Origin of the sequence: Streptomyces colonosanans (genome assembly GCF_001866645.1) — a bacterium.
In the GTDB taxonomy this organism is placed as follows: Bacteria; Actinomycetota; Actinomycetes; order Streptomycetales; family Streptomycetaceae; genus Streptomyces; species Streptomyces colonosanans.
The window spans coordinates 1-55,938 of sequence record NZ_MLYP01000004.1 but is presented as its reverse complement, the minus strand read 5'-3'; the positions used below and the strand labels follow the sequence as shown (position 1 = coordinate 55,938).

Genomic DNA, 55,938 nt, shown 5'->3' with positions numbered 1-55,938 from the left:
GTTCATGGTGACCCGCTCGCGCACGGCGCCCGACGCCAGGTAGGCCTCGGCCTCCGCCGGGTCCAGCGGCAGGTCCGGCGGGCACTGGAGCCGCTGCGCGCTCAGGCCGTATTCCAGGAGCATCGTGTGCACCAGGTCCCGGTGGAACGCCTCGCCCGAGTGGCTCGCGGCCGCGATCGCCAGCCGCTCCCCGGTCAGCTCCAGGCCCGCCCGCAGCACGCCGGCCGCCTGCATCGGCTTGTTGGACGAGCGCGGGAAGACCGGCGCCGTCGCGTCCCCGAGCGCCAGTTCCACGCGCCCGTCGGCGGCCAGCAGGACGAGACTTCCCCGGTGTCGCCCTTCGACGAACCCGGACCGCACCACCTCGGCGAGCACCGGGGGCACGGAAGACGGGGCGGGCGGGGTGGTGATCTGGACAGCGGTGGACATGGGCGGCGGCCTTCGGGATCGACGGGGGACCCGCCCCGGCGCCTCTCCGCCCGGAGGGGGTCCACCGGGCACGGCACCGCATACGGCCCCTCCCCGGCCGCCGCGATACCCGGGGTCCCGGGCCGCCGCTGCCGCCGGGTTCCGGGGCCGCCGTGCATGCTCGCGGGCCCCGGATTCGCCAGGGCCCGCCGCTGTCACATGAGCAGGTCGTCTACTTGTGCTTCTCCTTCACGGTACCTGCGCGCGATTTCGGAACTGCATTCGTCCGCCGTGCGCTGCAGTCGCTGCCGCCGCCCCGAGACCTGCTGCTCGTACCGCACGAGGCGGCCCATGCCCGCGCCCAGCTCGTCGTCCGTGCGCGCCTCCAGGTCCGACAGCTCGACCTCGGCGAGCATGTCCGCCGCCAGCCGCCGGTACTCCTCACCGTGCGGTGTGCCGACCGTCACATGGCGGGCCGAGGAGGGCTGCCGGGCGGGAGCGTCCTCAAGGATCTCCGCGAGCCGCTCCATGACCCCCTGCGAGCTGGCCCGGCCCCCGCGCCTGGCCAGCTCGGCCCGCAGAATGTCGATACGCCCCTGGAGCAGCCGCCGCACATAGCTGAGGTCCGTCTCGTCCCGCTGGGCGTCCCGGCGCAGCGCGCGCAGCTCGTCCAGCCGCAGTGCGGACAGGTCGTGCCCCTGGACGCACCCCCTGCTCGAAGAGCTCGGGGGAGGGTCCGCAGGCAGGCAGCTGTCCGTGCGCTGCACGGGCGGCCGGATCTCCCCCGTGCTTCCCTTACGGGCGGGCGCCGCAGCCCCCGGCGGCAGCCCGGTACTCGGTGTGCTCATGTGCCTCTTAACCGTCCCCTCGACCGGCGCGGCACCCCACGGATGTGCCGCGACACACGCATCGTGCCACCCGGCGTGGCCGCTTTGTGACCGAGTGCTCCCGATCAGCCCCGGATGGGGGGTATGGACCTGTGGCCTGTGAAGACGCGTTTGGAAGAGGACCGGAGGGGAAGACGGCGGCATCGCGAGGGGATGCGCGGGGACGGGATACGGGGGATCAGGGATCGATGCCCGGCCCCTTACGGCCGATTCGGGCCCGCACGGCATGATGGTCCTCATGCGTGCGGTGGTGCAGAGGGTGGACGGCGCGAGCGTCGTCGTGGACGGCGAGACGGTCGGCGGGATCAGCGGCGAGGGGCTGTGCGTGCTCGTCGGGGTCACGCACGAGGACACCAAGGAGAAGGCGGCCCAGCTCGCCCGCAAGCTCTGGTCGATCCGGATGCTGCACGACGAGAAGTCCTGCTCCGACATCGACGCGCCGCTTCTCGTGATCAGCCAGTTCACGCTCTACGGGGATGCCCGCAAAGGCCGCCGTCCCACCTGGAACGCGGCCGCCCCGGGCGATGTCGCCGAGCCCCTCGTCGACGAGGTGGTCGCTCAGCTCCGCTCGCTGGGCGCAACGGTGGCGACGGGCCGGTTCGGCGCGAAGATGAGCGTGTCGCTGACGAACGACGGCCCGTTCACCGTGCTGCTGGAGATCTGAGCCGGACTCTACGGCTCGACGATCACTTCCTGTGCCGCCGCGGTGGAGTCCGCGAGGAGGCGGGCGTCGACCGGGACGTTCCGCTTGACCAGGGCGAGGGCGACCGGGCCCAGCTCGTGGTGGCGTACCGACGTCGTCACGAAGCCGATCTTGCGGCCCTCGGCGCCTTCGTCCGCGAGGCGCAGTTCCGCGCCGTGCGGCGGCAGGTGGACATCGCTGCCGTCGAGGTGGAGGAAGACCAGGCGGCGCGGCGGCTTGCCCAGGTTCTGGACCCGGGCGACCGTCTCCTGGCCCCGGTAGCAGCCCTTCTGGAGGTGCACGGCCGTGCCGATCCAGCCCAGTTCGTGCGGGATGGTGCGGTGGTCGGTCTCGAAGCCGAGGCGGGGGCGGTGCTGCTCGACGCGCAGCGCCTCGTAGGCCAGGAGTCCGGCCGGGGGGCCGTTCCTCTGCGCGTACGACTCCAGGTCCGTCCGCGGGAGGAAGAGGTCGCGGCCGTACGACGTCTCACGGACCAGGACGCCCTCGGGGTCCTCGGCGATCGAACCGGCCGGCAGGTGCACCACCGCGAACTCGGCGGTCCGGTCGGCGACTTCCACGCGGTAGAAGAACTTCATCGACTCCAGGTACGCGATCAGCGCGTCCTGGGTGCCGGGCTCGACGTGGGCCCAGACCGTCTCGCCGTCGTCGACGAGGTACAGCGCGTGCTCGATGTGGCCGTGCGCGGAGAGGATGAGTGCCTCGGTGGCCTGGTGCGCGGGAAGTTCGCTGACGTGCTGGGTGAGCAGGAGGTGCAGCCAGCTCAGCCGGTCGTCACCGCTGACGGTGATGACACCGCGGTGCGAGAGGTCCACGAACCCGGTGCCGTCGGCGAGGGCACGCTGTTCGCGGAACAGGTCGCCGTAGTGGGCGGCGACACCTTCATCCACACCCTCGCCGGGGACGGCGCCGGGGAGGGACAGCAGGGGACTCTTCATGGATCCAAGCCTACGACGCGGTAGTTGAACTCTTGAGAGAGCAGTCCTTGCACCGGCCGAAGATCGCGAAGTGCTTCATGTCCGTGTCGAAATCGAAGGTCTCGCGGAGCTTGGCGATGAACTCGGCGGCCACGTCGAGGTCGGCCTCGATGACGGTCGTGCAGTCGCGGCAGACCAGGTGTATGTGGTGGTGCCGGTCCGCCAGATGGTACGTCGGGGCGCCGTGCCCGAGGTGGGCGTGGCTGACCAGCCCCAGCTCCTCCAGCAACTCCAGGGTCCGGTAGACGGTGGAGATGTTGACCCCGGACGCGGTCTTCCTCACCTCGCCGAGGATGTCGTCGGGGGTCGCGTGCTCCAGGGTGTCCACGGCTTCAAGCACGAGTTGCCGCTGGGGGGTCAGCCGGTAGCCGCGCTGCCGCAGATCGCTCTTCCAGTCGGTGCTCACCACAGGGCCAGTGTAGGAGCGCCGGGCGCCGGAGGCGCCCCAAAGAAGTGATCAGCGCGGGCACGGAGGACCCGGCGGACGCCATCGCCGGGATCCGGAGGATCCACGCCGAGGCCGGAGGCGGAGACTCGGCCTACTTGAAGAAGGCGATGCCGTCGTCCGGGAGGTCGTCCGGGAGGGCCTTCGCCCAGCGTTCGACGTCCTCCGGGGAGACGACCTTCTTCAGCTGAGCCGACATGTAGGGGCGCAGCGGGACCTCGGGGGTCTGCTTCTCGCCGACCCACATGAGGTCGCTCTTCACGTAGCCGTACAGGCGCTTGCCGCCGCTGTACGGGCCCGAGGCGGCCGTACGGGCCACCGCGTCCGTCGCGATGTCGATCTGCGGCTTCTTGTGGGCCATCTCGCCGTACCAGACCTCGACGACCCCGTCGTCGCGGACCATGGTGACCTCGACCTTGCGGTCCGCGTCGATCCGCCAGTAGCCGGACTCGGTCTCCAGCGGCCTGACCTTGTTGCCCTCGCTGTCCAGCACCCAGGTGTGGGAGTGGTACTCCAGGAAGTCACGGCCGTCGTGGGTGAAGGAGACCTCCTGCCCGAAGTTGCACTTCTCGGACCCGGGGAAGTCGTGCACGCCCGCGCCCGCCCAGTTCCCGAGCAGGAAGGCGAGGGGGACGAGGTCCTTGTGGAGGTCGGACGGGATCTCGATCATGAGCGGAGCTTCCTGGATGGTGGGGGTCAGCGCTGGCCCTGGTACAGCTTCTTCACGGTCAGACCGGCGAAGGCGAGCACGCCGACGCAGACGAGGACCAGCAGGGTTTCGAAGAAGATCTCCACGGGTGCTCCTTGAGCGGGGGTGGGCATACGACAGGGCCGAAGCCCAGCTTACGCGGCGGGAGCTCAGGCCTCTGCGCGAGGTGCGCCACTCTTGACGTCGTCGATGAAGCGGGCCCACGTGGCGGCCTCGAAGACGAGCGCTCCGCGGGCGGGGTCCTTGCTGTCCCGGACGGGGACGGCGGAGGGGAGGTTGTGGGCGACCTCTACGCACTGGCCACCGTCCGAGTTGCTGTAGGAGCTCTTGTGCCAGTCGGCGGCGCTCAGGAAGTCGTCGGAGACCTCTACGCAGTTGCCGCCGTCCGAGTTGCTGTAGGAGCTCTTGCGCCACATCGCGTTGCTCAGGTCGATGGCTCGCACGGCACTTCCTCCAACATTCGCAGGATGAACTTCCGCGACTCGACCGAGGACAGGGCCATGTCGCGCACCGCATCATATGTGCGATGGAAACGCTCAACTCTGCTTGATTCCTCGATCAGTTCGCCACGCACGTCGTTCTCCGCATACGCCACGGTACGGCCGTCCAGCAGCCGCAGGAACATCAGGTCGGTACTCGCCAAGCCGTGCGGACCGGCGCTGAACGGCAGCACGTGGAGCGTGACGTTCGGCCGCTCCGACACCTCTGCGAGATACTCCAGCTGCTCCCGCCACTCCCCGGCATCGCGCAACGGAATCCGCAGCACCGCCTCGGAGAGGATGGCCCGGAACGGCGGCGCATCGTCACCCTCCAGCAGCTTTCGCCGACCGGTGCGCGCGTCGACCTGCTGGTCCAGCTCCTGCCCCTTGATACCGCCCGCCGCGAGCGCTTCCCGGGCGTATCCAGCCGTCTGAAGAAGCCCTGGCGGCCTGCTCACCCCGTAGTGCCACAGACTCACAGCTTCGGCCTCGAGCATCATGTACCGCCGGTACTGCTCCTTGAACTGCGACGGATCCCCCACCGCCAGTTCCCACAGCGTCAACAGCAACCCCGGCGTCCCGTAGTGCTGATCCAGCGCCTGGACCACCTCGGGGCTCCCCAGCGTCTGGCCGCTCTCCATCTTCCCGAACAGCGACCAGTCCCAGCCCAGCACCTCACCCAGCTTCCGCAGGCTCTCCCCGCGCGCTGTGCGCAGTAACCGGAGTTCCTCCGCGAACCGCCGCCGGGGCTCCTGACTGCGGCCCGTAATCACCCGTCTCGGCGGCATGGTGCTCCTTCGTGGAATGAGGCCGTGGAACCTGTGGAAATAGCGCCGAGAGGCGGAGAACGAGACGTCGCCCCACGGCGTCGGGGCCCTGCTCAGGGGCCATGCTCGTAATGTCGTGAATACGCAGGGTAGTTCAGCGATTGCGCTGGGCGCAGGCGTTGGCGGAAAGGAACGGAACCGGATGACGGCGGAGACGACAGCGGAGTCGGAGCCCTTGAAGCGCGGAGCGCTCGTCTACGACCCCGCGGCGGGCAGGGTCGGGGAGTACCAGGACGGGTCGGGCCCGTACGCGCTGCTGCGCCCGGTCGGCGGCGGCCGGGAGTGGCAGGCCGATCCGGCCGCGCTCCGCCCGGCCACGCAGCGGGAGCGACTGAGTGCCGGAGTGAGGGCGGCGAACGAGCGCGCCCGGGCGGTCGGCGCCAACACGCCGGACCCCGACGATCTGAGCCGCCCGCCCCTGCCGGTCCCCGGCTGTACGACGTGCACGGAGCTGGCCGGGCGGCGCGAGGCCGCATGCGCGGAGCACGACCGCAGCGCGGAGACGGACGCGAACGTCCTGCTGTGCCGGCACCTTCGGGAGGAGCACCGCGCGTGAACCGGCGCACGTCACACGGGTAGGAGCGCCATGAGGGGCACGAGCCCCTCGCGCGCGGGGCCCACGCCCCGGTCTAGGCTTCGGGCATGGCGAAGAAGCTCGTGATCAAGGTGACGGCCGGGGCGGACGCTCCGGAGCGCTGCTCGCAGGCGTTCACCGTGGCGGCCGTGGCCGTGGCCAGCGGCGTCGATGTCTCCCTGTGGCTGACCGGCGAGTCGTCCTGGTTCGCGCTGCCGGGCCGGGCCGCCGGGTTCGAACTGCCGCACGCGGCTCCACTGCCCGACCTGATCGACTCGATCCTGGCGGCGGGGCGGATCACCCTGTGCACGCAGTGCGCGGCCCGTCGCGAGATCACGGAGAAGGACGTCATCGAGGGCGTACGGATCGCGGGCTCCCAGGTCTTCGTCCAGGAGTCGCTGGCCGACGACACCCAGGCTCTCGTCTACTGACCGGGACCATCGCCGGGATGATGATCGTCCAGCCCGTGGTCACCAAGTACCCCGGAGCGTACGGATGCCGAAGCCGGCACGCATCGCTTTCGCGGCCTCGACGGCCCTGACGAAGGATCCGTGCGGCAGGTCGTCGTGCTCTACTTCCACGACACCGGGCAGGTCAAGGACATCCAGGTACGCCTCGACGGCCACGCCGGGACTCGCGGACCGGCGCGTGACGATGCGCGTACCCGACCCCCGGGAGGCGACCAGCCCACCGGACCGGGCCCCGAAGGAGCCGGGTGGCACCGGTTCCGTCTCGGTGGACTGAGCGGACCGAGCGGCATCCGCAGAGGGCTACCGCCGTTTCTTGCCGTCCAGCTCGTCCCACCACTCGTCGGACTGCGGGTCCCCGGACGGGTCGTCCCACCAGCGGTCGTCGGGGCCGCGCCGGTTCGCGACCATGGCGGCCAGCGGCGGGATGACCATCGCGACCAGGCACATCCCCACGGCCGCGGGCACCGACCAGATCCGCACGACGCCCCAGGCCAGGACGAACAGCCCGATGCAGGTGCCCATCATGGCGAAGTAGACGTGGCGCCGCCGTGCGTACATACATCAAGGCTATGCCGGGGCGCACCGAAGGGCCGCACCCCACCGGTATGGCGTCCAACCCCCGGGGGTGCGGCCCTTCGGCCGTGCACGTACGGTCCGTCGGACCGTCGTGGAGTGTGCCGTCACACGGCGATCGCGACCTCCGCGAGACCGCCCTTCCGGGCGACGACCGTACGGTCCGCGGTGGCGCCCGGCACCAGGGCGCGCACGGTCCAGGTGCCCTCGGCCGCGTAGAAGCGGAACTGTCCGGTCGCAGAGGTCGGGACCTCGGCGGTGAACTCTTCCGTCGAGTCCAGCAGGCGCACATACCCGGCGACGGGCTCGCCGTTGCGGGTCACCTGGCCCTGGATCGTGGTCTCACCGGGCTTGATCGTCGAGGCGTCGGGGCCGCCGGCCTTCGCTCCACACATGGTTCTTCCTTCCGGGTAGGTCCGGGGATCCGGGATTACTTGGCGGCGCCGAGCTCGATCGGAACACCGACGAGCGAGCCGTACTCGGTCCAGGAGCCGTCGTAGTTCCTGACGTTCGGGACGCCGAGCAGCTCGTGCAGGACGAACCAGGTCAGCGCTGAGCGCTCACCGATGCGGCAGTAGGCGATGGTGTCCTTGGCCAGGTCGATGTCCTCCTCGGTGTAGAGCTTCCTGAGCTCCTCGTCCGACTTGAACGTGCCGTCGTCGTTGGCGTTCTTGGACCACGGGATGTTGCGGGCGGTCGGGACGTGGCCCGGACGCTGCGACTGCTCCTGCGGCAGGTGCGCGGGGGCGAGCAGCTTGCCGGAGAACTCGTCGGGCGAGCGGACGTCGACCAGGTTCTGCGAGCCGATCGCGGCGATCACCTCGTCGCGGAAGGCGCGCAGGGAGGTGTCCTGCGGCTTGGCCTGGTAGTCGGTGGCCGGGCGCTCGGGCACTTCGGTGCCGTCGACCAGCTCGCGGGCGTCCAGCTCCCACTTCTTGCGGCCGCCGTCGAGGAGCTTGACGTTCTCGTGGCCGTACAGCTTGAAGTACCAGAAGGCGTAGGACGCGAACCAGTTGTTGTTGCCGCCGTAGAGGATCACCAGCGTGTCGTTGGCGATGCCCTTGCCCGACAGCAGCTTCTCGAAGCCGGCCTGGTCGATGAAGTCACGGCGGACCGGGTCCTGGAGGTCCTTCGTCCAGTCGATCCGGATGGCGTTCCTGATGTGGTTCTTGTCGTACGCGGACGTGTCCTCGTCGACCTCGACGATCGCGATGTCCGAGTCGTCCAGGTGGTCCTGCAGCCAGTCTGCGTCGACCAGGACGTCGCTGCGGCTCATGCTCTTTCTCCTCCGGGGCGGTTGCGGCGGGGATGTACGAGTGAAAAGCGGTGCGGGTACGCAATTCAGCGGTGGCGTACGCGGCGCACAAGTGGCCTTGTGTCGAGGATCAGGGCGTCACGATCAGGACGCCGGGATCGGGGCCGGGGCTACGGGAGTCCGCTCTCCCACTCAGGAAATGCGACAGAGCATGGCGGCGACGCGGCACAGGTCCACTGCCCGTCGCTTGGTGAGATCCGCCTGTCGCTGCATGCCGTCGATCGTAGGGACGGAGAGCCCGGTGTGCCACCGGTGTGTCGTTCTGTGAGACGCGATCGTCCGGAATGTGGGACCAATGGGAGCGCCGCGCCGTCGCCGCACGGCTTCCGGGCACTTTCGCCCCTCATCGGATCTGCAGTACGGACTGGTGCGTCTCGCTCTTCGGACACCCTGCCGTCGCCGCCCGTCAGTGGTTGTTACCCCACGAGGCTGATGTGCGAACCCTTGACCGTGATCTCCACCCCGTCCTCGGCCGCCTCGACCCTGTCGAGCCGTATACCGCCGGGAAGCCGGTCGATCTTCTGCTGGAAGTCCGTGATCGCCCGGAACCGGCTCTCGCCGAGCTGGACGCCGCCGAACTTGGGCAGGGCGTCCGCGTGTACCTTCACCGCGTCACCCTGGACCGCGACCGAGCTGAGCACATAGACCGGCTTCGGCAGCTTGGCGCCGAACACCGTCGCCTCGATCGCGACCTTGATCTTGCCGTTGCCGCCGTCCGAGAGACCGAGGACACGGGCGGTGAGGCCGGGCGCGACCTGGGTGGGCTCCGGCTTGGCCGTCTTGAGCAGCTCGTCGTACGCGATGAGCGCGGTGCCGGTGGCGTCGGCGGCGGTGGCGGAGCTGTAGTCCCCGGAGAACTTCACGCCCTTCATATGGGCGTTCAGGTCGTCGATGCGGATCCTCTCGTTGCCGTTGCCGGAGACCGCCTCGTAGTCCTTGATGCCGACCTCGATGTCGTCCAGCTCACCGTCGATGAGCTGGGTGAGGAAGGGGAAGCCGTGGATGGACACGTCGGGGGTGGTGGCCAGGTTCTCGTGGGCCTTCAGCCTGTCGGCCGCCTCGTTCTCCGCGAAGTGGACGGCGACCCGGTCCACGATCAGGAAGAGGCCGCCCAGAACCACGATGAAGATCAGCAGTATTCGCAGTGCGCGCATGCTCGGATTTCCCCACCTCAGCGGTCATCGACGGCGACGGTCGCGGATGACCGGATGGTCGTCGAGCGACTGTAACCCTCGGGGGATGGGGGTCCGGGAATCTGTCGACCACCTGTGACAGACAGCCGACAGCCGGCCGGGGTGCGGCTCCGGGGCCGGTCGTACGCCGGTCTGCGGGCATACGACCGGCGTGCGCCGGAGCGGGCACCGCCCGTCAGCCGAGCGCCCGTCCCAGCACGTAGACCACGGGCGCCGCCGCCGTCAGGGGCAGGGCGACACCCGCCGTGAAGTGGACGAAGCGGGACGGGTAGTCGTAGGAGGCGACCCGGTGGCCGATCAGGGCGCAGATGCCTGCACCCAGGCCGAGGAAGGCCCCGGACGTGCCCAGGCTCGTCGCCCCTCCCAGCGCGATGCCCGCGCCGGCCGCCGCCAGCAGCCCCACGGTCACCGAGGCCGCGGTCGGCAGCGGCAGCGCCCGCGCCAGGATCGCCGCCGCGACCGCGACGGCACCCACCGTGACGGCGTCCTGCGGGGCCGCCAGGTACCCGGCCGCGACGATCGACAACGCGGACGAGGCGACGGTCGCCATCAGGCCGTACATCCGGGTGTCCGGGTCGGCGTGCGACCGCAGCTGCAGGACGAGGGACAGCAGCACCCACACGCCGAGGGTGCCGAGGATCACGGCGGGCCCCTGCTCCCGGCCGACCGCGAGCAGCGCGACATCCGCGGCGAACGCGCCCAGGAACGCCAGCGCGATGCCCTGCCGGGCGGGCCACATGCCGTTCAGCCGGAACCATCCGGCGGCCGTCACCGCCTGCAGAATCACCAGCGGTACCGCAAGGGCGTACGAACCGAGGGCCGCGGCCCCGGCGAGCAGCGCCCCGAGGGCCGCGGTGAGCGCAGCGGGCTGCCGCCCGGGCTCGATGATCGGTGAACGGCCTTCGAGCCGGGCGCGCTGGTTGGCGGGCAGGCGGGACACGTCGACGGCGGGAGCCTCGGGCGCCGCCGTCCGCGTACCGCCGCCTCCCTGGCCGGCCGCCCAGCCGTCGGCTCTCCCGACTGAGCCGGACGGGTGAGCGCGGCCGTCGGCGCCGGGCGCCGCGTAACCGTGGGAGTCGTACACGGGGGCCTCCGGCGGCAACGCGCCCCCGTAGTTCTGCCCCTCCCACTGCTGCTGGTGGGGCTGCGGCTGCCCATACGGCTGCTGCTGGGGATACGCGGACGCGGCGTTCGGGTCGTACCACCCCTGCTGCTGCGCCTGCTGCGGATGGGGCTGCGGCTGCCCGTAGGGGTCGTACCCCGCGTCGTACCCCTCGTACGGCTGGTTGCTCATCGCTTCGCTCATCCTCCTGCGAACGGCGGGAGCACCTCGACCGTGCCGCCCTCGGCCAGCCGTACCGTCTCATGCACGCGGGTCCCCACGGGGTCACCGTCGACGAGGAAAGAGCATCGCCGCAGGACGCGGACGAGTTCGCCGGGGTGTCGCTCGCGGGCCGCGTCGAGCGCCTCCGCGAGCGTGATCGCGTCGTACGGCTCCTCGGCGGTTCCGGCAGCCGCCTTGGCGGCGGCCCAGTAACGCACCGTGCCCTTTGCCATCTGCTTCCTCAACTCGGTCGTCATGAACACCGTCAGGCTAGTGCCCCCGCGCGCGAGACCGCCCACGCCCCGATCCGCGCCAGCAGGGCGTCGTCGCTGGCGTGCTCGGCGTGGCCCATGCCGGGCTCCAACCACAGTTCGGCGTGGTCCCCGGCGGCGTCCGCCAGCATCCGGGGGTGGTCGAGGGGGAAGTAGGCGTCCTGGTCGCCGTGCACGATCAGCAGGGGCGTCGGCGCGATCAGCGGGACGGACTCCGTGGGTGAGGCGGGTACCGGGTCCCAGGTCCGGTGGTCGATCCGGGTGCGCATCCCGTAGCGGCCCACCAGGCGGCCCTCGGGGCGCAGGACGAGCCAGTGGAGCCGCCGCATGGGGGCCGTGCCCCGGTAGAACCAGCGGGCGGGCGAGCTGACGGCCACCACCGCGTCGGGGTGCATGCCCTCGTCGCGCCGTGCCGCATGCCGCAGCACCACGGAACCGCCCATGGAGAAACCGACGGTGACCACCCGGGAGTGCCCCAGCTCGCGCGCCCACGCCACCGCGGCGGCCAGGTCGTCCACCTCGCGGTCACCGACCGTCGACCGTCCCCCCGACGCCCCATGGCCCCGGAAGGAGAACGTGACCACAGCCCCGTACCGCGCGAGGACGCCCGCCACCCGGCGGACATGGGGGCGCTCCAGATCGCCGGTGAAGCCGTGCGCGACCACGATCGCGAGATCCGCCGGATGACCGGAAGGCGCGCCTCCGGTGCCGTGTGCGACCGATTCCGGATGAGGCCCCGGGTCGTATGCCGCGTCGATCGTCACACCGTCGACCGTGCGCAGAAACGTCCGCAGTTGCCCCCGACATGCCGGCTCGGGATCCGGGCAGGTGGCAGATTGTCCCGTTTGGTCTGACCGGCTGGTGCTCATGTGGGCTATTCTGCTGGGCAGAGGACTCGGGCAGCGTAGCCCCCGGGTCCTTTTGTGCTTTCGGAAGCGTTGTATGCGAAGCGGGACACCGCGGGTGTACGGGGCCTCGAACGCATGGCGGGTCCCAGGGGCGCGGGATTCGCACCGGACGAAGCAGTGCCGCAAACGCAGGGACCGAGGAGGAACCAGACGTTATGGGCGAGCGACCCGTGCACGAGCGCAGGACGACCGAGGCATGGGGGTCCCCCCTGTTCGAGCCCGGGGAAGGGGTGCGATGAGTTCTCTGCTGCTGCTGACCAACGCCCTTCAGCCGTCGACCGAGGTACTGCCCGCTCTCGGCCTGCTTCTGCACGACGTGCGCGTGGCCCCGGCGGAAGGCGCCGCCCTCGTCGACACCCCGGGCGCCAACGTCATCCTGATCGACGGACGGCGGGACCTTCCGCAGGTGCGCAGCCTGTGCCGGCTGCTGCGCTCCACCGGGCCCGGCTGCCCCCTCCTCCTCGTCGTCACCGAAGGCGGTCTCGCGGCCGTCACCGCCGACTGGGGCATCGACGACGTCCTGCTGGACACCGCGGGACCCGCCGAGGTCGAGGCCCGGCTGCGACTGGCCCTGGGCCGGCTGCAGATCGCGGGCGACGACTCCCCGACGGAGATCCGCAACGGCGACCTGTCCGTGGACGAGGCGACCTACAGCGCCAAGCTCAAGGGCCGCGTCCTCGACCTCACCTTCAAGGAGTTCGAGCTCCTGAAGTACCTCGCGCAGCACCCGGGCCGCGTCTTCACCCGCGCCCAGCTGCTGCAGGAGGTCTGGGGCTACGACTACTTCGGCGGCACGCGCACGGTCGACGTCCACGTACGGCGGCTGCGGGCCAAGCTCGGGCCCGAGCACGAGTCGCTGATCGGAACCGTCCGCAACGTCGGGTACCGCTTCGTGACCCCGGAGAAGGTGGAGCGCGCAGCGGAGGAGGCGAAGGCCAGGGCGGCCCGGGCGAAGCCGAAGGATGCGGGCGGACCGGCGCGTGTGCCCGCGCCCGAGGTCGCGGCTGAGGCATAGGAACAGGCGTACGCCCTGCCCAGCGGCGTTCCATCCGCGTAGACTCCGCGCGTGGCCAAGGTGACTCGGGATGATGTGGCGCGGCTGGCGGGGACCTCTACCGCCGTCGTCAGCTATGTCATCAACAACGGACCCCGGCCGGTCGCCCCGGCCACGCGCGAGCGTGTCCTCGCCGCGATCAAGGAACTGGGGTACCGGCCCGACCGGGTCGCCCAGGCCATGGCGTCGCGGCGCACGGACCTCATAGGCATGATCGTGCCGGACGCGCGCCAGCCCTTCTTCGGGGAGATGGCGCACGCGGTCGAGCAGGCCGCCGCCGAGCGCGGAAAGATGGTGCTGGTCGGCAACTCCGACTATGTGGCCGAGCGCGAGGTCCACTATCTGCGGGCCTTCCTCGGTATGCGCGTCTCCGGGCTGATCCTGGTCAGCCACGCGCTCAGCGACCACGCCGCCGCGGAGATCGAGGCCTGGGACGCCCGGGTGGTGCTGCTGCACGAACGGCCCGAGGCGATCGACGACGTCGCCGTGGTCACGGACGACATCGGCGGCGCCCAGCTCGCCGCACGCCACCTCCTGGAGCACGGCTACCCGTACGTCGCCTGCATGGGCGGCACGGAGCAGACCCCGGCGGTCGGCGACCCGGTCTCCGACCACGTCGAGGGCTGGCGGCGCGCGATGCAGGAGGCCGGGATCCCCACGGAGGGCCGTCTCTTCAAGGCGCCCTACAACCGCTACGACGCCTACCGGGTGGCCCTGGAACTGCTGTCCGGCCCGAACCGCCCGCCCGCCGTCTTCTGCTCCACCGACGACCAGGCGATCGGCGTGCTGCGCGCCGCCCGCGAGCTGCGCATCGATGTGCCGGGCAAGCTGGCTGTGGCCGGCTTCGACGACGTCAAGGAGGCGGCGCTCACGGACCCGCCGCTGACCACGATCGCCACCGACCGCTCGGCCATGGCCCGCGCCGCCGTCGACCTGGTCCTGGACGACAGCCTGCGCGTCGCGGGCTCCCGCCGTGAGCGGCTGAGGCTGTTCCCGTCGCGCCTGGTCGTACGCCAGTCCTGCGGCTGCGAGTGACACCGGGCCCGCCCTGCGGGTTCCGAGCCCGGAGGCGTTCTTATTTCGGGCATACACGGTTCTGTCGTGCTTTTCAGGGACGACTCAGATAGCTCTCATGATCACGGGACAATCTCTCTTGCATGACCGAGAGCTTCCGCCGCAGCGGCGCGTACGACTCCCCCCAGGGTGACGGACACCAGTCCGCGGACCCCCGGCAGCAGCACTTCTCCTCCCCCGAGAGCCCCCAGTGGCCGCCCCCGCCGGCGTACGCGCCGGAGCCGCCGGCGGCCCCGGCCGGCGCCGAGCCCGCGCCGAGGAAGCGCGCCAAGGGCCCGCTCGCCCTCCTGTCCGCCGTGGCGATCGTCGCCGCGGCCATCGGAGGCGGCACGGCGTACGGCATCCAGGAGCTGACCGGCAAGAGCACGGCCTCCTCCAGCTCCACCAGCACCAATGTGGTGCCGGCGGGCAAGAAGGGCACGGTCGCCGGCGTGGCCGCCGCGGTCAGCCCGAGCATCGTGGAGGTCCGCGCCACCTCGAACTCCGGACGGTCGACCGGTTCCGGCGTGATCATCACCGGTGACGGCGAGATCCTCACCAACAACCACGTCATCTCCGGAGCCTCCTCGGTCAAGGTGACGACGAGCGAGGGCACGGCGTACACCGCGCGGGTCCTCGGCACCGACAGCAAGAAGGACCTGGCGCTGATCAAGCTGGAGAACGCCTCCGGCCTGAAGGCCGCCACCCTGGGCAACTCCGATGGCATCCGGGTCGGCGACCAGGTCGTCGCGATCGGCTCCCCCGAGGGCCTGAGCGGCACGGTCACCAGCGGCATCGTCTCGGCCCTCGACCGCGACGTCACCGTCCCGGCCGACGAGAACCAGGGCCAGGACGGCCAGTGGCCCTTCGAGTTCGGCGGCCGCCACTTCAACGGCGACCCGGGCTCGTCCACGACGACGTACAAGGCGATCCAGACGGACGCGTCCCTGAACCCGGGCAACTCCGGCGGCGCCCTCATCGACATGAACGGCAACGTCATCGGCATCAACTCGGCGATGTACTCGGCCGACTCGGGCTCGACCTCGTCGAGCGCCGGCAGCGTCGGTCTCGGCTTCGCCATCCCGATCAACACCGCGAAGTCCGACCTTGCGAAGCTTCGCGCCGGCTTCCAGAACTGAACCGACGCCCGGCCGGGCGAGCGAAAAGGAGTACGACATGATCAGGCAGATAGTGCACGAGGTCACCGGCCCCGTCGGCCCCGCCGGTATTACCCTGGCCCTGGCCGTGGCACACGAACTCCACGTACCGGCGCCCCGCAAGCCTCAGGCATGCGAACTGCGCACCGTGGTGGCGCGGACGCCGGAGGTGGCGGTCCCGCAGCTGATGGGCCTGCGCACCGGCCCCCGTCGGACCCACCGCCGCAAGGTGCCGCTGAACCGGCTCACCGCGGTGCTCGGCTGAACCGTCCTGTACGGCTCGGGGGCGGCCGCCGGCGACGGCACCTGACCGCTCTCTCCGCCTCTGCCCCGAAACGTGCGAGTCTGAATACATGCAGCCCCGTCCGATCGCACCTTGAGGAACTCCACAATGAGCCCCGCCGAAGGCGACCGAGAATCACAGCGCATCCTGATCGTCGACGACGAGCCGGCGGTGCGCGAAGCACTCCAGCGCAGCCTCGCCTTCGAGGGTTACGACACCGCGGTCGCCGTGGACGGCGCGGACGCGCTGGAGAAGGCGACCGGCTACCGGCCCGACCTGGTCGTCCTGGACATCCAGATGCCCCGCATGGACGGCCTCACCGCCGCCCGCCGGATGCGCGGCGCGGGCACCACCACTCCCATCCTCATGCTCACCGCCCGCGACACGGTCGGGGACCGGGTCACCGGCCTGGACGCGGGAGCCGACGACTACCTGGTCAAGCCGTTCGAGCTGGACGAGCTGTTCGCCCGCATCCGGGCCCTGCTGCGCCGCAGCTCGTACGCGGTCACAGCGACCGGCGCCGAGGAGGACGAGGCGCTGACGTTCGCCGACCTCCGGATGGACCTGGCGACACGCGAGGTCACACGAGGCGGGCGGGCCGTGGAACTGACCCGTACCGAGTTCACGCTCCTGGAGATGTTCATGGCACATCCGCGCCAGGTGCTGACCCGCGAGCAGATCCTCCAGGCGGTCTGGGGCTTCGACTTCGAGCCGTCGTCGAACTCGCTCGACGTGTACGTGATGTACCTGCGGCGCAAGACGGAGGCGGGCGGCGAGCCGCGCCTCGTGCACACCGTCCGTGGTGTCGGCTATGTGCTGCGCCAAGGCGGCGCGGAGTGATCAGACGGTTCCGCTCCCTCCCGCTCCGCTCCCGGCTGGCCCTGCTGGTGGCCGCGGCCGTGGCCTTCGGAGTGGCCGCCGTGTCGGTGAGCTGCTGGTTCGTCGTGCAGGGGAAGCTGTACGAGCAGGTGGACGGCAACCTGAAGAACACGAGCCAGCCGGTCAGGGCGGGCGGACTGGCGACCGTCCTGGGCAACTGCACGACCACACCCTCCCCGCAGGACGACCGCGGACCCCAGCCCCGCACCTACTACACGCAGGTGATCACTTCGGGTGGCGACGCCTGCGTCTACCCGAACTCGGCGGGCCTCGTCCACGTCACGAACAGCGACATCGAGATCGCCAGGAACCCGACCCGGGGCGTGCTCCACAACAGCATCGACAGCAAGGGCAACCCGGTGCGGGTACTGACGACCCCCCTGGTCTCCGAGGGACCGGCGGGCCCGCAGCTGTACCAGGACTACGCCCTGCTCGTGGCGTACCCCCTCCAGGACACCAAGAAGACCCTGAGCGACCTGGCCCTCATCCTCCTGGTCGTGTCCGGCCTCGGAGTCATGGGCGCCGGAGCCGTCGGTCTGGCCGTGGCCCGCGCCGGCCTGCGTCCCGTCGACAAGCTCACAGAGGCCGTCGAGCACATCGCCCGCACCGAGGACCTGACCACCCGGATCCCCGTGGACGAGCACAGCGAGGACGAGATCGCCCGTCTCTCCCGCTCCTTCAACTCCATGACGTCGTCCCTGGCCAGCTCCCGCGATCTGCAGCAGCAGCTGATCGCGGACGCGGGCCACGAACTGCGTACGCCCCTCACCTCACTGCGGACGAACATCGAACTCCTCACCCGCAGCGAGGAGACGGGACGCCCCCTGCCCGCGGAGGACCGCAAGGCGCTTCTCTCCTCGGTGAAGGCGCAGATGACGGAGCTGGCGTCCCTCATCGGGGACCTTCAGGAACTGTCGCGGCCGGCGAAGGGCCAGCACGCCGGCAAGCCGCAGGTGCTGGCGTGGCAGGAGATCGTCGAGTCCGCCCTGGACCGGGCCCGGCTGCGCGGCCCGGAGTTGACGATCACCACGGATCTCCAGCCGTGGTACGTACGGGCGGAACCGTCCGCACTGGAGCGGGCGGTCGTGAACATCCTGGACAACGCGGTGAAGTTCAGCCCCGACGGCGGCACGATCAAGGTCGTGCTGACGGAGGGCGTCCTGACGGTCCGCGACCACGGTCCCGGTATCGCGGCCGAGGAGCTCCCCTACGTCTTCGACCGGTTCTGGCGCTCGCCCTCGGCCCGCGCGCTCCCCGGCTCCGGCCTGGGCCTGTCGATCGTGGCCCGCACGGTCCAGCAGGCGGGCGGCAAGGTGACCCTCACCCCCGCGGAGGGCGGGGGAACGGTGGCCACGGTACGGCTGCCGGGGGCGCCGACTCCGCCGCCGGGGGCGGCACAGGCCGTACGTCCTGACCCCGGACCGCTTCTTCCGGACCACACGTGACGCACAGCGGCCCGCCCTCGTCCATGTCCCTGGACGGGGGCGGGCCGCCGGTCATCACTTCAGGACGGTGATCCGGTCCGCCGCCGGCACCGGGTACGGCGCCGCGGCCGACGAGTTGGCCGTCAGATACGTCGTGAACGCCTCCAGGTCGTCGCCGCCGACCAGCATGTTCTTCCCCTTGCCCAGCTCGGCGAAGCCGTCGCCGCCGCCCGCGAGGAAGGAGTTCATCGCGACGCGGTAGGTGGCGGCCGGGTCGATCGCGGCGCCGTTCAGCCTGACGGAGTCCGTGACCACGCGCGCGGCGCCCGACTTCGTCAGGTCCAGCGTGTAGGTCAGGCCCCCGGAGACCTGCAGGATCTTCGGCGAGGCCTCGTTCGCCCCACTGACCTGCTGCTGGAGCCCGGTGATCAGCTGGGCGCCGGTCAGGTCGACCAGGTTCACGGTGTTGGCGAACGGCTGGACCGTGAACGCCTGCCCGTACGTCACCGCACCGTCGCTCGCCTTGCGGGTGAGCGGCGCACGGATGCCGCCGGGGTTCATGAGGGCGAGGTCCGCCTCGGGGTCGAGGGACCTGGCGTGCGCCAACTGCGCGTCCGCGATCAGGTCACCCATCGGGGACTCGGTGCCGGCGGTGTCGATGTCGCCCGCGATGTAGCCGACGGGCCGGGAGGCGACAGGAGCGGCGAGCCGGTTCCACTTGGTGATCAGATCGGACATGTCGCGGGCCGGAGTGACGTTCCGGGTGACCACGTGGTTCGCGGACTTGACGGCCGTACGGACGATGTCGCCGCTCGCGCGGTCGTACGTCAGCGTCGTGTCCGTGTACAGACGGCCGAACGAGGACGCCGACGTCACCATGCGGGGGTGGCCCGCCGGGTCGTCGATCGTGCACGCGTACGCCTGGTGGGTGTGGCCGGTGACCAGCGCGTCCACGGCCGGAGTGACGTGCTTGGCGATGTCGACGACCGGACCGGAGATGCCGTCGCCCGGCCCCGGGCTGTCGCAGTCGTAGTTGTACGCGGACGACGCCGGCATACCGCCCTCGTGGATCAGCGCGACGATCGACTGGACGCCCTGCTTCTGGAGCTCCTTGGCGTACTTGTTGATCGTCTCCACCTCGTCGCCGAACTTCAGGCCCTTGACACCCTCGGCGGAGACGATGTTCGGAGTGCCCTCCAGGGTCACGCCGATGAAGCCGACCTTGACGCCGTTCTTCTTCCAGACCCAGTACGGCTTGAGGATCGGCTTGCCGGTCTTCTCGTCCGTCACGTTCGCGGCCAGGTAAGGGAAGTTCGCTCCCTTGAACTCCTGGCTCTTGTCGTAGCAGCCGTCCGTGGGGTGACAGCCGCCGTTCTGCAGCCGGGCCAGTTCCTTGGCACCCTCGTCGAACTCGTGGTTGCCGACGCTGGTGACGTCCAGGTTCAGCTTGTTGAGCGCCTCGATGGTCGGCTCGTCGTGGAACAGCCCGGAGAGCAGCGGTGAGGCGCCGACCATGTCACCGGCGGCGGCCGTGATGGAGTACGGGTTGTTCGCGCGGGCCTGCCGCAGGTGCGTGGCGAGGTACTCCACGCCGCCCACGTTTTCGATGGTCCTGGTGGTGCCGTCCTCCTGGTGCTCGGTGACCCGCCCCGAGGAGCCCGCGGGCGGCTCCAGGTTGCCGTGCAGGTCGTTGAACGACAGCAACTGCACGTCCTGGTAGCGGCCCGACTGACCGTTCCCCTGAGCGGGCTTGCCCTCCTGGGCGTCGGCAGGCAGCGCAGCCGCCAGGGCGCCCACGGTGGCAAGGCCCGCGGCGGCGGCGAGGATACGGTGAAGACGTCTGTGCCGGTGTGCCGTCGGTGGCATGTGCTCCCCTGAGTGAAGTGCGCGCGGTTACGCCGGGCATGCGCGGCCGGACCGTCTGCCCGCGTGTGTGGTGTCCGGACCGTCCATGCGTGCTTCGTGTAATGAGCACGCTGAGACGGTCGCTCGCGCAGCCTAGGGTCAACGCGCGTAGCGCAACAGGGGTCCGGGATTACAACCAGGTGTCCATTTGCGTCTCCTTTCGGCGGCCATCCCCGTACTCTCGTACTCATGACCAGCGACGACTGCGCCCACCCGGCATCGCCCCGCGCCATCGAGACCCTCACCGCGCTTTCTCCCGGACAAGCCGAGTCCGTGCTCGCGCTGCTCGCCGAGGCCGCCCGGGTCGACGGGCAGCAGGCGGTGTCCGAACAGGGACGCCTGCAGTTGCGCGGCGGTGAGCGGGAGGGCGTGTCCCATCTTCTGCTGACGGTCGGCGACACGCTCGTCGGATACGCCCAGTTGGAAGACACCGACCCGGTCGAGGCCCCCGCCGCCGAGCTGGCCGTGCACCCCTCGCATCGCGGGCACGGGCACGGCCGGGCGCTGGGCGCCGCGCTCCTCGCCGCCTCCGGCAAGCGGTTGCGGGTGTGGGCGCACGGCGGCCACTCCGCGGCCCGGCACCTCGCCCAGGTGCTCGGCCTCACCCTCTTCCGTGAACTGCGCCAGATGCGCCGCCCGTTGACCGACCTCGAGCTGCCCGAGCCCAAGCTGCCCGACGGCGTCACGGTGCGCACCTTCGTGCCCGGCCGGGACGACACGGCCTGGCTCACCGTCAACGCGAGCGCCTTCGCCCACCACCCCGAACAGGGCTCGCTCACCCAGCGCGACCTGGACGATCGCATGGCCGAGCCATGGTTCGACCCGCAGGGCTTCTTCCTCGCCGAGCGCGAGGGCGAGCACGGCCCGGAGCTCATCGGCTTCCACTGGACCAAGGTCCACGCGGAGGAGCAGCTCGGCGAGGTGTACGTCCTCGGCGTCCGCCCCGGCGCTCAGGGCGGCGGCCTCGGCCGCGCCCTCACCACGATCGGCCTGCGGCACCTCGCCGCCCAGGGCCTGCCCACCGTGATGCTGTACGTCGACGCGGACAACAAGGCCGCGCTCACGGTCTACGAGCGGCTGGGCTTCATGACCCACGAGACGGATCTGATGTACCGGTCGGAAACGTGAGGAACGGGTGACCGGGGCCGTGCGTCGCCGTCAGCGGTGGGCGCGGGCCGTCACCCGGTGCCTGCGTACCGGCTCCGGCAGAAGCGCCGCGCCCACCAGCAGGGTGAGCATCAGCAGGGCCGCCCATCGCTGATGGGCCGCCGCCCAGCCGGGGGCGCCCACCGCGACGAGCAGGGACCCTCGCTCAGGGAGCAGCGTCGCCAGCAGCGTTCCCATCAGCAGCGCCGCCGCCACCGCCGCCCCCGGCCGTGGTCTGTCGGTGAACCGTAGGGCGCTCGCGGCGCCGGTGAGCGCCAGGGCCGCCAGCGCCGCCGCCTCCAGGGTGAGGTCGCCGGCCGGGGGCCGTATCCGCGCCGGTACCAGCAGCAGGGCCGCCGTCCAGCTCAGTGCCGCGAACGGGGCGGCAAGCACCATCCGCACTCCGCTGCGCACCACCCGCCGGGTCGGCACCGCCGCGGTGGTGTGCCGCGCCGGATCGTCCAGCAGGAACGCCAGGCCCAGGGCGAGGGCGACCGCGGCGACCCTGAGGAGCACGGCGGCGAAGGCGGTGCCGTACCCGCCCGGCGTCAGCCGTGCGACCGCGCCGAGAGCCGGGCCCAGGCCGGCGGCGGCACCGAGCATCCCCCAGGGGAGGGAGCGCCACACCGGCGGGACGAGGGCCGCGATCCCCGCATATCTGTCGGCTACTGCCGGCACAGCTCCCCCTCTTCCTCGTCGTCCCCCTCGGCGGCCGGTACCCCGAGCAGTTCCGCCACCCGCGCCCGTGAGGTCTTCGGGGACGTCAGCTCCGTCCAGTGGGACTTCACCCGGGCCGTGACGCTGTAGCGCGGACGCTCGAGGAGTTCCCGGACGATCCGGGTCTGCCCGGCGCTCATCGAGAGCGAGTCCGTGACGCCCAGGACGGCGGCGGAGCCCTCGACGCTGTCGTCCAGGCGGACGTTGCGGAACGCCGTCTTCGGATCGTCCTGCGCGGCCAGCGCCAGCCACATGACGGTCACCACGCGGGCGTCGCACGGCCCGGGGGCCGACTCCTCGTCCCCTGCCACGAGAACCGATGCGACCCCGACGGCGAACTCGGGGACACGGTTGCCGCCCCAGAGCGTGCCGGCCGTGACCTCGCCCGGTGTGTGCAGGGGCATGATGGCGGAGTCGCTGCGCAGGTCGTAGACGACCGGTATCCGCTGCCGGATCGTCAGCCGTGCTCCTTGGGCCCGACCGCCGGCGAGGCTCTGGACACGGTCGACGACCCGCGCCCAGTCGTCCCGCCAGCCGGTCCACTCCGGAAAGGAGCAGTACGTCGACCGGCCGTGCGTCTCACACGACTGGAAGGGCGCCGGCCCGTGGCTCACCTTGTCACGGGCCGCGGTCAGGGCGGCCTCGTGGCTCGGGGACTGCCCGGCGATCCCCCCGACCGTGGCAGCCAGCGCTACCGCCGTCACCGCCTTCAGCAGGCGTGTACGCCGCCCGTTCAGCAGGACCGCGACACACAGCAGCAGTGCGGTCAGGCCCGCCAGATACAGGACGTGCCAGGCGGCCGGGCGGCCCAGGAGGCCGGAGGGGATCGGCTTGAGGCCGCCCTCCCAGACATATGGCTGCAGCCAGTCCAGCCAGTGCACCGTGTCCGGTCCGATGACGCCGGGGGCGACCATGAACGCGACGAACCCGATGACCACGACGACGGGGCCGCCGAGCACACTCGGGATCACCCGCGCGGTCAGTACCCCCAGGACTCCGCACAGCAGCAGCACCAGCGGCCCCACCGCCAGCTCGGCGACCGAACCATGGCCGACCGCACCCGGCTGCAGCGCCGCCCAGCCGAACTCGACGGCGACGACCAGCGCGGTGACCGCGGCGATGGGCACCACCGACAGCGCGTGCGCGAGCGTGCGCCGCCACGGCTCCATGACCAGGGTGTCGAAGTGCCGGTCCGTGTCGTGGCGCCGGGAGCGCAGCACGGCGACGTTCACGGAGACGAGGACGGCGATGTCAAGGAACATAGGGCCGGACTGGGTTGCGCAGTCGACGTGGTGCAGGACCGGGTAGTCGTCCATGCCGCCCCGGGAGAACAGCTTCCAGCCGGTCTGGCCGACGTACAGCAGCAGGAACACGAACACCGGGATCCGCAGGAGGAGTTCGCGGGCCTCGAAGCGGGCGAGTGCGAGGACCGCGGAGACCGGGTGGCGGCCGGCCTGCGCGGGTGCGGACACCACGGGGGCCTTGTCGATGACGGCGCTCATGCGGACGCGACCTCCACGGGCTCGCCGTCGAGGACGAGCAAGTAGCCGTCCTCCAAGGTGGGTTCGAGGAGTTCGGCGTCCTTGGGCGGGTCGCCGACATTACGGAAGGCGCCCAGGCCCGTGCGCCAGCCCGCACGGGCCTGCGGGTCGCGTTCCGCGCTGCTCCACACCCGGCCCGCCGCCCGTGCGGTCAACTCGGCCGGGGTGCCCTCGAAGCGGACACGGCCGTGGGCCATGACGATGACGCGACGGCAGAGCATCGCCACGTCCTCGGTCTGGTGGGTGGACAGCAGCACCGTCCTGCCCTGGCCCGCCTCGGCGATCACCTCCCGGAACCGCATGCGCTGTTCGGGGTCGAGGCCCACGGTCGGTTCGTCGAGCAGCAGCAGGTCCGGATCCCCGAGGAGCGCGGCGGCCAGGGCGACACGCTGGCGCATTCCGCCGGAGAGCCGCTTGATGCGCTTGCCGCGCACATCGGAGAGGTCGACGGCCTCGAGCACGCGCCGCACCTCGCGATGGCGGGCCGCCCGGTCGGTGAGCTCCTTGAGGATCGCCACGTAGTCGACGAACGCGAAGGCGGTGAAGTCCGCGTGGAAGCCCGGGGTCTGCGGCAGATAGCCGAGCCGGCGCCGCACCTCCCGGCGGCCGTTCACCGTGCCCGGGTCGTGCCCGAGGACGGTGAAGGCACCCCGGTCGGCGGGCACGGCGGTGGCCAGCACACGCAGCAGGGTCGTCTTGCCCGCACCGTTGGGTCCGAGCAGGCCCGTGACGCCCTCGTGCAGGCGGAAGGAGACGTCGTCGAGAGCGGCTGTGCCGCCGTAGCGCAGGGTCAGGCCGGAGGCCGAGACGGTGGGGTGGGTGGTCATGAGGCGCTCCTGTGCGCGAAGTCGGTGATGGAGGAGGGGGACGGCGAGCCGTCGAACCGGTCCCGCAGACGGTGCAGCGAGACCGCGGCGACCACGGCGATCGCCGCCGCCACGCCCTGGCCCGCCGCCGTGAACGGCACGAGCGTCCCGTGGGTGGTCGCCCTGGTCACCACCAGCAGGGCGACCCAGCCGCCGCTGACCAGGGCGGGGGCGAGGACCGGGCCCAGCCGGGCGGTCAGTGCGAGACCCGTCGTGGTCAGCGCGAGTGCGGGCAGCAGCCAGGCCAGCGCCCGCAGCCCGTATTCCGGGAGGGCCAGCGTCGCCAGGCCGTTCAGCCCCAGGCTGGTGACCAGCACCGCGACCGTGCGGATCATCAGCAGACGGAAGCCGTGCAGCGGGGCGACGAGCGCCATCTCGTAGGTCGGGTCGAGGACCGGACCGTACGACAGCGCGACGCCCGCCAGCGGCAGCAGCGAAGCCAGCGCTAGGAACAGCCAGGGCGAGTCGGCCGTGTACACGCTTGCCACCGTCATGGCCAGGACCAGCAGCACCGCGCTCAGCCAGGAGGCGCGCAGCACAGGTGTCGCGGCGAGCAGCCGCGCGGTGTGGTCGGCGACCCCGATGCGCGTCAGCAGGGCCTCGACGACGCCCGGCCGGGGAGCGTCCAGCTCGGCGTCGAGCCGCGCCCAGCCCGCGTCCAGGGCGAGCGGGTCGCCCGCCTCGGCCAGCGCGAGGCGGCAGGGCGCGCAGGCGATCAGATGTGCGTCGACGGACCACAGCCGGGGTGCCTCCAGCTCGCCGCGCGCATAGGCGCGAAGATCGTCGGCGTCCGCGTGCCATCCGATGCCGTCGTGCTTGTCGTCGCTCATGCCAGCTCCTCCCGCAACCGCTTGCGCGCGCGCAGCGCCCGTGTCTTGACCGTGCCCGGGGGAATACCGAGCAGGACGGCCGCCTCCTTGGTCGTCAGTCCGTCGACCACCGTCGCCTGCAGGACGGCCCGCAGCTCGGGCGAGAGCCTGGTCAGCGCCCCCGCCAGGTCGCCGTGCTCCACTCCCGCGAGGACACGCTCCTCCGCGGAGGCCTCGTGACGGTGCCGCAGCCGCGCCAGCGTCTTCCGCAGCCGGCCACGCGCGCCGTCGCCGCGCAGCGCGTCCACCAGCCGTCGGGCGCCGATGCGCCAGAGCCAGCCGGCCACGTCACCGTCCTCGCGGTAGCGCGCGGTGCCGCGCCAGACCGCGAGGAACGTCTCCTGCACGACGTCGTCCACGACCCCCGGGTCGGCGCACCGGCCACGCAGTCGTGCCGTGAGCCACGGCGCGTACCGCCGGTACAGCTCCTCGAAGGCGCGACGGTCCCCGTCCGCCGCGGCATGCAGCAGCTCCCCGTCACTTCTCGTTTCCCTCACGCCCCTTCATCGGACGAGCCCCCTCGATCGGTTCACGTTTCCCGAGAGGAGTTTCCGGTCGGTCCGGGAACGGTTCCCGACCGACCCGGTGCGGGCCGCCCGGCCGCCGGCACACACCGCGCGGCACACGCTGCCCAAGCCCCCTACGCCACCGCGCGCCCTACAGGGACGCCCGCGAGCCTCCACCCGCTATCCCGCATGTCATGTCGCCGTAACCCTTGATTCAGACGGGCTTGCGACGCTCGGGCAATGAACGCCGCCGCGCCAGAGCCCCCGCCGCCCCGGGAGAGCGGGGCCGGTGCGGAGAGCGGGCGTCCCCTCGTCGCACTGCCGCCTTCGCTCTCCGACGCGCCCCTCACCCGATCGGCGCGGAAGAATGGGTTCATGAGCCAGCAAAATGCCCAGGCACAGGCCCAGCCGTCCCCCACCACCGCGCGTGATGGAGAACCCTCGGGTCGCGCGAACATGCAGAACCAGCAGCCCTCCGTGGGCTCCATCGCCGCGCACCGCCCGCACGCCGTGGCCGCGACGGTCTCCGACCTGGAACCGGACATCGACGCCGACCTCGATGTGTACGAGGAGGCCGAGGGCGCCCAGCTCCCGCAGGGCCGCTTCCTCGACCGGGAACGCAGCTGGCTCCAGTTCAACGAGCGCGTGCTCGAACTCGCCGAGGACCCGAACACGCCGCTCCTCGAGCGGGCGAAGTTCCTGGCGATCTTCGCCAGCAACCTGGACGAGTTCTTCATGGTCCGGGTCGCAGGCCTGAAGCGCCGCATCGCCACCGGTGTCGCCACCCGGTCGGCGTCCGGCCTCCAGCCGCGCGAGGTGCTGGAGATGATCTGGGCCCGCTCCCGCGAGCTCATGGCCCGGCACGCGGCCTGCTTCCACGAGGACGTCGCCCCCGCGCTCACGGAGGAGAGCATCCACCTGGTCCGCTGGAACGAGCTGACCGAGAAGGAGCAGGCACGCCTGTTCACGCTCTTCCGCCACCAGATCTTCCCGGTACTCACCCCGCTGGCCGTCGACCCCGCGCACCCCTTCCCGTACATCTCGGGGCTGTCGCTGAACCTCGCGGTCGTCGTGCGCAACCCGGTCTCCGGCCACCGCCACTTCGCGCGCGTCAAGGTCCCGCCGCTGCTCTCCCGCTTCCTGGAGGCCTCCTCGCAGCGCTACGTCCCCATCGAGGACGTCATCGCCGCGCATCTGGAGGAGCTGTTCCCGGGCATGGAGGTCCTGGAGCACCACACCTTCCGGATCACCCGCAACGAGGACCTGGAGGTCGAGGAGGACGACGCCGAGAACCTGCTCCAGGCCCTGGAGAAGGAACTCATGCGGCGCCGCTTCGGGCCGCCGGTGCGCCTGGAGGTGGAGGAGTCGATCGACCGCTACGTCCTCGACCTCCTGGTACGCGAGCTGAAGATCTCCGAGGCCGAGGTGTACCCGCTGCCCGGCCCCCTGGACCTCACGGGCCTCTTCGGCGTCGCCAACCTCGACCATCCCGAGCTGAAGTACCCGAAGTACATCGCGGGCACCCACCGCGACCTCGCGGAGGTCGAGTCGGCGTCGGCGCCCGACGTCTTCGCGGCACTGCGGGAGCGGGACGTCCTGCTGCACCACCCGTACGACTCCTTCTCCACCTCGGTCCAGGCATTCCTGGAGCAGGCGGCCGCCGACCCGGACGTGCTCGCCATCAAGCAGACGCTGTACCGGACCTCGGAGACCTCGCCGATCGTCGACGCGCTCGTCGACGCGGCCGAGTCCGGCAAGCAGGTCCTCGTCCTGGTCGAGATCAAGGCCCGCTTCGACGAGCAGGCCAACATCAGCTGGGCCCGCAAGCTGGAGGAGGCGGGCTGCCACGTCGTGTACGGGCTCCTCGGGCTGAAGACCCACTGCAAGCTGTCGCTCGTCGTACGGCAGGAGGGCGACACGCTCCGCCGTTACACCCATGTCGGTACGGGCAACTACCACCCGAAGACCGCGCGCCTGTACGAGGACCTGGGTCTGCTGACCGCCGATCCGCAGGTCGGCGCGGACCTGTCCGACCTGTTCAACAGGCTGTCGGGCTACTCGCGCCGCGAGACCTATCGCCGGCTGCTCGTCGCCCCCAAGTCCCTGCGCGACGGTCTGATCTCCCGGATCAACAAGGAGATCCAGCACCACGCCGCAGGACGTCCCGCGTACGTCCGCATCAAGGTCAACTCGATGGTGGACGAGGCGGTCGTCGACGCCCTCTACCGGGCGTCCCAGGCAGGCGTCCCGGTCGACGTCTGGGTGCGCGGGATCTGCGCACTGCGGCCGGGCGTCACCGGTCTGTCCGAGAACATACGCGTACGGTCCGTCCTCGGCCGCTTCCTCGAGCACTCCCGCGTCTTCGCCTTCGCGGGCGGCGGCGAGCCCGAGGTGTGGATCGGCAGCGCGGACATGATGCACCGCAACCTCGACCGCCGTATCGAGGCCCTCGTCAGGGTCACCGACCCGGCGCACCGGGCGACCCTCAACCGGCTCCTGGAGACCGGTATGTCCGACACCACCTCCTCCTGGCACCTGGGCCCCGACGGCGAGTGGACCCGGCATGCGACCGACGCGGACGGCCAGCCCCTGCGGAACATCCAGGAGATGCTCATAGACGCCCGGAGGCGCCGGCGTGGCACAGCAGCACCTTGATCCCTCCACTGACTCCACGGCCCCGCCCCTCCCCGGCGGGGATGCCCTCGCGGGCTACCTGAGGGCCCAGGCCACGGAGTTCCTCCGTGCTCTGCGCCAGCACCAGGAGACGGGGGACACGCATCCCACCGTTCGGGCGAGATCGAGAGCGGGGGTGGCGGGCGGGGCGGAGAACTCCGGCGACGCGGCGCTCGCCCTGCGCCGCTCGGCCCGCCGCATCAGCGGCACGCTCCACACGTTCCGCCCCCTGCTCGACGCCGACTGGGCAGAAAGGGTGCGTCCCGAGCTCGCCTGGCTGTCGGGCACGCTGGCCCGCGAGCACGCCTATGCCGCCCGGCTCGAACGGCTGCTCGAGGCCCTGCACCGGCTGTCGGGCGCGTCGGCCCTCCCCGCGCAGCCGGGGGACGCGGCGCGGCCCGCCGCCCCGGAGCGCGGCGCCCTTACCGTCGGCGCGGCGAAGGCGGGCGCGCTGCTGGAGCGCCAGCTGACGCTGGCCCGCACACGCGCCCACTCCGCGGCCCTGCAGGCCCTCGGGTCGAGCCGTTTCCACGCGGTGGCGGACAGCGTCGCCGTCCTCGCCAGCGAGGTCCCGCTCACGCCCGCCGCGGCCACCGCCGATCTGCGCCCGCCGGCCGCGGCGGCACACGAACGGCTGCTCGACGCGGTGGCCGCGCTGCCGCTGGTCACCGCGGGCCATCCGTACAACGCGGAGGCCCTGGTCAACGGCCTGTCCCCGGACCCGGCACCGCACCCGCAGGACGGCCCCTGGCACCAGGTCCGGCTGCTGCTGCGGCTGCACCGCTACGCCCAGGAGGTGCTGTACGGCAAGGACGCGGCCGTCGACGTACGGCTGTCGGCGGCGGGCCGGGCCCTGAACCGGCACCGTGACGCCGCGGAGGCGGCCGCCGCCGCTGCCGCGGCGGCGCGCACCCCGCGCATCGCTCCGGCGACGGCGTACGCCCTCGGCGTGCTTCATGCCGACCAGCGCCATGAAGTGGAGGCCGCCCGTTTCGCCTTCCAGCAGTCGTGGCAGAGGCAGACGGTGGAGACTGCGTAGGCGCCCGTACGGCGGCACGGCGCGCCGCGGCCACGGGAAAGGAGCCGTGAGCACCCGATGAGCGACGACGCCATCCGCGCCGCGGGCTGTGTCCTGTGGCGCCGCTCCCCCGTCGACGGCGCGCTGGAGATCTGCCTGGTCCACCGGCCGAAGTACGACGACTGGTCCCATCCGAAGGGCAAGCTCAAGCCCGGCGAGGACGCGCTCGCCGGTGCGCTGCGGGAGGTGGCGGAGGAGACGGGGTACACCGCCGTGCCCGGCGTGCGTCTGCCCACCGTCCACTACGAGGCGTACGGACGCCCCAAGCAGGTCCACTACTGGGCGGCCGAGGCGAGCGGCGGCTCCTTCACCCCCAACCGCGAGGTCGACCGGATCCTGTGGCTCCCGCCGGCCGCGACCCGGACCCGCCTCACCCAGCCTCGCGACCGCGAACTGGTAGATATCCTCCTGAACCCGATATAAGCCCCGCGCCCCAGAAGGCGCGGGGCCGCCGCGCGCTCAGCCGCAACAACGCCGCACCCGACCGAAACCCGCAGGCCGTACGCCCGTCCCGACTCAGCTCAGTGGAATGCCCTCGTGTCCGATCCGTAAGCGTTCCGTGACCTCACCACACCGTCCGCAGGGGTTCACCCTCCGTTCACTTGCGGCCGTAGGCGCCTTCACCTGTTCTGCCTAATTTCGGCCTTACCTGAGGGAGGGCGCGGCCTCGAGTGCGCGTCCGCCGTCACCCACACTTCGCACGCCGCCGATCAGGACGGCGGCTCCTGGAAGGAACTCCCGAAAGTGAAGCTTCAGCGCATGAACCGGCGGGCCCTCACCCTCGGTGCTCTCGCGGTCTCCGGCGCCCTGGCCCTCACGGCGTGCGGCTCCGACGACACGGGCAAGAAGAGCGACAGCTCCGCCTCCTCCTCGTCGTCGTCGGCGGCGAACTCGGCCAAGTGCGACAACGCCAAGGGCCAGCTGCTCGCCGACGGCTCCTCGGCGCAGAAGAACGCGATCGACGCCTGGGTGGCGCAGTTCTCCCAGGCCTGCTCCGGCGTGCAGGTCAACTACAAGGGCCAGGGCTCCGGCGCCGGCGTCACCGCGTTCACCCAGGGCCAGGTCGCCTTCGCCGGTTCGGACTCCGCGCTGAAGCCCGAAGAGGTCGCGGCCTCCAAGAAGGTCTGCTCCGGCGGCCAGGGCATCGACCTCCCGATGGTCGGCGGCCCGATCGCCGTCGGCTACAACCTGCCGGGCGTCGACAACCTGGTGCTGGACGCCGACACCCTGGCCAAGATCTTCGACAGCCAGATCACGACCTGGAACGACAAGGCGATCCAGAAGCTGAACCCGGGCGCCAAGCTGCCCTCCACCAAGATCCAGGCGTTCCACCGTTCGGACGAGTCCGGCACCACGGACAACTTCACCAAGTACCTGAAGGCCGCGGCCCCGTCCGTCTGGGGCAAGTACGACGGCGGCAAGGCCTGGCAGGCCAAGGGCGGCCAGTCCGCTCCGCAGTCCTCGGGTGTGGCCGCGCAGGTCAAGCAGACCGCCGGCGCCATCGGCTACTTCGAGCTGTCGTACGCCAAGGACATGTCCACGGTCTCCATCGACACGGGCGCCTCCACCCCGGTCAAGGCCACCGTCGACAACGCCACCAAGGCCATCGCGGACGCCAAGGTCGTCGGCACCGGCAAGGACCTCTCGCTCAAGCTGAACTACGGCACCAAGGCCGACGGCGCCTACCCGATCGTCCTGGTCACCTACGAGATCGCCTGCGACAAGGGCAACAAGGCGGACACCCTGCCCGCCACCAAGGCCTTCCTGCGCTACATCGCGAGCACGGACGGCCAGGCCGTCCTGAGCCAGAACAACTACGCCCCGATCCCCGACGACATCATCTCCAAGGTCCGCACCACCATCGAGGGCCTGAGCTGACATGAGAGTGCGGTCCGGTCCCCCCGCGGGACCGGACCGCATCGTCCGGTGCACCGCCGCCAGGAGCCGCACACCGCGCGTGGCTCCGCAGACCGGAGAACCCGATGGACATAACTACACGCAACACACAAGCACCTCCCCCCGCTCCGCGGCCTTCCGCGGCCGGGCGGAAGCGCACGTCCCACAGCGCCACCCGCCCCGGAGACCGGATCTTCCTCGGCCTCTCCCGCGGAGCGGGCATCCTGCTGCTGGTGATCATGGCCGCGATCGCGGTCTTCCTCGCCTACCGTGCGTCCCTGGCCATCAGCAAGGACCACGGGAACTTCCTGACCACCTTCGAGTGGAACACGAACCTCAACCCGCCGGTCTTCGGCATCGCCGTACTGGCCTTCGGCACGGTGGTCTCCTCGGTCGTCGCCATGGTCATCGCGGTTCCGATCGCGGTCGCCATCGCGCTCTTCCTCACGCACTACGCCCCGCGCCGGGTGTCCGGCCCCATCGGGTACGTGATCGACCTGCTCGCCGCCGTGCCGTCCATCGTCTACGGCCTGTGGGGCGCCCTGGTCCTCGTACCGAACCTGAACGGCCTCTTCAGCTGGCTGAACGACTACCTCGGCTGGACCGGCATCTTCTCCTGGGACGGCGGTGCCCCCCGCTCGATGCTCACCGTCGGCATCCTGCTCGCGATCATGATCCTTCCGATCATCACCAATGTGAGCCGCGAGGTCTTCCGCCAGGTCCCGCGGATGCACGAGGAGGCGGCCCTGGCCCTCGGCGCCACGCGCTGGGAGGTCGTCCGGATGGCCGTGCTGCCCTTCGGCCGCTCCGGCGTCGTCTCCGCCTCCATGCTGGGCCTTGGCCGTGCGCTCGGCGAGACGATGGCCGTCGCCACCGTGCTCTCCCCGGACTTCCTCATCCACGGCAGCCTGCTCAACCCGGGCGGCGGAACCTTCGCCCAGAACATCGCCAGCAAGTTCAGCGAGGCGACGGAGTACGGCCGTGACGCGCTGATCGCCTCCGGTCTGGTCCTGTTCGTCATCACCCTGCTGGTCAACGGCGCGGCCCGCATGATCATCGCCCGCCGCAAGGAATACTCGGGGGCCAACGCATGAGCACCGCAGCCGTCGCCCACAAGCGCCCCAGCACGCTGCGCGGCGCCCGCCTCCCCTCGTGGTCCCCCTGGGCCATCGCCGCCGGCTCGATCGCCGCCGCGATCGGCATCGGGGCCGCCGCCGGACTGCACAGCCGCGTCCAGTGGGGCGTGATCGCCGCCATCCTCTTCGTCCTCGCCACGTACGGCATCGCCGCGCGCGTCGAGGGCCGCCGCCAGGCCAAGGACCGTGTCGCGACCTCTCTCGTGTGGGTCGCCTTCCTGCTCGCCGTGGTGCCGCTGGTCTCCCTGATCTGGGTGACCGTGCAGCGCGGTGTGAAGGTCCTCGACGTCTACTTCCTGACCCACTCGATGGGTGTGGTCGCCGACTCCCAGCCGGGCGGCGGCATCTACCACGCCATCCTCGGCAGCCTGGAGCAGGTCGGCCTCGCCACCCTGATCGGCGCGCCGATCGGCGTGCTCACCGCGATCTACCTGGTGGAATACGGCCGCGGCAGGCTCGCCAAGGCCGTCACCTTCTTCGTCGACGTGATGACCGGCATCCCGTCGATCGTCGCCGGCCTGTTCATCCTCAGCCTGATGCTGATGCTCGACATGCAGCCGTTCGGCTTCGCCGGATCGCTCGCCCTGGCCATCCTGATGATGCCGGTCGTGGTCCGCTCCACGGAAGAGATGCTCAAGCTCGTCCCGAACGAGCTGCGCGAGGCGTCCCTGGCGCTCGGCGTGCCCAAGTGGCGCACCATCCTGAAGGTGGTCCTGCCGACCTCCATCGGCGGCATCACCACCGGCATCATGCTGGCGATCGCCCGTATCGCCGGCGAGACCGCGCCGGTGCTGCTGCTCGTGTTCGGCAACCAGTTCATCAACGCCAACCCCTTCGAAGGTGCGCAGGCGTCGCTGCCGCTGTACATCTACCAGCAGTACTCGAACAGCGCGGGCGCCAACGCGGCGTACGACCGCGCCTGGGCGGCATCGCTCACGCTGATCGCATTCGTGATGATCCTCAACCTGGTGGCTCGCGGTATCGCCCGCTGGAAGGCACCGCGCTGACGACCTGCGGCAACCGCCGCGCGACCGGTCGCTGAGGCATTGATGTGCGGCTGCCGCCGCGCCGGCCACAGCACCACCCATCAGACTTTGGAAGTGAAGTAGTCATGGCCAAGCGAATCGACGTAAGCGGACTCACCGCCTACTACGGCTCCCACAAGGCGATCGAGGACATCTCGATGACGGTCGAGCCACGGTCGGTGACGGCGTTCATCGGCCCCTCCGGCTGCGGCAAGTCGACGTTCCTGCGGACGCTCAACCGCATGCACGAGGTGACCCCGGGCGGACGCGTCGAGGGCAAGGTGCTCCTGGACGACGAGGACCTGTACGGCGCGGGGATCGACCCGGTCTCCGTCCGCCGCGAGGTGGGCATGGTCTTCCAGCGCCCCAACCCCTTCCCCACCATGTCGATCTTCGACAACGTGGCGGCGGGCCTGCGCCTGAACGGCAACTACCGGAAGGCGGAACTGAACGACATCGTCGAGAAGTCGCTCAGGGGCGCGAACCTCTGGAACGAGGTGAAGGACCGCCTGAACAAGCCGGGCTCGGGCCTGTCGGGCGGTCAGCAGCAGCGTCTGTGCATCGCTCGCGCGATCGCGGTCGAGCCGAAGGTCCTGCTGATGGACGAGCCCTGCTCGGCCCTGGACCCGATCTCGACCCTGGCCATCGAGGACCTGATCGGCGAACTGAAGGAACGCTTCACGATCGTGATCGTGACGCACAACATGCAGCAGGCCGCACGCGTCTCGGACCGTACGGCGTTCTTCAACCTGGCGGGCGTGGGCCAGCCGGGAAAGCTGATCGAGATCGACGAGACGGAGCGGATCTTCTCCAACCCGTCGGTCCAGGCGACGGAGGACTACATCTCGGGCCGCTTCGGCTGAGCTGCTGATGACCCCTCGCGGTGCTGCATGGCGGTGCCACCGCGAGGAAGAAGAGGGCCCGCCCCCGTGTCCCGGGGGCGGGCCCGCTCTCATTCGGCGACTTCGGTGCGTTCCCACCACTGGTAGACGGTGACCCGACCCTCCTGGCTGTCCTCGTGGCGCGACGTGACCTTGTAGTGCTCGTATCCGCCGCGGTGAGGAATCTTCAGCTCTTGTCCCGGAGGGACGACCGGCACGAGCGTGCCCGCCAGATCGTCCGGTCCGCCTTCGAGGAGTGCCTTGGTAGTCATAGGTCCAGTCTTGTCGCGCCGGCGACCACCGCATCTTGAAACGACGGCCCCCGGGGCCCCGGGTCCGGGACGCCCCGGGGGCGCGGCTTCCTCCGGGCGGCACCTGCGCCGCCGACGTTTCTACAAGAACGCCAGGTTGATCAACCAGAACCCGCACGCCGCCACGATCGCCGCCGCCGGCATCGTGATGAACCAGCCCAGGACGATGTTCTTCGCGACACCCCACCGCACGGCGTTCAACCGCTTCGTCGCGCCCACGCCCATGATCGCCGAGGTGATCACATGGGTCGTGGAGATCGGCGCCTTGAACAGGAACGCCGTCGTGAACATGATCGACGCCCCCGTCGTCTCCGCCGCGAAGCCCTGCGGCGGGTCCAGCTCGATGATCTTGCGGCCCAGCGTGCGCATGATGCGCCAGCCGCCCGCGTACGTGCCCAGCGACAGCATCACCGCACAGACGATCTTCACCCACACCGGGATCGGATCCCCGTAGTCCTGGACGTCCGCGATGACCAGCGCCATCACCACGATGCCCATCGTCTTCTGCGCGTCCTGGAGGCCGTGGCCGAGCGCCATGCCGGCCGCCGACACCGTCTGCGCTATACGGAAGCCCCGCTTCGCCTTGTGCGGATTGGCCCGCCGGAAGAGCCACATGATCACCGTCATCACCAGATAGCCGACGATCAGGCCGACCACCGGGGACAGGAACATGGGGATGACGATCTTGTCCAGGACTCCGGTCCAGTACACCGTCGTACCGCCGGCCAGCGCCGCGCCGACCATGCCGCCGAACAGCGCGTGCGACGACGACGAGGGCAGGCCGAAGTACCACGTGACCAGGTTCCAGACGATGGCACCGACCAGCGCCGCGAAGAGGATTCCCATCCCCTTCCCGCCTTCGGGCGTCTGGATCAGGCCCTCGCTGACCGTCTTCGCGACCCCGCTGCCGAGGAAGGCACCGGCGAGGTTCATCGCCGCGGCCATCGCCAGCGCCGCCCGCGGCGTCAGCGCGCGCGTCGACACCGACGTCGCGATCGCGTTCGCGGAGTCGTGGAAGCCGTTCGTATAGGTGAAGAAGAGCGCGACCAGGATGGTCAGGATCAAAGCAAAGGTGTCCATGGACGCCTCAGGACTCCTTGACCGCGATGGTCTCCACCGTGTTGGCCACGTGCTCGAAGGCGTCCGCGGCCTCCTCCAGCACGTCCACGATCTGCTTGAGCTTCAGGACCTCGATCGCGTCGTACTTGCCGTTGAAGAGGTGGGCGAGCAGCTTGCGGTGGATCTGGTCCGCCTGGTTCTCCAGGCGGTTCACCTCGATCCAGTACTCGGTCAGGTTCTCCATCGTGCGGAGGTTGGGCATCGCCTCGGCCGTCAGCTCCGCCGCCCGCGCCAGGACCTCGATCTGCTGTGCGACGCCCTTGGGCAGTTCCTCGACGTTGTAGAGGACGACCAGGTCGACGGCCTCCTCCATGAAGTCCATGATGTCGTCCAGGGACGATGCGAGGGAGTAGATGTCCTCACGGTCGAACGGCGTGATGAACGAGGAGTTCAGCTGGTGGAAGATCGCGTGTGTGGCGTCGTCACCGGCGTGTTCCGCTGCCCGCATACGCTCTGCGATCTCGGCCCGGTCGGAGGTGTCCGCCCCGAGCAGTTCCATCAGGAGTTTGGAACCGGTGACGATGTTGTCCGCGGATGCGGCGAACATGTCGTAGAAGCTCGTCTCCCTGGGGGTCAGACGAAAGCGCACGTGGGGTCCTCAGGATGCTTCGGTTTCGGTCAGGCTGATGCTAAGCACATCATCCGGCCACGGCTAAGGGTCGTCCTCCAGTGTCGCCCATCGAGCAAAGTGGTCGGCACGGGGGCGGGACGACGGTGGCCGGACCTCGTTGACCAGGGCTCTCTCACCGGAAAAGTTCGTTACCATATACCGGTCGGGGGTATATGTCCGTTTCGCGGCGCGTGGGATCCGCGTCCGCTGGTCCACTGTCCTGATCCGTATCCCCGGGCAACCATCTCCAGGAGGACGCGATGACGACCACCGAGGCCGGCGCGCCGGCGCCCTCCGAGGGCGCCGAGACCGTGATGACCGACCACGACCACGGCATCCACGGCTACCACCACCAGAAGGACGAGCACCTCAAGCGGCTGCGCCGCATCGAGGGCCAGATCCGCGGGCTGCAGCGGATGGTCGACGAGGACGTGTACTGCATCGACATACTCACGCAGGTCTCCGCCTCGACGAAGGCGCTGCAGTCCTTCGCGCTCCAGCTCCTCGACGAGCATCTGCGCCACTGCGTCGCGGACGCCGCACTCAAGGGCGGGTCGGAGATCGACGCGAAGGTGGAGGAGGCGACGAAGGCGATCGGCCGGCTGCTGCGGACGTGACGCCTCGGGCTGGTGCCCCGGCAGGCGACGTCTGCCCTTGAAGCAGGCGTGGTCTGTCGGGGCACCAGCGCGATACGCCGACGGCTCAGTCGCCGGAGGGGTCCCGTTCCTCGGCCACTCTCAGCACCTCGTCGATGCTTTCCAGACTGAGCCGGTCCTCGATCGCGGCCGACGCCGCGATGATCAGGTCGCCGCACAGCTCGATCTCGGCGAGGGCCACGTGGTCCTGAACTGCCGTACCGCCCAGCGGAGCCACGTGCATCACCTCTTTCTGCCGTCACCGACCTCCTAGGGTAGGGAGCGGCCCGCACACCGCGCATGGCACGGACGGACCATTTCCAGCCCCTCAGCCGCGCCACTTCCGGGCCCGTCCCCCGGCCCGGCAGTCCCCTTCACCGCTCCGCGATCTTTCCGTCGAAGATGTCCGCGGACGCCGGGAGCACCACCCGGGCCGGGGCCCCGAAGCCGTACAGCAGGGTCGTCGAGGTCACCGCGACCGTGGTCTTCCGTTCGCCGTTGACGAAGCCGAACCGCTGGCGGAGCTTGCGGATGCGTCCCTGGTCGTCGAGGTAGGCGTCGAAGGGGACCTCGGCCGTGGCGAACCCTTTCGCCGCCGCCCGCAACGGCCCCTTGTTCCCGGCGGACGCGCTCCGCGCCGCGAGCCCGATGTCGGCGATCCCGCGATAGTGCCGCACCGGTGTCCCTTCGACCTCGGTCTGCCCGACGTACGTCGCCTTCCGCACCCCGCGCAGCAACTCGGCTGCCGCGTACGGGTCGGTGGCACCGCCGGTGACGAGGTTGCCGTCGGAGAGCGTGGCCGTGTCGACCCGTACCCATTTGTCGGCCGGCACGCCCGCGCCCCGGTTCTTCATGAACAGCGCGCCGGGGGCGAGCAGTTCGGTGATGGGGCGGTGCTCCTCGGCACCCGCGGGATCCCGCGGCAGGGTCACCGTCAGCCGGCCGAGCCGGCCGTGGAAGTCGTACACGCCATCGCCGCGAATGGTGACCCGGGTGCCGCCGGTGGCCATCTCCATCGACGTACGGGCCTTGGAGCTGCCTTCCCGTACCAGGGTCGCGGCGGCCCGGTGGAGCGTCCCTACCGCGTCGGTGGTCGGGCGCGCGTCCTCGGCGGCGGCCCCGCTGCCCGAACATCCCGTGACCGAGGCACCGCAGACCAGGACTCCCACCGCCGCGGCGAACGCCGCGCCCGTCCGACCTTGCCGCCGCTCCACCATCGCCCGTCTACCCCCAGCCGGCCCGTCCCGGTGCCCCTCCTGCTGTAGCGGTTAACGACGAGTAGGAGGAGCCGTCACGCGCACGGCCCGGCGTCTCACGCGCCTTGGGTACCCTTGCCAAGTGGAGCAGCAGGACACCCGCACCGGTCACGAGGACCACCGCACGACCACGACTGAACAGGGCCGTTTCTGCGTGGCGCGCTGCACCTGCGGCTGGCGCGGCCCGGCGCGCCGGGCCCGCAGCCTGGCCAGAACCGACGCGCAGGGACACGCGAGCGAGCCCGCCTGAAAGGCTCAGGCCGCCAGGTCCCTCTCCTCGGCCGCCGCCTCCTTCCGCGCGCCGGGGATCACGGTCTGCGCGGCACGCGCCCCGCGCGCCCGGATCAGCAGGCCGGCACGCGGCGAGCGTTCGACCGCCTTGGCGAGCGGGGTCAGCAGGGCCATGGCGAGCGGCGACAGGAGCAGGGCCACGGCCGTGCCGAGGGCGAAACCGCCGACGACGTCCGTCGGATAGTGCACGCCCAGGTAGACCCGGCAGAACCCTTCGAGGAGCGCGATCCCGAGACCGATGAGCCCGAACTTCCGGTTCGCGACGAACAGTCCGGCCGCCATCGCCATCGTGAGTGTGGCGTGGTCGCTGACGAAGGAGTAGCCGGTCTTGCCGGCGACGAGGACATCGAGCCCCTGATGGTCGACGAACGGCCGGGGACGTCCCACGAAGTCCCGGATCGGCATGTTCACCAGCACCGCGATTCCGGCGGCGAGCGGGGCCCACATGAGCGCGGCCACGGATGTCGCCGCGTCCTCGCCACCCCGCCGGCGCACGCTCCACCAGCACCACAGCACGAGCAGAACCATCGCGAGCGGCAGGCCGTACTCGCCGACGAACACCGTGGCACGGTCGAACCAGTGCGGGGTGTCCCCGGCCAGGCCGTTGATGTCGTAGAGCAGATCGACGTCGGGGTTCGAACCGGATCCCGCGAGTCCAGCCATCGTGCGCGGCCCCTTCGTCATCTGTCCCGTACCGCGGACGCACCCGTGTACGCCGCTCCACCACCCCCGTGGTCGTAGATCCGCTCCACGTCAAGCCGTACGTCGATGCTCTACATAAAAAGGAACGCACAACCCTTGCGTCCGCGTTCCTCACTCGACCGAACGATCACGCAGACGTTACCGAAGAGAGACTCGTCCTCGCAGCTCAGGGGAGAGAGGCGTACCGAAGGGTTCCGGCCGGCGCGCGCGTCCCCCCGCGCGCGCCGTTCACCGCCTGGTTCACACCGCGGTGGGCAGCGCTTTCGCGCCGTCTTCGGTGACACGCGTCGCACCGAAGTAGTCCGGGGTGTCGACGGGGTCGAACCGGATCACGGCGCCCGACCGGGGCGCGTCGATCATGTAGCCGCCGCCGACGTAGATCCCGACGTGCCGGATGGCGCGCGAATCGGTCAGGTCGTCCGAGAAGAACACCAGGTCACCCGGGAGCAGTTCGTCCCGCTTCGGGTGCGGTCCGGCGTTGTACTGGTCATTGGCGACGCGCGGCAGCGTGACGCCGACGCTCGCGTACGCGGCCTTGGTCAGTCCGGAGCAGTCGAAGCGTCCGCCCTGGTCCCTGGTGCCGTTGCCGCCCCACAGATAGGGGGTGCCGAGCTTCTTCTGCGCGTAGTAGATCGCGGCGGCCGCCTGCTTCGAGGGGTCCACGCGCTGCATGGGCGCGGCGAAGCTCTTCGACAGGGTCATGATGGTCTTCACGTAGTTCTGGGTCTCCTTGTACGGCGGCACGCCGCCGTACTTGATGACCGCGTACGCCCCCGCGTTGTACGAGGCGAGCATGTTCTCCGTCGGGTTGCCGGGCACGTCCTTCACATACGAGGCGAGCTTGCAGTCGTACGAGGCGGCCGACGGGATCGCGTCGGCCGGGTCCCAGACGTCGGCGACCCCGTTGCCGTCGGCGTCGATGCCGTGGATGGCCCAGGTGCCGGGCATGAACTGCGCTATCCCCTCGGCCTTCACGGGGCTCTTGGCGTGCGGGTTGAAGCCGCTCTCCTGGTAGAGCTGGGCGGCGAGCAGTGCGGGGTTGATCGCGCCGCACAGGTTGCCCCACTTCTGCACGAGCCCGGAGTACGCGGCGGGCACGGCGTTCTTGGCGAGCCCGACGGATCCCTGCCCGCTGCCGCCTGTGGGGTTCTCGGCGGCCATGTAGACCCCGATGACGAGCAGCATCACGAAGCCGAGCCCGGCACCGGCGGCAGCGGTCACCCAGATCCAGGCCTTACGCACCGTCAACCGCCCCTCGCCGCCCGGGAGTACGCCGAGGGTCAGTGTAGGGGCGTGAGGCGCTGCAGGACCGGGTTGTTTCCGGCCCGGCCCTGGGCATACAAGACCGGCCACCGCCGGGAGATCGCCGACGGCGGCACGTCAGCAGGCCCTGCGTGTACGCCGCACAGAGGACGTACGGCTGCGGCTACTTGCCCGAGGCGGTCCGGTACAGGGCCGCGGCCTTGCTGTTCAGGACGACGCTGTAGGAGATGTCGGAGGTGGAGCCGCCTTGTTCGTGGCCGCCGAGGATGCCCACGATCTCACCCTCGTTGTTCACCCAGGGGCTGCCGCTCGTGCCGCCGGTGAAATCGGGGCACTCGATGCGCTGCTGGGTTCGGCTGTGGGCGCTCGGTTTGTTCGTACAGGTGATCGGATTCTCTTCGGAGTTGGGGTATCCGGTGATGGTGACGGCGGTGGCACCGGTCGACCGCCCCGTGGCGAACCGGTTGCCTCCGACGATGTCCTCGACGTTCACACCGCCGACCGACTCCAGGGCGGCGAAGCCGACGTCGCTGTTCTCGTCCTGGTCACCGTTCCAGGTGTCGGGGACGAACTTCTTGGTCACCTTCCACACCCCGTACGGCGCCTTGCCGTCCCGGTAGCCGGGGGCGAACCACAACGCGCCCTTGCTGTTCAGGCAGTGGGCGGCGGTGACGATCAGATTGCCGCGCTTGCTGTGCACCACGGAGGCGGTGCAGAAGTGGCCGCCTTCCAGAGCAGCCGGGCCGAAGAGCGGACCGATCCGTGCGCTGTCCAGGCCGGCCTCCGCCTGGATGGTCGCGCCCAGCGGTCCGGTACCGCCGTCGGCCGCCGCCACGGAGGAGTTCGTGACGGCCAGCAGCACGAGGGCACCGAAGAAGGCGTGCCGGCGGTTGCCAGGGGGGCGTCTGATGAGGTTCATCACCTCTTACTGTGGCCCACGATGGTGAGAAAATCCCCGTGAGCTCTCTGAAATTCCGCTATGAGGGTGCATCGTTGCAGGTCGCCTTGCACGTTCGGCCCACACCTGCTTCTCTCTTTCGAACACTCGTGCCCACGACAGGCGGGTGGGCGCTCCCGAAGCACGCGGGTGGGGCGCCGTCAACTGCCGCCCGCAGGCGCGGCCGAGGGCGGCGGGCCCGCGCTGGAGGCCCTGCGCAGCACCTCCGAGGCGTTCCGCGCGATGTCCGAGACAGACCGTGCCACCTCCGAAACCGACCGCGCCGCGTTTCCGGCCGGTGTCTCGGGCCGGGCGCCCTCCGACGACCGCCACCACCGCAGCACGGCCTGCTCCACCTGCGGCAGCGTCCGGTGCCCGGCCACCGCGAGCGCGATCGCCGCGGCCACGCCCGTCCAGGCGACCGGGCCGAGCGGTGTGCAGCCGAGGGCCTGGCTGACGCCCGGGGTCTGCACCAGGGCGACGAGCACCGCGGCCGAACCGAGGGCCGTGGCCCGCACCAGCCGGCTGTCCCGGCGGTCGGCCATGGTCTGGGCGAGCTGGGTGCCCACCAGCGCGCACAGGGCCATCGTGGTGGAGCGGCGGGAGGTGCCCGGGGTGGCACGGCCGAGCAGCCACGCCACGGTCGCGCCCAGGCATGTGGCCAGGGCCCGGTGACGGATCTGCCGGAGCAGCGCCTGCCCCAGAAGGGATGTGACGAGCCGACCGCCGTCCTCGCTCCCGATGCCGGCCCCGTCCTTCTGCTCCCGGTCGGGGGTCACCGCCACCGCCACCGCCGGGAACAGGTCCGTGAACAGGTTGACCAGCAGCATCTGGCGGGTGGAGAGCGGGGCCGCGCCCCACAGCAGCCCGCCGAGGATGCCGAAGCCGACCTCGCCTGCGTTGCCGCCGATGAGGATGGCGATGGCGTCGGCGACGCCGTGCCACAGCGCGCGGCCCTCGGCCACCGTCTCGATCAGGACGGTCATGTCGGAGTCGGTGAGGACGAGGTCGGCGGCGTTGCGTGCGGCCGCCGAGCCGCGGGCGCTGATACCCACGCCGATGTCGGCGGCGCGGATGGCCGCGGCGTCGTTGGCGCCGTCGCCGACCATGCCGACGACCCGGCCCGCGTCCCGCAGCGCCTCGACCACCTGGAGCTTCTGTTCGGGCGCGACCCGGGCGACGACGTCCGCGTCCCGCAGCATCCGGGCTCGTGCCGACCGGTCCGCGGCGGCCAGTTCGTCGCCGGTGACCACGGCCGTGTCCTCGGGCCAGCCCAGCTCCACGGCGATCGCCCGGGCGGTCTGGGGATGGTCGCCGGTGAGCATGACCGGACGGACTCCCGTCTGCCGCAGACCCCGGACGAGGGCGGTGGAGGTTTCCCGCGGCACGTCCGACAGGGCCAGCAGGCCGGTGCACCTGAGTCCGTCGAGGGCCTCCTCCAGGACGTCCTCGTCGTTCTCGTCCCCGGCCAGCGGGCGCTCGGCCACCGCCAGGACGCGCAGTCCGTCGCGGGCCAGCTCATGAGCCGCCTCGAAGATCCGGGCCGGCAGCTTGGCACAGGCGGGCAGCACGATCTCCGGGGCGCCCTTGACCACGAGCACCCGGGCGCCGTCCTCGCCTCGGCCCACAGCGGCTGCGTACCCGCGGCCGGCCTCGAACGGGCGGCCCTCGGTCTGCGTCCAGTCCGGGCCGGGGCCGGCCGCGTCCAGCACGGCCTCGTCGGTGGCGTGGGCCGACTTGCCGTCCACCTCGCCGGCCAGGCGGGGGCAGGCGCGGGCGGCGATACACAGGGTCCGCGCGGACTCGGTGTGGCCGGCCGCCCGGACGGTGCCGTCGGCGTCCGCGGCCCGCACCACGCGCAGCCGGTTCTCGGTGAGCGTGCCGGTCTTGTCGAAGCAGAGCGTGTCCATCCGGCCCAGCGCCTCCAGGGTGCGCGGGGTACGGACCAGGACGCCCTGCCGGCTCAACCGCCGGGCGGCGGCGAGTTGGGCCACCGTGGCCACCAGCGGCAGCCCTTCGGGAACGGCGGCGACGGCCACCGCGACTCCGCCGCTGACCGCCCGCCGGACCGGCGTGCCGTGCAGCAGCGACAGGCCCGTCACCGCGGCCCCGCCCGCGAGCGTCAACGGCAGCGCCTTGCGGGTGAGTTCCTGGAGCCTGGCCTGCACCCCGGCGGCCGGGGGCTTACGGGCGGCGAGGGAGACGGCGCGGGCCGCCTCGGTGCGGTCGCCGGTGTCCACCACGACCGCCCGGGCGCGTCCGGCCACCACGGTCGTGCCCTCGAAGACCATGCAGCGACGGTCGGCGACGGCGGCGCGCGGGGTGGGATCGGTCTGCTTCTCGGCCGGCAGGGACTCTCCGGTCAGCGCGGACTCGTCCACCTCCAGACCGTCCTCCCACAGCAGCCGGGCATCGGCGGGTACGACGTCGTCGGCTTCGAGCTCGATGACATCCCCCTGGTGCAGCTCGGCGGCGTCCACGGTCTGCGCCGCCTCCCGTGGCCGCGGCCTGCGTGCCCCCCGTCTCCGTCGAAGGCGGGCCTTGCGCTGCTGCTCGGCCAGCAGCCCGGACAGCGCCCGCTCCGCCCGCAGTCGCTGGACGCCGCCGACCAGGGCGTTCAGGTCGAGCGCGCCGACGACCAGCAGCGCGTCCACGGCGGAGCCGAGGATCGCCGACGCGGCCGAGCCGACCGCCAGGACCGGGGTGAGCGGATCGTCGAGTTCGCCGCGTACGGCTCGGGCGAGCCGCACCGTCCAGCGCACCGGGCCGCTCGCGGGCCCGAGCACGGGGTACCGGGCGAGGGACTGCACCGCGGTGCGCACCCGGTCGGCCGGTCGCTGGGCCTCCGGCTCCGGCTGGTGCTCCAGCCGCTCCTGGACCTCCTCGGACTCCAGCGCGTGCCAGGCGACCCGCGGGCGGGGGTGCGGAAGCGTGGCCGCGGCCACGCCCAGCGCCGCCTGCACGCCGGTCAGCAGGGCGGCGGCCGCGGCCGCGTCGACCGGCATGTGCCGCAGACCGGGCAGGGGCCAGCGGGGCGACGGACGGGCGCCGCGGACGGCCACCAGCAGCCCGGACAGCGCCGCCCCCGACCGGGCCAGAGTCTGCGACCTACGGGCGACCCTGCGCGCAGCCGGTATCGCGGTCAGCACCCGCCACGCGTCGGCCAGGCCGTGCGGGGCCAGCACGTCGGCACCCCAGACGACGACCCCGTCCAGGTCGGTGAGGGCGACGGCCACATCGCTGCCGAGCAGGCCGGCGAGCACGTCGTCCTGATCAACCGAGGCGGGCCGGGCGACGGTGACGACGGTTCCGCTCTCGCTGTCCTCGACCAGTTCGTCCACCACCTCCTCCAGCGGCCGGTCGCCGCGGACGACGCGGTCGGCGAGCCCCGTGAAGTCGGCCAGCGCCGGGTGGTCGACCATCACCACCCTCAGCCCGGCGTGCCGCGCCGCGTCCAGCACGGCCTCGATCCACGGGTCCGCGCCGCCCGGGGTCAGCAGCGCACTGGGGTGCAGGACGAGCGTCTCGGCCAGCTCCAGGTGCCGCAGCCGTTCGGGCTCCCGCACCAGCACGCCCTGCCGGGCCAGGGCGCCGCTCAGTACGGAGTGGAAGGCGGCGGGGCCGTAGCGGGCGGCCTTGGGCGACCCCGCGAGCACCGCCTCCGCCGCCTCTTCGAGGTCGCGCTTGACCAGTTCCGTCGCCGCCGCGGCGAGCACGCTGCCGACGGAGGTGTGGGCGGCGTACTCCTGGGTGGGGGAGGTGTGCAACGGTGGGCGCGGGTGGCGATCGGCGGGCACTGCGGCGCGTGCGGGCCCGGACCACCGGTCGTGCGACACATCGAACGCGACCGCGCGTGCCACCCGCTCCGTCAGCTGGCAGGCGCGCAGTCCGCCGTCGAGCACCAGGGCCGTCGGCGTGCCGCCCGCAGTGTGCGCCGCCGCGTTGGCGAGAGCGAGCGCCAGGTCCATCCCGGACCGGCCGAGGCGATCCGTCAGCCAGGTACGGAAGCGCGGGTTCTCACGCAGCAGGGTCACCACCGCGGTCACTGCACGGGGCGAGTGCGGCAGCCGCAGGACGGCCCCGGCGATCGCGATGCCGGTGCCCAGGACGTCGGCGGCGAGCGCCGCCGCGGCGGTCCGTACGGCGGCGGGGTCGCCGGGGTGGGCGAACTCCTCCTCCGGGTCCGCCGTGACCACCAGGCCGCACTGCTCGGCGAGGGCGGTGGCATGCTCCACCACCCGATCGGTCATCTCCTCCCCGGTCGCCGTGACCACGAGCCGCGTCAGCCCGCCGTCCCAGTACGCGGACACCACGTCCGGCCGCTCGGCCAGTGCCACCGCCACGGTGCGGGACGCCTGTGCCACGCGCCGCATCGCGCTCTCCCGCCCGGCGCGTACGGGTTCGGCGAGCCGCAGCGTCAGATGCGCCTTCGCGCCGGACCGCCACTGGCCCGTGTCGCCGGGCAGGGCGTTGCGCGCCACCCGTGCGGCACGTACCGCGGTGTCGGCACCGCGTACACCGACCCGAGCCACCTCCGCGACCGCCCCAGCGGCCGCGCCCACGGCGGCCGGGGCCCTGCGCACCAGCAGCCGGGGGCCGGCCCTGACGACCTCGGCAGCGGTCGAGGCACGTATCACCCCCAGCCCAAACCCCATCGCGCGCGCTCAGGTGGCGGCAGCGGCGGTACGGCGGCGCCGCGCGGTCGTGGCCGTGGCCGTGGTCGTGGCCGTGGCCCTCCGGCTCGTGGTGGTCTTCCGGCTCGTGGGGACCTTCCGGCTCGTGGTGGTCTTTCGCCCGCCGGCGGATGTCGTGCGCTTGGCACTCCGGGAGCCGTTCGCCGCCTGCCCGGATCGCTCCGGGTGCTCGGGCCGCTGCTGGGTGAGCCAGGCAACGGCCGCGCCGGTGAGCGCGACGGGCCACTCCACGAGACCCACGACACCGAGAATCCCGGCGCCGGTGTACACCGCCAGCCGCCGCCCGCGCGGAGACACGGCTCCGACCGCGTTCAGCGCGCCTTCGGTGGCCCTGCCGACCATCTCGGCACCCGGCACCTTGCGCAGCGCGGAAGTCGCGGTCTGCAGCGGGCCGGGAAGGTCCGACGACGACTTCTGCTCAGCCATGTTCCTCTCGCCTCCAGTAATCCGTTCTGTATGACTGGTTCCCGCGATGACCCGACCTTCACGCGCAAAAACGATAAATCCTGAGGAAAACGGCATATCGAGCAGGCGGCGCCCTCGACGGGCACACCTGGAACCTGCGGCCGACGAGGGCACGTCCCGGCCAGGAGAACCCCGCCCAGGAGGCCCTCACTCACGGGCTCGCCCCGCCGCAGCCGACTTCGCGGACCAGGGATAGCCTTCCGCTCATACGAGTGACACCCGTACGGCACGGGCCGGTTGGACGGGCCGCGCCGCAGGCCGACCCAGGCCCTCACGGCACAGAGGAGGGCAACGACGGAACCGCACCGCGGGTTCCGCTTGAGGCCTCATTGCCCGGCGTGACCTGCCGTGATACACAGAGTAACCATACGTTCCTTCGAATACCGTCCCACACCCCTCCCGAGGGTCCCGCGCGGGCCGGAAGCAAGGGACACGCACGAAACCCGCCAATTCAATGACGCCAAGTCGACATACGACAGCGTCATTGTCGGCGAGAATGAGCCTGACCTCTGCGACCGTGGCAGGGGGGACAGAACTACCCACCAGGGGCGGTGACTTACATGCATCTCGCGGCCGCAAAAGGCGACATCAACACGATCATCGGCGGTATCGCTCCAAACTGGGGGCCGTTCGGCAGCCTGGGCAACGAGGCACGCGTGATGGTCGAGGTGGTGATGGCCGTAGCCATCCTGCTCTGCCTGGCGATCGCGATCTGGGGGGCCGCCAAGCAGCGCATCGGCGCGACGGCCCTGCGCGACACGTTCAGCGCCGAACAGGGCAAGGGCCTGATCATCGCGGGCCTGACCGGGGTCTTCATCATCGGTTCACTCGGCACACTGTTCACGATCGTGTACGGCATGGCTGTCTAGGCCCGGCCAGGACCGTCACGCCATGTACCTGGCGCACCGTCAGTCCCCGGCCGGGCGCGCCCGGTTCCCACCCCCGACCCATCCGTCCGTCGCGCCCACCGGCTGAGGTTGCGTTTCTCTGATGTCGAGTCATCACACCGCGCCCGCGCGGGAACCAGCACGGCTACCGTCGTACATCTACGCGTTTCGACACGAGGTGCGGAGTGGCTATGAGGTCAAGGGGGCGTGCTCGGCGTGAGTCTCGGTGACGGTGCCTCCGGCGGGGGCGACGGAGAGTACGGCGGCGTCGGGCAGACCCGGACACGGCTGCCCGACCGGGGCGGTGACGTGTACGGGGGCGCCCGGCGGGGCCGGTCCTCGTCGCGGAGCCTGATCACGGTCGTCGGGGTGGTCGTCCTCCTGATCGCCGCGATCGCCTTCGCGAACCGCGGTGACGGGAACTCCTCGTCGGGCGGCGGCCACAACAGCGACAAGCCCGCCTCGGCCCCGACAGCCGCCTCCGGAACGAGACCGGTCGACACGAAGACGCAGGGAATCCCTTCGGGCTTCGCGCACGACGAACAGGGGGCGCAGTCCGCTGCCGCGAACTACGCGGTGGCGCTGGGCTCCGACGGCATGTTCAAGAAGGACAGCCGTCATGCCCTCCTGAACCGCCTCTACACCCCCGACGCGGCGGCCAGACTCCAAAGCCCGATGGACCAGGCCTACTCGGCCGGCTTCCTCGACAAAATGGGACTCGACGCCAACGGCAACGCACCGGCAGGCAGCACATTCGTCTCCCGTGTCGTCCCGGTGGGCACCACAGTCCAGCGGTACTCCGACAGCAATGCCAAGGTCGCGGTCTGGTACATGGGACTCATCGGCATGTCCGGGGAGAAATCGACCGACCCCATCACCTCGACCTGGAAGACGTGGACGTTCGACCTGCTGTGGTCCAACGGCGATTGGAAGATCGCCTCCGACGCGCAGAAGGGCGGCCCCGCCCCGGTTCCCGGTGACGACCAGGCCGCCGCCTCCGACGAGATCCGCAAGGCCATCGAAGAGTACGGAGGGTTCACGTATGCCCGGTAGCCGCCATCGCGTGCTCAAGCTCACCGGAGTCGTGTCAGCCGTACAGACATCGGCCGTGCTGCTGGCCACCCGTGCCGTCGCCGATCCCTCGCCCAGCGCGACGCCGTCGACCAGTCCCTCACCGACGGCGAGCAAGAACCCCTGCGACCTCATCGTCGGCGAAGCCAAGAAATACTGCGAAAAAGGCAGCTCCGGCTCCAAGAGCGGCGGCCCCTCCACCGACCTCACCAACAACCCCCAAGACCCCCTCTCCTCCCTCGCCAAGGGCTGTGCCGACGCCGCCTCCTGGACCGTCGACAAGCTCTCCGCCGCCGTCAAGGAGACCGCGAACGTCGACTTCACCAACCCCAAGTTCCTTCAGCAGTACGCGGTCGTCTTCGCGGCGTCGACCGTCCTCACCCTCATTCTGTGGCTGCTCGCCGTCGCGAAGCGGGCCGTCCGCGGCGTCCCCCTCGGAACCGCGCTCTCCGAGGCCATCGGGTTCCTCTGGCTGACCGTCCTCGCCTCCGCCTTCACCCCGCTGATCCTCTACACCGTCGTGTCGGCCACGGACGGCGTCACGGACGTCCTCGCGAAAACCACCGGCGACCAGACGCACACGTTCTTCGGCACGTTCTCCGGTGCGCTCGGCAAGGGCGAGAACATCGGCGGCGGGCCGATCATGCTGATCGTCGTCTCCCTCGTCTCCATCCTCGCCGCCGGTGTCCTCTGGCTGGAACTGGTCATCCGCGCCGCCCTGCTCTACGTCGGCGCCCTCCTCGGCACCGTCGTGTACGCGGGGCTCGTCGACAAGAACCTGTGGGGGCATGTCAGGCGCTGGGCCGGGATCATGATCGCCGTCATCCTCGTCAAGCCCGTCATCGTCATCGTGCTGGGACTTGCCGGAGCGCTCTCCTCCGCAGGCGGGCCCAATGCCTTCTCCGCCGTCGTCTCCGGGCTCGCCATCATCCTGCTCGCCATCTTCGCGAGCGCCATGATCTACCGGTTCGTGCCCGGCTTCGGCGACGAGATCGCCGCCTCCCGGAACAACCGCATCATGCGGGGCGCAGAGAACAAGGCCGCGGCCGTCATCAGCTCCCCGGCGACCCTCGTCGCCCAGGGCATCAAGACCCACAGCAGCCGCGCCGACAGCAAGGGCGGCGGCGGCCAGCCTCCGCGCCCCGCCAACCCCGTGGCCGGCGGCGTGGCCGCGCACAGCGGCCGGGCCCAGGGCGGCGGCGGATCCGTCCCCTCCGCGCCCCCGCAGCGCACCAGCCCGGCCAACACTCCGCACGCCAGCAACAGCCGCAACAGCAGTACCAACCGCACGGGAGGTGAAGGGCGTTGACGACCGAGTCCCATGTGTCCCCAGCGGTCACGCCCCGCCGGACATATCTGATCGGCCGCGCTCGGCCGAACGCGATCGTCGGCCGCAACCGCGAGACCGGCGAGATCGCGCTGATCATCGCGGGCGCGTTCCTCGGCATGATGTGCGGGCTCCTCGTCCCCGTCCTCTCCCTGCGCATCGTGCTCCTGATGGGCTTCCCGCTGATCGCGCTCGCCGCCGTGTACGTCCCGTACCGGCACCGCACGTTCTACAAGTGGTTCGAGATCAACCGCAGTTACAAGCGGACCCTGCGGCAGGGCACGACGTACCGGTCGGGGGTCATGGAGGCGGGCACCCACCTCGACGGACGCGAGGTCGAGATCGGACCGCCCCCGGGCATCGGGCGGATCGCCTGGCTCGCCGCGCCCTTCGGACCCGACGAGATCGCCGTACTGCTGCACGCCGACCGGCGGACCGTCACGGCCGCGATCGAGATCGAGGGCCCCGGCGTCGGCCTGCGCGACAGCGAGGACCAGGAGGCCCTCGTCGACCGCTTCGGCACGCTCCTCAAGCACGTCGCGAACGGCGACGGCTTCGTCACCCGCCTCCAGATGCTGGCCCGCACCTTGCCCGCCGACCCCGACGCCCACGCCAAGGACGTCGCCCAGCGCGGCGACGAGCGCTCCCCGGCCTGGCTGCAGCGGTCGTACGACCAACTGCAGTCCATGGTGTCCACGAGCAGTGAGCAGCACCGCGCCTACCTCGTCGCCTGTATGCACTACAGCCGCGAACTGGCCGCCGAGGCCCAGGCCATGGCACGCGCCGCGCGACCCCAGGGGGGCAGGAAGGTCGACCGGGACGCGGGGCTCGCGATCGTCATGGCGCGCGAGCTGACCGACATCTGCTCACGACTGCAGGAAGCCGACATCCGCGTACGGCAGCCGCTGGGGCAGGGACGGCTCGCCTCCCTCGTCCACTCCATGTACGACCCCGACCACCCCATCGACCACATCCAGGCGATGACCAGGCGCAACGCCTGGCCCGCCGAACTGGACGCCATGGAGCCCACCTATCTCCAGGCGAAGACCCGTGAGTCGTCGACGCGTGCCCCCTGGTGCCATGCCACCGCATGGGTCAAGGAGTGGCCGATGACCCCGGTCGGCGTGAACTTCCTCGCTCCGCTGCTCGTCCACACCCCGGACGTCATCCGCACGGTCGCCGTCACCATGGACCTCGAACCCACCGAGGTCGCCATCGAGCGCATGCTGACCGAGAAGACCAACGACGAGGCCGAGGCCAGCCGCTCCGCCAAGATGAACCGCACCGTCGACCCCCGTGACATCGCCGCCCACTCCCGCCTCGACCAGCGCGGCGAGGACCTCGCGAGCGGCGCCGCGGGAGTCAACCTGGTCGGCTACATCACCGTCTCCGCCCGCTCCCCGGAGGCCCTCGCCCGCGACAAGCGCACGATCCGCGCCTCGGCGGGCAAGTCGTATCTGAAGCTGGAGTGGTGCGACCGCGAGCACCACCGGGCCTTCGTCAACACGCTCCCCTTCGCCACCGGCATTCGGAGGTAAGGCCCTGATGCGGGATCCGCTGTCCGTCCTGACCGACGCATTCACGTCCTTCCTCTTCGGCAAGGTCGAGACGACCCGGCTGCCCGTCCGCACGTCCACGGGCCAGGCCCAGGCCGTCTATCTACCGACGGCCGCGCCCGGCCTCGGCGACTCCGGCGTGATCATCGGCCGCGAGGTGTACTCCGGGAAGGGCTACATCTACGACCCCTTCCAGTTGTACGGTCAGCAGCTCCCGGCCCCGCACTGGCTCGTCCTCGGTGAGTCCGGCAACGGCAAGTCGGCGCTGGAGAAGACGTACGTCCTGCGCCAGCTGCGGTTCCGCGACCGCCAGGTCGTCGTGCTCGACGCGCAGGGCGAGGACGGGGTCGGCGAGTGGAACCTGATCGCGGAGGAGCTGGGGATCACCCCCATCCGGCTCGACCCGATGGCGGCACTCGACCACGGCATCCGGCTCAACCCGCTCGACCCGTCGATCACGACGACCGGCCAGCTCGCACTGCTCCGCACGATCATCGAGGTCGCCATGGGGCACGGGCTGGACGAACGGTCCGGCTTCGCCCTGAAGGTCGCACACGCCTACGTCAACGAGACGATCGTCGAGCGGCAGCCTGTGCTGACCGACATCGTCGAGCAGCTGCGGCACCCCGAACCGGAGTCGGCGGAGGCGATGAACGTCGCCCTGGACGACGTACGGGCCTGGGGCCTGGACGTGGCACTGGTCCTGGACCGCCTGGTCGACGGTGACCTGCGGGGCATGTTCGACGGGCCCACGACGGTCGGCATCGACCTGGACGCCCCGTTGATCGTGTTCGATTTGTCCCACATCGACCGCAACTCGATCGCCATGCCGATCCTGATGGCGATCGTGGGTGTGTGGCTGGAGCACACCTGGATCCGCCCCGACCGCAAGAAGCGCATCTTCATGGTCGAGGAGGCCTGGCACATCATCAACAGCCCTTTCGTGGCGCAGCTGTTCCAGAGGCTGCTGAAGTTCGGCCGACGACTCGGCCTGTCCTTCGTGGCGGTCGTGCACCATCTGAGCGACGTGGTGGACGGGGCGGCGGCGAAGGAGGCGGCGGCGATCCTGAAGATGGCCTCCACCAGGACGATCTACGCCCAGAAGGCGGACGAGGCACGGGCGACGGGCCGGGTCCTCGGCCTGCCGAGGTGGGCCATGGAGATCATCCCGACCCTGACGCCCGGTATCGCCGTATGGGACGTCAACGGCAATGTGCAGGTGGTCAAGCACCTGGTCACAGAGATGGAACGGCCGCTCGTCTTCACCGACCGCGCGATGACGGAGTCGTCGAGGGACATGACGGACGACGTCCTGCACGCCGCGGAACTGGAGGCGGAGGAGCGTGCGGCGGCGTTCATGGAACAGCGGCTGCACGACCTGGACGGCACGTCCGAGTCGACGGTGGCATAGACATGGGGTCCAGATGAGACCAGGCAAGGAGCGGCAGGGCGGGCAAGGCGGCATCCCCGACGGTCTGTTGGTGGGCGCACTCGCCTTCCTGCTCGGCGTCACGCTGATGGTGTGGACGGCCACCGGCGTCGCCGGCTGGTTCGCGCGGGGCGCCTGGCCGCACGGCGTCCGGTTCAGCCGAACGCCGATGGCCATGCGCCATCTGCTCGCCCAGCCCCACGACACCGTGGGTGCGTGGCCGGACACTCCGCCGGACCAGCTGTCCGGGTACGGGCTGTTCTGGGGGCTGTTCATAGGCGAACTGATGGTGGTGTCCGTGCTGACCGTGTTCGCCATCGGCACGGTGGCGCGGTGGAAGGCGGTACGCGCGCACGCGAGGGCGTCGGGCCCGCTTCCGGAGCCGAACCGCGGAGTGGCCGGGCAGCGTGCGGCCGCGGCACCGAAGGGCGCCCAGCCCGCGAGCCGCGAGGTTCCGGTGACCCAGGAGGTTCCGGTGACCCAGACGGTCCCGGCGGCCGACGAGGCTCTGGTGCCCCAGGCAGTCCCGGTGGCCCAGGAGGTACCCGCACCGCGCCCGGCGCCCGAACCCGCCGAGGTGCTCCCCGCTCCCGCGGCACTACAGCCGGTGGTCGCGCCCGTAGCCCCCGGCGGACGGCAGGCGGGTGTCCGGACGGCCCCCTCGGTCGTCCTCGGTGCCCCCGACGTCCGTCACCCCGTGGCCGCCCAGGCCGTGCGGGACGCGGAAGGGCCCGCGCTCGTCGTCACCTCCAGCGCCGCCCTGTGGTCCGAGACCAAGGACGCTCGCGCCAAGCTCGGCCCCGTCCTCCTCTACGACCCCTCCCATCTGTGCGACACCCCGGCCCGGCTGCACTGGTCCCCCACCTCCGGCTGCGAGGACAAGGCCACGGCGGCGGCACGCGCCGTCGCGCTGCTCGCCCCGGTCCGCCCCACGGCCCGTATCGACGAGGCGGTCGCCGACGTGGCGGAAACGCTGCTGCGCAGCTATCTGCACGCCGCCGCCATAGACGGCCGCACCATCCGGCACCTCCACCGCTGGGCCCAGGGCACCCAGGTCCAGGAGGCGGTACGCGCCCTGCGGACGCACCCCAAGGCGTCGTCCGGCACGGCCGGGGAACTGGAGGCCGCGCTCACCTCGCATCCTGAACGTCGTGACATGGCCCAGGAGTTGACGACCCGCGCGCTGTCCTCCCTCTCCACGGTCAATATCCGCGAGGCATGCACATCCAACCGAAATGACAGCCTTGCCTTGGATTCCTTCATCAACGAAGGGGGCACACTTTATGTCGTGGGTGAACCAATCGAGGACCCCCGGCAACGTCCCGGCGCGATGCCGTTGCTGACGGCCCTCGCCTCCAGCGTGGTCGAGCGCGGCCGCCGCATGGCCGAACGGTCATCCTCCGGTCGCCTCGACCCACCACTTGCCCTCGTCCTGGACGATGTGGCGGCCGTGGCTCCTCTCCCCCAGCTCCCGGAGCTCCTGTCCACCGGAGCGGACCGGGGCCTGGTGACGCTGGCCCTGCTCCGGTCCCGGGAACAGGGACGCACCCGCTGGCCGGGCGCCGACCTCCCCCTCGGCTAACGACCTGGGGAGCAATAGGGAGCGGGTGAAGGAGCGGCGTCCGGTGCGGTCGATCGCAAGGCGCCGGAAGGTCCTCGTAGCGGAGCTACTAGGACATTTCGGCAACGCCGTGAGCGGCCGTGCCGGACGCCGCGACGCCGCTCCCTATTGCTCCCCAGGTCGTAAGCCTCGTTGACCCCGTAGAGCCGCAAGAACGTCCGCACGCCGCTCGTCACCCGCGCCTCGACCTCGTCGTCCGGCATCGGCACGACCCCGAAGAACGTGTCCGCGGTGACGGATCCGGCAACAAAGAGCAGCAAGTACCGCGCCGCCTCGGCAAAGTTGACGGCGTCGACGGCCAGCAGGCCTTGCGCGCCCAGCCCGGCGAGCCGCTCGCGCACCGCCTCCGCCACCGCCCGCGGGCCGGTGCGCTGCCACTCCTCGATGACGTCGGCGGGCAGCCGGTGCCCCTCCGCGGTGATCTGGCGGATGAGAAGCATGTGGGCGTCGTGGTCGCCGCGTCGCCCCATCCACTCCCGGCCGAAGGCGAGGAAGTCCTTCTCGACGTCTGTCGCCTTCCCCAAGTTCCGCTCCACGATGGCGACATTGGCCGACGTGACGGCCGCCGCGCTGTCCAGCAGGACCGCGCGGAACAGCTTCTCCTTGCCACCGAAGTGGTTGTAGAGCGTGCGTGTGGAGACGCCCGCCTCGGCCGCGAAGGATGGCCGCGCCAACGACCCGCAGGGTGCGGCCGGCGCCGTCGAGGTCCTGCTCGACCAGCTGGACTGGTGGGGGCGGGCCCTGCGCGCGGCCCGCACCGAACGTCCATACGCCTAACGCGACTTGAGCTCCATCTCGTAGTCCACCTTGGAGAGGTCGCCGTTCGGGACGACCTCTCCGGTGCGTACGAAGCCGAACTTCCGGTAGAACCTGTCGGCCCGCACGTTGTCCTGGTGGACGTGCAGCCGCACCCGCTCCACCCCGCCGAGCCCCAGCGCCCACTCCACGGCCACGCCGAACAGCTCCCGGGTCACCCCGCTCCCCCGCGCCTCGGGCTGCACGTACACGCCGACGAGCTGCGCCTGCCGGCGCTCCACCGCCCGCCCGAAGAAGTCCTGGCTGCCTGGCTCCTCCACGAGAGCCACCACCGTTCCGACCCAGCTGCCATCCGGCGCCACGGCGACGAACTGCCTGGCCCCGGTCCCGTGCGACGCCCCCGACGTCCGGTCCTGCCAGAACGAATCCGGCCGCGCCAGCGCCTGCTCGTACGTCTCCAGGAACGCGAGCGGCGCCGCCGGATCCCGCAAGGACTCAAGGCGCAGCTCCTTGACCGCACGCCACTCCTCGGGCCGCACCGGGCGAATCTCATAGTCCATGAATGCGCACTCTACGGTCCCCCAGCACCCGGGTACTACACGATTTCCGCAGCTCAATGCCCCGGTCCGACACACCGCACCCCGCCCCGCGGCACCGTCGACACCATGGCGATCCGAGGCCCGAACGGCGCCGGCAAGTCCAACGATGCGCATGCCGCTCGGCCTGGGCACCCACCTCCGGCCGCGCCAGGCGATCGCGGTGACATGACCGTGGGGTAACGCGAAAGAGCCCCAACTCACGGGTATCTACCCGGAGTTGGGGCTCTCTCAAAATTTGTTCGGCGGCGTCCTACTCTCC

Annotated in this window: 58 protein-coding genes (1 of these 58 only partly in view); 25 read left to right on the top strand and 33 right to left on the bottom strand. The window is 70.9% G+C overall.

The features are described 5' to 3' along the window. Positions 1-429, bottom strand: partial view of an asparaginase gene (locus BIV24_RS01490; protein WP_071364261.1) — the 5' portion only. 555 nt of this gene lie to the left of the window's left edge; the window shows 429 of its 984 coding nt (coding positions 1-429); the start codon lies at positions 427-429; its stop codon lies beyond the left edge, outside the window. A 194-nt stretch (positions 430-623) separates the two neighbouring features. Continuing rightward, positions 624-1,256 (bottom strand): RsiG family protein, encoded by a 633-nt coding sequence (locus BIV24_RS01485; protein ID WP_071364260.1) that lies wholly within the window; start codon positions 1,254-1,256, stop codon positions 624-626. A 277-nt stretch (positions 1,257-1,533) separates the two neighbouring features. Here BIV24_RS01485 and dtd point away from each other — a divergent pair, with 277 nt between their 5' ends. Beyond that, positions 1,534-1,959 carry a D-aminoacyl-tRNA deacylase gene (gene dtd / locus BIV24_RS01480; RefSeq protein ID WP_071364259.1) on the top strand — a complete coding sequence of 142 codons (426 nt, stop codon included), beginning with the start codon at positions 1,534-1,536 and terminating at the stop codon, positions 1,957-1,959. 8 nt (positions 1,960-1,967) lie between these two features. Here the strand turns inward: dtd and ygfZ are convergent, their stop codons facing one another. The 5 genes from ygfZ to BIV24_RS01455 form a co-directional block, all read right to left on the bottom strand. Beyond that, positions 1,968-2,933 (bottom strand): CAF17-like 4Fe-4S cluster assembly/insertion protein YgfZ, encoded by a 966-nt coding sequence (gene ygfZ, locus BIV24_RS01475; RefSeq protein ID WP_071364258.1) that lies wholly within the window; start codon positions 2,931-2,933, stop codon positions 1,968-1,970. A 10-nt stretch (positions 2,934-2,943) separates the two neighbouring features. Then, a complete protein-coding gene (locus BIV24_RS01470) occupies positions 2,944-3,381 on the bottom strand; it encodes a Fur family transcriptional regulator (protein ID WP_071364257.1) in 438 nt (145 codons plus the stop codon). 130 nt (positions 3,382-3,511) lie between these two features. After that, the gene (locus BIV24_RS01465; protein ID WP_071364256.1) at positions 3,512-4,087 is read right to left on the bottom strand and encodes a heme-binding beta-barrel domain-containing protein; all 576 of its coding nucleotides are present in this window, start codon (positions 4,085-4,087) and stop codon (positions 3,512-3,514) included. 188 nt (positions 4,088-4,275) lie between these two features. Further along, the gene (locus tag BIV24_RS01460) at positions 4,276-4,569 is read right to left on the bottom strand and encodes a DUF397 domain-containing protein (protein WP_071364255.1); all 294 of its coding nucleotides are present in this window, start codon (positions 4,567-4,569) and stop codon (positions 4,276-4,278) included. Then, on the bottom strand, positions 4,551-5,393 hold the full coding sequence (locus BIV24_RS01455) for a helix-turn-helix domain-containing protein (protein WP_071364254.1): 843 nt from the start codon (positions 5,391-5,393) through the stop codon (positions 4,551-4,553). Before BIV24_RS01455 ends, BIV24_RS01460 begins: the two co-directional genes overlap by 19 nt. A 181-nt stretch (positions 5,394-5,574) precedes the next feature. On the opposite strand from BIV24_RS01455, the gene BIV24_RS01450 reads away from it, so the two are divergent. After that, positions 5,575-5,988, top strand: coding sequence for a hypothetical protein (locus BIV24_RS01450; RefSeq protein WP_071364253.1), 414 nt, complete (start codon positions 5,575-5,577; stop codon positions 5,986-5,988). Positions 5,989-6,074: 86 nt separating this feature from the next. Further along, positions 6,075-6,437, top strand: coding sequence for a DsrE family protein (locus tag BIV24_RS01445; RefSeq protein WP_071364252.1), 363 nt, complete (start codon positions 6,075-6,077; stop codon positions 6,435-6,437). Positions 6,438-6,476: 39 nt separating this feature from the next. Here BIV24_RS01445 and BIV24_RS34750 read toward each other — a convergent pair whose 3' ends face one another. The 8 genes from BIV24_RS34750 to BIV24_RS01405 form a co-directional block, all read right to left on the bottom strand. After that, on the bottom strand, positions 6,477-6,728 hold the full coding sequence (locus tag BIV24_RS34750; protein ID WP_071364251.1) for a hypothetical protein: 252 nt from the start codon (positions 6,726-6,728) through the stop codon (positions 6,477-6,479). Between the two features lie 48 nt (positions 6,729-6,776). Beyond that, positions 6,777-7,034 carry a DUF3099 domain-containing protein gene (locus tag BIV24_RS01435; protein ID WP_071364250.1) on the bottom strand — a complete coding sequence of 86 codons (258 nt, stop codon included), beginning with the start codon at positions 7,032-7,034 and terminating at the stop codon, positions 6,777-6,779. Between the two features lie 122 nt (positions 7,035-7,156). Beyond that, positions 7,157-7,444: a DUF1416 domain-containing protein gene (locus BIV24_RS01430; RefSeq protein ID WP_071364249.1), complete on the bottom strand. Its 288-nt coding sequence runs from the start codon at positions 7,442-7,444 to the stop codon at positions 7,157-7,159. A gap of 35 nt (positions 7,445-7,479) precedes the next feature. Beyond that, on the bottom strand, positions 7,480-8,325 hold the full coding sequence (locus tag BIV24_RS01425; RefSeq protein ID WP_071364248.1) for a sulfurtransferase: 846 nt from the start codon (positions 8,323-8,325) through the stop codon (positions 7,480-7,482). 455 nt (positions 8,326-8,780) lie between these two features. Further along, on the bottom strand, positions 8,781-9,518 hold the full coding sequence (locus BIV24_RS01420; protein ID WP_071364247.1) for an LmeA family phospholipid-binding protein: 738 nt from the start codon (positions 9,516-9,518) through the stop codon (positions 8,781-8,783). Between the two features lie 214 nt (positions 9,519-9,732). Then, positions 9,733-10,851 carry a hypothetical protein gene (locus tag BIV24_RS01415; RefSeq protein WP_071364246.1) on the bottom strand — a complete coding sequence of 373 codons (1,119 nt, stop codon included), beginning with the start codon at positions 10,849-10,851 and terminating at the stop codon, positions 9,733-9,735. An 8-nt stretch (positions 10,852-10,859) separates the two neighbouring features. Next, positions 10,860-11,114 carry a MoaD/ThiS family protein gene (locus tag BIV24_RS01410; RefSeq protein ID WP_071364320.1) on the bottom strand — a complete coding sequence of 85 codons (255 nt, stop codon included), beginning with the start codon at positions 11,112-11,114 and terminating at the stop codon, positions 10,860-10,862. Positions 11,115-11,146: 32 nt separating this feature from the next. Beyond that, positions 11,147-12,022 (bottom strand): alpha/beta hydrolase, encoded by an 876-nt coding sequence (locus BIV24_RS01405; RefSeq protein WP_079167939.1) that lies wholly within the window; start codon positions 12,020-12,022, stop codon positions 11,147-11,149. A 274-nt stretch (positions 12,023-12,296) separates the two neighbouring features. Here BIV24_RS01405 and BIV24_RS01400 point away from each other — a divergent pair, with 274 nt between their 5' ends. From BIV24_RS01400 to BIV24_RS01375, 6 genes are all read left to right on the top strand, one after another. Then, positions 12,297-13,076, top strand: a complete 780-nt coding sequence (locus BIV24_RS01400; RefSeq protein WP_071364245.1) for a response regulator transcription factor — start codon at positions 12,297-12,299, stop codon at positions 13,074-13,076. Positions 13,077-13,127: 51 nt separating this feature from the next. After that, on the top strand, positions 13,128-14,150 hold the full coding sequence (locus BIV24_RS01395) for a LacI family DNA-binding transcriptional regulator (protein WP_079167938.1): 1,023 nt from the start codon (positions 13,128-13,130) through the stop codon (positions 14,148-14,150). Positions 14,151-14,272: 122 nt separating this feature from the next. Beyond that, positions 14,273-15,307, top strand: coding sequence for a S1C family serine protease (locus BIV24_RS01390; RefSeq protein WP_071364243.1), 1,035 nt, complete (start codon positions 14,273-14,275; stop codon positions 15,305-15,307). A gap of 37 nt (positions 15,308-15,344) precedes the next feature. Beyond that, positions 15,345-15,590: a hypothetical protein gene (locus BIV24_RS01385; RefSeq protein ID WP_071364242.1), complete on the top strand. Its 246-nt coding sequence runs from the start codon at positions 15,345-15,347 to the stop codon at positions 15,588-15,590. Between the two features lie 126 nt (positions 15,591-15,716). Further along, positions 15,717-16,448 (top strand): response regulator transcription factor, encoded by a 732-nt coding sequence (locus BIV24_RS01380; protein ID WP_071364241.1) that lies wholly within the window; start codon positions 15,717-15,719, stop codon positions 16,446-16,448. Further along, positions 16,445-17,932 carry a sensor histidine kinase gene (locus BIV24_RS01375; RefSeq protein ID WP_071364240.1) on the top strand — a complete coding sequence of 496 codons (1,488 nt, stop codon included), beginning with the start codon at positions 16,445-16,447 and terminating at the stop codon, positions 17,930-17,932. Before BIV24_RS01380 ends, BIV24_RS01375 begins: the two co-directional genes overlap by 4 nt. A 54-nt stretch (positions 17,933-17,986) precedes the next feature. Here the strand turns inward: BIV24_RS01375 and BIV24_RS01370 are convergent, their stop codons facing one another. After that, positions 17,987-19,777: a bifunctional metallophosphatase/5'-nucleotidase gene (locus BIV24_RS01370; protein ID WP_071364239.1), complete on the bottom strand. Its 1,791-nt coding sequence runs from the start codon at positions 19,775-19,777 to the stop codon at positions 17,987-17,989. Between the two features lie 228 nt (positions 19,778-20,005). Between BIV24_RS01370 and mshD the strand changes: the two genes are divergently transcribed. Then, entirely contained in the window at positions 20,006-20,944 is a 939-nt protein-coding gene (gene mshD / locus BIV24_RS01365) for a mycothiol synthase (protein WP_071364238.1), read from the top strand. 30 nt (positions 20,945-20,974) lie between these two features. On the opposite strand, the gene BIV24_RS01360 is transcribed toward mshD, so the two are convergent. Genes BIV24_RS01360 through BIV24_RS01340 form a run of 5 tightly spaced genes read right to left on the bottom strand, consistent with a single transcriptional unit; the run spans position 20,975 to position 25,452 of the window. Continuing rightward, positions 20,975-21,640, bottom strand: coding sequence for a hypothetical protein (locus BIV24_RS01360; protein ID WP_071364237.1), 666 nt, complete (start codon positions 21,638-21,640; stop codon positions 20,975-20,977). Next, positions 21,628-23,181, bottom strand: a complete 1,554-nt coding sequence (locus tag BIV24_RS01355; RefSeq protein ID WP_071364236.1) for an ABC transporter permease — start codon at positions 23,179-23,181, stop codon at positions 21,628-21,630. Before BIV24_RS01355 ends, BIV24_RS01360 begins: the two co-directional genes overlap by 13 nt. Next, complete coding sequence (locus BIV24_RS01350) at positions 23,178-24,047, bottom strand: ATP-binding cassette domain-containing protein (protein WP_071364235.1); 870 nt, start codon at positions 24,045-24,047, stop codon at positions 23,178-23,180. Before BIV24_RS01350 ends, BIV24_RS01355 begins: the two co-directional genes overlap by 4 nt. After that, positions 24,044-24,916, bottom strand: coding sequence for a zf-HC2 domain-containing protein (locus BIV24_RS01345; protein WP_107459141.1), 873 nt, complete (start codon positions 24,914-24,916; stop codon positions 24,044-24,046). Before BIV24_RS01345 ends, BIV24_RS01350 begins: the two co-directional genes overlap by 4 nt. Next, a complete protein-coding gene (locus BIV24_RS01340; protein ID WP_071364234.1) occupies positions 24,913-25,452 on the bottom strand; it encodes an RNA polymerase sigma factor in 540 nt (179 codons plus the stop codon). Before BIV24_RS01340 ends, BIV24_RS01345 begins: the two co-directional genes overlap by 4 nt. A 249-nt stretch (positions 25,453-25,701) precedes the next feature. Here BIV24_RS01340 and BIV24_RS01335 point away from each other — a divergent pair, with 249 nt between their 5' ends. The 7 genes from BIV24_RS01335 (at position 25,702) to pstB (ending at position 34,132) form a co-directional block, all read left to right on the top strand. Further along, entirely contained in the window at positions 25,702-28,116 is a 2,415-nt protein-coding gene (locus tag BIV24_RS01335; RefSeq protein ID WP_079167935.1) for an RNA degradosome polyphosphate kinase, read from the top strand. Next, on the top strand, positions 28,097-29,173 hold the full coding sequence (locus BIV24_RS01330) for a CHAD domain-containing protein (protein ID WP_071364232.1): 1,077 nt from the start codon (positions 28,097-28,099) through the stop codon (positions 29,171-29,173). Before BIV24_RS01335 ends, BIV24_RS01330 begins: the two co-directional genes overlap by 20 nt. Positions 29,174-29,230: 57 nt before the next feature. After that, on the top strand, positions 29,231-29,635 hold the full coding sequence (locus BIV24_RS01325) for an NUDIX hydrolase (RefSeq protein ID WP_071364231.1): 405 nt from the start codon (positions 29,231-29,233) through the stop codon (positions 29,633-29,635). A gap of 321 nt (positions 29,636-29,956) precedes the next feature. Then, positions 29,957-31,090, top strand: a complete 1,134-nt coding sequence (pstS, locus tag BIV24_RS01320) for a phosphate ABC transporter substrate-binding protein PstS (protein ID WP_071364230.1) — start codon at positions 29,957-29,959, stop codon at positions 31,088-31,090. A 104-nt stretch (positions 31,091-31,194) separates the two neighbouring features. Then, positions 31,195-32,202 (top strand): phosphate ABC transporter permease subunit PstC, encoded by a 1,008-nt coding sequence (pstC, locus tag BIV24_RS01315; protein WP_071364229.1) that lies wholly within the window; start codon positions 31,195-31,197, stop codon positions 32,200-32,202. After that, a complete protein-coding gene (gene pstA, locus BIV24_RS01310; RefSeq protein WP_071364228.1) occupies positions 32,199-33,251 on the top strand; it encodes a phosphate ABC transporter permease PstA in 1,053 nt (350 codons plus the stop codon). The genes pstC and pstA overlap by 4 nt, the downstream gene beginning before the upstream one ends. 104 nt (positions 33,252-33,355) lie before the next feature. Next, on the top strand, positions 33,356-34,132 hold the full coding sequence (pstB, locus tag BIV24_RS01305; protein ID WP_071364227.1) for a phosphate ABC transporter ATP-binding protein PstB: 777 nt from the start codon (positions 33,356-33,358) through the stop codon (positions 34,130-34,132). Positions 34,133-34,221: 89 nt separating this feature from the next. On the opposite strand, the gene BIV24_RS01300 is transcribed toward pstB, so the two are convergent. The 3 genes from BIV24_RS01300 to BIV24_RS01290 form a co-directional block, all read right to left on the bottom strand. Next, positions 34,222-34,422, bottom strand: coding sequence for a DUF5988 family protein (locus BIV24_RS01300; protein WP_071364226.1), 201 nt, complete (start codon positions 34,420-34,422; stop codon positions 34,222-34,224). A 120-nt stretch (positions 34,423-34,542) separates the two neighbouring features. Further along, entirely contained in the window at positions 34,543-35,541 is a 999-nt protein-coding gene (locus BIV24_RS01295; RefSeq protein ID WP_071364225.1) for an inorganic phosphate transporter, read from the bottom strand. A gap of 7 nt (positions 35,542-35,548) precedes the next feature. After that, complete coding sequence (locus tag BIV24_RS01290; protein WP_071364224.1) at positions 35,549-36,169, bottom strand: DUF47 domain-containing protein; 621 nt, start codon at positions 36,167-36,169, stop codon at positions 35,549-35,551. A gap of 281 nt (positions 36,170-36,450) precedes the next feature. Between BIV24_RS01290 and BIV24_RS01285 the strand changes: the two genes are divergently transcribed. Next, a complete protein-coding gene (locus BIV24_RS01285; protein ID WP_071364223.1) occupies positions 36,451-36,807 on the top strand; it encodes a metal-sensitive transcriptional regulator in 357 nt (118 codons plus the stop codon). An 85-nt stretch (positions 36,808-36,892) separates the two neighbouring features. Here BIV24_RS01285 and BIV24_RS34110 read toward each other — a convergent pair whose 3' ends face one another. Beyond that, the gene (locus tag BIV24_RS34110; RefSeq protein ID WP_177198597.1) at positions 36,893-37,063 is read right to left on the bottom strand and encodes a hypothetical protein; all 171 of its coding nucleotides are present in this window, start codon (positions 37,061-37,063) and stop codon (positions 36,893-36,895) included. 136 nt (positions 37,064-37,199) lie between these two features. Further along, the gene (locus BIV24_RS01280) at positions 37,200-38,042 is read right to left on the bottom strand and encodes an SCO4651 family lipoprotein (protein WP_107459138.1); all 843 of its coding nucleotides are present in this window, start codon (positions 38,040-38,042) and stop codon (positions 37,200-37,202) included. Positions 38,043-38,163: 121 nt separating this feature from the next. On the opposite strand from BIV24_RS01280, the gene BIV24_RS34105 reads away from it, so the two are divergent. Further along, positions 38,164-38,331: a hypothetical protein gene (locus tag BIV24_RS34105; protein ID WP_177198598.1), complete on the top strand. Its 168-nt coding sequence runs from the start codon at positions 38,164-38,166 to the stop codon at positions 38,329-38,331. A gap of 5 nt (positions 38,332-38,336) precedes the next feature. On the opposite strand, the gene BIV24_RS01275 is transcribed toward BIV24_RS34105, so the two are convergent. The 5 genes from BIV24_RS01275 to BIV24_RS34945 all read right to left on the bottom strand — a co-directional run bounded on the left by BIV24_RS01275 (position 38,337) and on the right by BIV24_RS34945 (position 46,394). Then, complete coding sequence (locus tag BIV24_RS01275) at positions 38,337-39,035, bottom strand: phosphatase PAP2 family protein (RefSeq protein ID WP_071364316.1); 699 nt, start codon at positions 39,033-39,035, stop codon at positions 38,337-38,339. Between the two features lie 279 nt (positions 39,036-39,314). Continuing rightward, positions 39,315-40,316: a C40 family peptidase gene (locus BIV24_RS01270; protein ID WP_071364315.1), complete on the bottom strand. Its 1,002-nt coding sequence runs from the start codon at positions 40,314-40,316 to the stop codon at positions 39,315-39,317. 184 nt (positions 40,317-40,500) lie between these two features. After that, positions 40,501-41,256 carry a trypsin-like serine peptidase gene (locus tag BIV24_RS01265; protein ID WP_071364222.1) on the bottom strand — a complete coding sequence of 252 codons (756 nt, stop codon included), beginning with the start codon at positions 41,254-41,256 and terminating at the stop codon, positions 40,501-40,503. A 179-nt stretch (positions 41,257-41,435) separates the two neighbouring features. Next, positions 41,436-45,929 (bottom strand): cation-translocating P-type ATPase, encoded by a 4,494-nt coding sequence (locus tag BIV24_RS01260; protein WP_079167934.1) that lies wholly within the window; start codon positions 45,927-45,929, stop codon positions 41,436-41,438. A gap of 9 nt (positions 45,930-45,938) precedes the next feature. Further along, a complete protein-coding gene (locus BIV24_RS34945; RefSeq protein WP_079167933.1) occupies positions 45,939-46,394 on the bottom strand; it encodes a hypothetical protein in 456 nt (151 codons plus the stop codon). A 599-nt stretch (positions 46,395-46,993) separates the two neighbouring features. On the opposite strand from BIV24_RS34945, the gene BIV24_RS01250 reads away from it, so the two are divergent. The 6 genes from BIV24_RS01250 to BIV24_RS01225 all read left to right on the top strand — a co-directional run bounded on the left by BIV24_RS01250 (position 46,994) and on the right by BIV24_RS01225 (position 54,285). Further along, on the top strand, positions 46,994-47,302 hold the full coding sequence (locus BIV24_RS01250) for a hypothetical protein (protein ID WP_071364221.1): 309 nt from the start codon (positions 46,994-46,996) through the stop codon (positions 47,300-47,302). A gap of 234 nt (positions 47,303-47,536) precedes the next feature. Beyond that, positions 47,537-48,373 (top strand): DUF8175 domain-containg protein, encoded by an 837-nt coding sequence (locus tag BIV24_RS01245; protein WP_071364314.1) that lies wholly within the window; start codon positions 47,537-47,539, stop codon positions 48,371-48,373. Then, entirely contained in the window at positions 48,363-49,700 is a 1,338-nt protein-coding gene (locus BIV24_RS01240) for a hypothetical protein (RefSeq protein WP_071364220.1), read from the top strand. Before BIV24_RS01245 ends, BIV24_RS01240 begins: the two co-directional genes overlap by 11 nt. Beyond that, positions 49,697-51,256, top strand: coding sequence for an SCO6880 family protein (locus BIV24_RS01235; RefSeq protein ID WP_071364219.1), 1,560 nt, complete (start codon positions 49,697-49,699; stop codon positions 51,254-51,256). Before BIV24_RS01240 ends, BIV24_RS01235 begins: the two co-directional genes overlap by 4 nt. Positions 51,257-51,263: 7 nt before the next feature. Continuing rightward, positions 51,264-52,685 (top strand): ATP-binding protein, encoded by a 1,422-nt coding sequence (locus BIV24_RS01230; protein ID WP_071364218.1) that lies wholly within the window; start codon positions 51,264-51,266, stop codon positions 52,683-52,685. Between the two features lie 13 nt (positions 52,686-52,698). Next, positions 52,699-54,285 carry a TraM recognition domain-containing protein gene (locus BIV24_RS01225; RefSeq protein WP_071364217.1) on the top strand — a complete coding sequence of 529 codons (1,587 nt, stop codon included), beginning with the start codon at positions 52,699-52,701 and terminating at the stop codon, positions 54,283-54,285. Here the strand turns inward: BIV24_RS01225 and BIV24_RS01220 are convergent. Together BIV24_RS01220 and BIV24_RS01215 are read right to left on the bottom strand one after the other, a co-directional pair. Beyond that, on the bottom strand, positions 54,282-54,998 hold the full coding sequence (locus BIV24_RS01220; RefSeq protein WP_071364216.1) for a TetR/AcrR family transcriptional regulator: 717 nt from the start codon (positions 54,996-54,998) through the stop codon (positions 54,282-54,284). The genes BIV24_RS01225 and BIV24_RS01220 overlap by 4 nt on opposite strands. 99 nt (positions 54,999-55,097) lie before the next feature. Continuing rightward, positions 55,098-55,640 carry a GNAT family N-acetyltransferase gene (locus BIV24_RS01215; RefSeq protein ID WP_071364215.1) on the bottom strand — a complete coding sequence of 181 codons (543 nt, stop codon included), beginning with the start codon at positions 55,638-55,640 and terminating at the stop codon, positions 55,098-55,100. Positions 55,641-55,938: the final 298 nt, after the last annotated feature.

Coding starts and splice junctions, on each gene's coding strand:
- BIV24_RS01485 (WP_071364260.1), bottom strand. CDS start 1,256: ATGAGCACACCGAGTACCGGGCTGCCGCCGGGGGCTGCGGCGCCCGCC.
- dtd (WP_071364259.1), top strand. CDS start 1,534: ATGCGTGCGGTGGTGCAGAGGGTGGACGGCGCGAGCGTCGTCGTGGAC.
- ygfZ (WP_071364258.1), bottom strand. CDS start 2,933: ATGAAGAGTCCCCTGCTGTCCCTCCCCGGCGCCGTCCCCGGCGAGGGT.
- BIV24_RS01465 (WP_071364256.1), bottom strand. CDS start 4,087: ATGATCGAGATCCCGTCCGACCTCCACAAGGACCTCGTCCCCCTCGCC.
- BIV24_RS01455 (WP_071364254.1), bottom strand. CDS start 5,393: ATGCCGCCGAGACGGGTGATTACGGGCCGCAGTCAGGAGCCCCGGCGG.
- BIV24_RS01450 (WP_071364253.1), top strand. CDS start 5,575: ATGACGGCGGAGACGACAGCGGAGTCGGAGCCCTTGAAGCGCGGAGCG.
- BIV24_RS01445 (WP_071364252.1), top strand. CDS start 6,075: ATGGCGAAGAAGCTCGTGATCAAGGTGACGGCCGGGGCGGACGCTCCG.
- BIV24_RS01435 (WP_071364250.1), bottom strand. CDS start 7,034: ATGTACGCACGGCGGCGCCACGTCTACTTCGCCATGATGGGCACCTGC.
- BIV24_RS01430 (WP_071364249.1), bottom strand. CDS start 7,444: ATGTGTGGAGCGAAGGCCGGCGGCCCCGACGCCTCGACGATCAAGCCC.
- BIV24_RS01425 (WP_071364248.1), bottom strand. CDS start 8,325: ATGAGCCGCAGCGACGTCCTGGTCGACGCAGACTGGCTGCAGGACCAC.
- BIV24_RS01420 (WP_071364247.1), bottom strand. CDS start 9,518: ATGCGCGCACTGCGAATACTGCTGATCTTCATCGTGGTTCTGGGCGGC.
- BIV24_RS01415 (WP_071364246.1), bottom strand. CDS start 10,851: ATGAGCAACCAGCCGTACGAGGGGTACGACGCGGGGTACGACCCCTAC.
- BIV24_RS01410 (WP_071364320.1), bottom strand. CDS start 11,114: ATGGCAAAGGGCACGGTGCGTTACTGGGCCGCCGCCAAGGCGGCTGCC.
- BIV24_RS01405 (WP_079167939.1), bottom strand. CDS start 12,022: ATGAGCACCAGCCGGTCAGACCAAACGGGACAATCTGCCACCTGCCCG.
- BIV24_RS01400 (WP_071364245.1), top strand. CDS start 12,297: ATGAGTTCTCTGCTGCTGCTGACCAACGCCCTTCAGCCGTCGACCGAG.
- BIV24_RS01390 (WP_071364243.1), top strand. CDS start 14,273: ATGACCGAGAGCTTCCGCCGCAGCGGCGCGTACGACTCCCCCCAGGGT.
- BIV24_RS01385 (WP_071364242.1), top strand. CDS start 15,345: ATGATCAGGCAGATAGTGCACGAGGTCACCGGCCCCGTCGGCCCCGCC.
- BIV24_RS01380 (WP_071364241.1), top strand. CDS start 15,717: ATGAGCCCCGCCGAAGGCGACCGAGAATCACAGCGCATCCTGATCGTC.
- BIV24_RS01370 (WP_071364239.1), bottom strand. CDS start 19,777: ATGCCACCGACGGCACACCGGCACAGACGTCTTCACCGTATCCTCGCC.
- mshD (WP_071364238.1), top strand. CDS start 20,006: ATGACCAGCGACGACTGCGCCCACCCGGCATCGCCCCGCGCCATCGAG.
- BIV24_RS01355 (WP_071364236.1), bottom strand. CDS start 23,181: ATGAGCGCCGTCATCGACAAGGCCCCCGTGGTGTCCGCACCCGCGCAG.
- BIV24_RS01350 (WP_071364235.1), bottom strand. CDS start 24,047: ATGACCACCCACCCCACCGTCTCGGCCTCCGGCCTGACCCTGCGCTAC.
- BIV24_RS01345 (WP_107459141.1), bottom strand. CDS start 24,916: ATGAGCGACGACAAGCACGACGGCATCGGATGGCACGCGGACGCCGAC.
- BIV24_RS01335 (WP_079167935.1), top strand. CDS start 25,702: ATGAACGCCGCCGCGCCAGAGCCCCCGCCGCCCCGGGAGAGCGGGGCC.
- BIV24_RS01325 (WP_071364231.1), top strand. CDS start 29,231: ATGAGCGACGACGCCATCCGCGCCGCGGGCTGTGTCCTGTGGCGCCGC.
- pstC (WP_071364229.1), top strand. CDS start 31,195: ATGGACATAACTACACGCAACACACAAGCACCTCCCCCCGCTCCGCGG.
- pstA (WP_071364228.1), top strand. CDS start 32,199: ATGAGCACCGCAGCCGTCGCCCACAAGCGCCCCAGCACGCTGCGCGGC.
- pstB (WP_071364227.1), top strand. CDS start 33,356: ATGGCCAAGCGAATCGACGTAAGCGGACTCACCGCCTACTACGGCTCC.
- BIV24_RS01300 (WP_071364226.1), bottom strand. CDS start 34,422: ATGACTACCAAGGCACTCCTCGAAGGCGGACCGGACGATCTGGCGGGC.
- BIV24_RS01295 (WP_071364225.1), bottom strand. CDS start 35,541: ATGGACACCTTTGCTTTGATCCTGACCATCCTGGTCGCGCTCTTCTTC.
- BIV24_RS01285 (WP_071364223.1), top strand. CDS start 36,451: ATGACGACCACCGAGGCCGGCGCGCCGGCGCCCTCCGAGGGCGCCGAG.
- BIV24_RS01280 (WP_107459138.1), bottom strand. CDS start 38,042: ATGGTGGAGCGGCGGCAAGGTCGGACGGGCGCGGCGTTCGCCGCGGCG.
- BIV24_RS01275 (WP_071364316.1), bottom strand. CDS start 39,035: ATGGCTGGACTCGCGGGATCCGGTTCGAACCCCGACGTCGATCTGCTC.
- BIV24_RS01265 (WP_071364222.1), bottom strand. CDS start 41,256: ATGAACCTCATCAGACGCCCCCCTGGCAACCGCCGGCACGCCTTCTTC.
- BIV24_RS01260 (WP_079167934.1), bottom strand. CDS start 45,929: ATGGGGTTTGGGCTGGGGGTGATACGTGCCTCGACCGCTGCCGAGGTC.
- BIV24_RS34945 (WP_079167933.1), bottom strand. CDS start 46,394: ATGGCTGAGCAGAAGTCGTCGTCGGACCTTCCCGGCCCGCTGCAGACC.
- BIV24_RS01250 (WP_071364221.1), top strand. CDS start 46,994: ATGCATCTCGCGGCCGCAAAAGGCGACATCAACACGATCATCGGCGGT.
- BIV24_RS01240 (WP_071364220.1), top strand. CDS start 48,363: ATGCCCGGTAGCCGCCATCGCGTGCTCAAGCTCACCGGAGTCGTGTCA.
- BIV24_RS01230 (WP_071364218.1), top strand. CDS start 51,264: ATGCGGGATCCGCTGTCCGTCCTGACCGACGCATTCACGTCCTTCCTC.
- BIV24_RS01225 (WP_071364217.1), top strand. CDS start 52,699: ATGAGACCAGGCAAGGAGCGGCAGGGCGGGCAAGGCGGCATCCCCGAC.
- BIV24_RS01215 (WP_071364215.1), bottom strand. CDS start 55,640: ATGGACTATGAGATTCGCCCGGTGCGGCCCGAGGAGTGGCGTGCGGTC.